Genomic DNA, 56513 nt, shown 5'->3' on the forward strand with positions numbered 1-56513 from the left:
CCCCAGGTCCTCTCGGCTCCCCAGGTCCCCCGCCTCCCCAGGTCCCCCGCCTCCCCAGTCTTCGCAAAAGCGCGCGCGTTTGTTGAATGCGCGCGAATTGGTGGCCCGATCGGGGGCAATTCTGCGCGCACCTGACGGCTGCGCGCGCATTTGCGGGGTCCGGCGTTGGTTTCGCCCTTCGACGCTTCGTCGGGTCGGCCCGCGTGACGATGCACCGTCGCCCTGTTCCCTGTTCCCTGTTCCCTGTTCCCTGTTCCCTGTTTCCCGTGTTCCTGTGTTCCCTGTTCCCGTTCGCCTGCTTCGGTTCCCCAGTCTTCGCAAAAGCGCGCGCGTTTGTTGAATGCGCGCGAATTGGTGGCCTGATCGGGGGCAATTCTGCGCGCACCTGACGACTGCGCGCGCGTTGGCGGCTCCGGCGCCACAGCGAACTGGTACGCCCGTACCTGTATTCATCCACAGGTCCGAAGTTGTACACAGGCAGGTACTTTCGTCCTCGGATCGGTGCGCGCATGGTCGAGACTCGAAAGATGAGGGATGACCGAATGGTGCGACGCTCGGAGGCTCTTGCCGATGGCAATGCCGATCACGAGCTGCGAGCAATGTATGAACGCGGGGGCTGGGAGCGTTTGGTGAATGGCGTCTACGTTCCGACGTCGAGGCTGGCCGGCCTTTCGGGGCAGGAGCGGCATCGGTTGTTGATCGACGCCGTATTTCCGATGATTGCGGACGGCAGCACGGTGAGTCACCGTTCGGCGGCGCTACTGCACGAATTACACTTGCCCACGGGCGGATTCGACAAAGTTCACGTCACCCGACGCCGCCGCGGCGGAGGTCGAGCGAATGCAGCGGTGATCGTGCACTGTGCGCCGTGGGTACCCAGCACCACCGTCGACGGAATTCCCGTGACCTCATTGGCGCGGACGGTTGTCGACCTTGCCCGTACCGAGCCGCTTCTGTCGGCGGTGATCGCAGGTGACTCAGCTCTGAATCGCCGCGATCCGAAGGAGCTTGAGTCGGAGTTGCAGCGTGCTCGGGGATGGAAAGGTGTGGCGCAGGCGCGACGAGCCGTTTCCCTCATGGACGGGCGGAGCGAAAACCCCGGCGAGTCTCAGCGGCGAGTCATTCTGCGTGAGAGCGGATTCGACGTGGAATCGCAGGTGGAGATCCTGGATCCGGACGGGCGGACGGTGGCGCGGATCGATTGGCTGGTCAATGGCGTCGTGGTGTGCGAGTTCGATGGTAAAGCCAAGTACACCAAGTACCTACGGCAGGATGAGCACCCCGGCGACGTGGTGTTCAGGGAGAAGGTGCGGGAGGACGCGGTGCGCGATCTCGGCTATCCCGTGGTGCGCTGGACGTGGGCAGATTTGGCGAATCCGGCGGAGCTGGTGGCGCGCGTGGCCCGAGCTGTGGAGCGGGCTGCTGCCCTGCCTCCACCACGAGGGACGGTGCGGAGTACCTCGTGCGGCCCGCAAATGCGCGCGCATTCGCCGAATTCACTCGAAATTGCCTGAGTATTCGGCAGAATTCGCGCGCATCTGACAGACGCGCGCGCTTTTGCAACGGCTGGGGGTTTGCAACCCCGCTCATCTGACAAACGCGCGCGCTTTTGCGGCAAACCCGAGCCCGCCGCGACACCACCGCCCCGGCGTACATATGACAACGGCCGCACTCGAGAACGAGTGCGGCCGCCGAAGAGTTCAGGGAATCAGAATGCTGCTTCGTCCAGTTCCATGATGTCGTTGTCGATGTTGGTGAGGATGGCGCGGGTCGCCGTGAGCTGCGGCAGGATGTTCTTGGCGAAGAACGAGGCCACTGCGATCTTGCCCTCGTAGAACGCCTTCTCCTTGCCCTCTGCGCCGTTGTCGAGTGCAGCGATGGCGATTTCGGACTGACGCAGCAGCAGCCAGCCGATGAGCAGGTCTCCGAAGCCCATGAGGAAGCGCACCGATGCCAGGCCGACCTTGTACAGCTCGGTGGGCTGGTCCTGTGCACCCATGAGGTGCTGGGTCATCGAGGTGACGATGGCCTGCACGTCTTCGAGTGCGGTGGCGAGCAGTGCGCGCTCGGCCTTGAGTCGACCGTTTCCTGCTTCGCTGTCGATGAACGACTTGATCTGTCCGGCAACGTGAGCCAGTGCTACGCCGCGGTCGCGGGCGATCTTGCGGAAGAAGAAGTCCTGCGCCTGGATGGCGGTGGTTCCTTCGTACAGCGAGTCGATCTTGGCGTCGCGGATGTACTGCTCGAGGGGGTAGTCCTGCAGGAATCCGGAGCCGCCGAGGGTCTGCAGGGATTCTGCGAGTACCTGGTAGGCGATTTCGGAGCCGACACCCTTGACGATGGGCAGCAGGAGGTCGTTGACGCGGTATGCGATGTCGGCGTCTGCGTCCGAGACCTGCTTGGCGGTGACCGGATCCTGGTGTGCGGCGGTGTAGAGGTACACCGCACGCAGGCCTTCCGAGTACGCCTTCTGCATCATCAGGCTGCGCCGCACGTCGGGGTGGTGGGTGATGGTGACGCGGGGAGCGGTCTTGTCGGTCATCTGCGTCAGGTCTGCGCCCTGGACGCGCTCCTTGGCGTACTCGAGTGCGTTGAGGTAGCCGGTGGAGAGGGTACCGATTGCCTTGGTGCCGACCATCATTCGAGCGTGCTCGATGACGTCGAACATCTGCGCGATGCCCTTGTGGACCTCGCCGACGAGCCAGCCCTTGGCGGGAATGCCGTTGCCACCGAAGGTGAGTTCACAGGTGGCGGAGGCCTTGAGGCCCATCTTGTGCTCTACGCCGGTGACGAAGGCTCCGTTGCGCTCGCCCAGTTCGCCCTTCTCGAAGTCGAAGAGGATGGACGGCACGAAGAACAGGCTCAGGCCCTTGGTTCCGGGTCCGGCACCTTCGGGGCGGGCGAGTACGAGGTGGAAGATGTTCTCGAAGAGGTCGTCGGACACTGCCGAGGTGATGAAGCGCTTGACGCCTTCGATGTGCCACGAGCCGTCGTCCTGCTTGATCGCCTTGGTGCGACCTGCTCCGACGTCGGATCCGGCGTCGGGCTCGGTCAGGACCATCGTGGCACCCCAGCCGCGCTCGACGGCCACCTTGGCCCATTCCTTCTGCTCGTCGGTTCCGTTGTGGTACAAGATGTTTGCGAATCCGGGGCCTGCGGAGTACATGAACGCGGCCGGCTGCGATCCGAGGAGCATCTCGTTGATGCCCCAGAGCAGGTTGCGAGGTGCTGCCATGCCACCGACTTCCTCGTCGAGGCCGACGCGCCACCACTCGCCGTCGTAGAGCGCCTTGAACGACTTCTTGAAGGAGTCGGGCAGCTTCAGGCTGTGGGTTTCGGGATCGAAGACGGGCGGGTTGCGGTCGGCGTCCGCGAAGGACTCGGCCAGCGGTCCCTCGGCAAGGCGTACGACCTCACGCAGCATGTCGCGGGCTACTTCACCGTCCATGTCGCCGAAGTTGTCGCCTTCGAGTGTCTCGTCGAGTCCGAAAAGCTCGAAGAGGTTGAACTCGAGATCCCGGAGGTTGCTCTTGTAATGGCCCATTGCTCGTTCGCTCTCCAGTCGGTGGTGCGGTCTCGTGAGTACCGCCCAAGTTAGCTACTCGTCGGTAACTTAACGGATATTACCCCCGATCCGGTTCGCTGCCAAGGGGAGGCCTACTCGCCAGTAGCAATGCGTCGATCGCTGTGCCGCCGGTCACGTCGCGATAGCGGTTTTCGGCAGTGAGGATGGTCAGTCCAGTACCGATGTCCGACGCCAAATCCTCTGGCGTGTAGAGGATCTCGGCTTCCTGTGGACCACCGACGCCGGAGTCGATGTTCGCGGAGTGGTGTCCGAGAATCATGAGGATTCCATCAGGTTTCAGCGCGGAAACGGCGACCGAGACGGCCTTCTGCCGTTCGTTCGGGGGCAAGTGGAGATAGAACATGAGAACCAGGTCATAGTTCGGTTCTGTTGACAACTGCGTCACATCGGCGTGGACCCAGGTCAGTCGCTCGCGGACCGACCTGGGTGCCGAAGACGCCACGTCGTTCGCCCTCGTCAGCGCCACCGAGGAGAAATCGACGGCGTCGACGGTCCAGCCGCGGGTTGCCAACCAGATCGCGTTGCGACCCTGGCCGGACGCGAGATCCAGTGCGCGACCTCGCTCGAGCGTCGTCGCGACTTCGACGAGCGTCGCGTTCGGTGCCTCGCCGTAGACGAGTTCTCGGCCTTCGTACTTGCGATCCCAGTCTGCGGCGTCCACCTTCGGAAGCCTAGTGGCGGTTCCTACAGCGTCGCGCGCAGCAGCAGCACGTTGTAGTTCTGGTAGACCGTCGCCACGAAATACAGGTCGCGGCCGGTCGAGTAAGGATGGATGTACGGCGCGTAGATGGAGCTGACCTCGCGGGTGTCGACCAGAACTTCCGGTGGGCTCCATGGCCCGACGGGTGACGGCGAGCGTCGCAGGACGATCGAGTTGGCGTTGTCGGTCGTCATCATCAGGTACTGACCGAGGGCTGCGTTGTACGCGACGGAGAGTTCACCGACGCCGCCGACGATGGGTGCGGCCGCGGCCGGGTCGCCCTTCTTCCAGTCCTGGCCGGTCCAGTACTCGTATTCGCCGAGCCGGGCGATGTCCTGTTCCTTGACGCGAGCGACGTGGCCGAGGTTGAAGCGACCGGGCGGGGTGCCGTACTGGTAGACGTAGCCGCCGTCCTTCAGGTAGGCGCTCTGCTGGAAGTTGCGGTCGCCGCCGACGCTGGGCCGCTGGGTGTCCGGTAGTGCTGCCCAGTTCTCCCCGTTGTCGTTCGACACGGCCAGGCCGGAGAAGTTGGTCTCCCAGGTTCCCGGCGGTCCCCAGTTCTTCACGGACATCAGGTTGAGGTACTGGCTGTCGCCGACGGCCACGCCTGCGGTCGGGATTCGGCTGATCTCGACGAACGGGATCTTGGGGCTGGGGACGACCTCTTTGGTCTGGCCGATCGGGTCGAGTACGACGCTGTCGAAGTTCATGCCGTCGGCGAGGTTCCGGTCGTTGCTTCGCACGATGGCGTTGCTGCGCCACGACCACAGGCTGCCCTGCAGCAGGTTGGGTACGCCGAGGCCGGCGGTATCGCCGAATGCCGTCAGCACCTCGCCGCGGCCGTTGTCCCACATGATGCCGAGATCGGTGCCGATCATGTTGACGTTCTGCGTGTTGTTGGGACTCGAGATACCGGTCACCTGAGCGACGGCTTGTGCGCGACCCTGAAGCTGCGGCAGCCCGAACGTGCCGTTGAGTCCGGCAATGGGATTGACCGCATTGGGATTTGCGAGGGCGTTGGGCCCGGTGACCAGCAGCGACGTGGCTACGGCCATGGTGGCAACGGTCAAGACTCTGGAACCCACGCGACGCACGACGATCTCCCCCAATTTGATTTCACTCCCCGGCAACCGACGAGAACCATATCAGCGGTTTGTTCGAGGCGGAATAAACCGAGCGATCCGCTGTTTCTGGGAATCGGGCGAATGCACCTCGGTGTCGTAATCTGGACAGCGTGAGTGATCTGCCCGATTCCCGGCTGGCGAGGGATTTGTCCGTCAGTGCAATGCGATTGAATCGGAGACTCCGACTGCGCCATTCCAGCGACAGATGGCCCGTCGCTCAGCTGTCGATTCTGACGACGTTGCTTCGTGAGGGGCCGATGACGACGGGGGAGTTGGCGGCGCGTGAGCGGATCAAGCCGCCGTCGGTGTCCAGGTCGTCGCACGCCTTGGTCGAGTTGGGTTTGATGAGCCGGGAGCCGCATCCGACGGACGGCAGGCAGGTGGTTCTTCTGTTGACCGATGCGGGCACGGCGACTGCACGGCAGGAGGTTGCCGCTCGGGAAATCGCGCTGGCGGAACAATTGGACGAATTGACGCCGCAGCAGCGCCAGACGCTGGCCGCAGCGGCTCGTATTCTCACCGAGATCGTCGAGCGGGTCGACTGAGCGCAGTCAGTTCTCGTGGTGAAGTTCGTGCTCGAGAGCCTCGACGTCCCACTCGATCGTCGACCCCAATTCCTCGGAGTCACCCCGGCGCGCGACGCGGCCGAGGACGGTGGCGACGACTGTCGCGAACACCATCCAGACGGCTACGCCTATCAACAACCCGGTCATGTCACACTTTCTAGCACCTGTGTCTGTGAAATAGCCGTGAAACGGTGGTTCGGCTTTGTTGCGATTCGATATTGGTCGCGTGCGGTCCGGCAATTCGGGCAGATCGAAGGTGCTGTTCCACAACGGATGTGGAGATTGCGGCCTCGATGCGGCATTTCGGTCGAAACAGACCTGACGGAACGGACCGAGGCCCCTTTCAATTACCGACTTTTCCGACGGCAATATGGAACCGACTGTTCGGTGCGCACAATTGCGCCACCGCTTCGAGATCGGACTCGAAATCGACATCGCGCAATTCCGGGAGCATCGTGATCGACGCCCCGGCCGCGGTCAAGGCATCGAGTGTGTCGGAGCCCGTCGACGGGGCGGACATGGGCACGTCGAGCAAGAACCGAGCGAGCTCGGGGTTGCGAAGGCCGAGCGCCCACCAGCCGCCGTCCTCGGCGAATCCGAGTACGTCACTGTTGCCGAGTTGCGCGGCCGCGTCGGACAGCAAGTGCGCCGTGACCTGAGGGGTGTCCATGCCGATCTGCAGTACGGAACCGGTGGTGGCCGCGTCGGCGTGGGCATTGGCCAGTCGTTCGCCCAGCCCGTCGCCGCGCTGCGCTACGACCGTGAACGACGCCAGCGCGCGGGTCAGTTCGTCGACGCGGGCCGCGTCGGCGAGATTGCCGGTGAGGGCCACGACACGGCGGTCGACGTCGGCGGCCGAGACGGCGTCGAGGGTGTCGAGCAGCGAGGCCGCGGCCAGTTCGGCTGCGGCGGCGTCGCCGATCGTCGCGGCGAGGCGTGTCTTGGCCAGCCCGGGTACGGGGGCTTTGGCGACGACGAGAGCGGTGACGGTCACGAGAGCACCTTCCAGAAATCCCGCACGGCGACGATGGTTCCCTTCACCGATCCCGAGACCTTCGACGTTCCGGCTGTCCGTGGTCGGTAGACCACGTCGTGTTCGACGACGGTCCAGCCGGCTTCGGCCGCCAGTACCAGCAGCTGCAGTGGATAGCCCGAGCGGCGGTCGGTGACGCCGAGGTCGAGCAGTGCCTGACGGCGTACCGCGCGAATGGCTCCGAGGTCGTGCACGGGCAGCTTGTATTTGGTGCGAAGCCGAAGTGAGAGAACGGCATTGCCGATCCTGGCGTGCAGGGGCGAGCTTCCCTTCGCCGGTCGACGGCGACCGACGGCGAGGTCCGCATGGTCGAGGGCCGTCACGAGGGTCGGCAGGTCACGCGGATCCATCGAGCCGTCTCCGTCGAGGACGCAGACGATGTCGGTGTCGGCTGCCACGACGCCTGCGTGCACTGCTGCGCCGTAGCCGGGCACGGTTTCGGAGATCACCGTGGCTCCGTGGGCTGCGGCGACGGCGGCGGTGGCGTCGGTGGAGTTGTTGTCCACCACGATCGTGGAGTAGCCCGCCGGTACCGAATCGAGTACTGCCGGAAGCGATTCGGCCTCGTTCATGCAGGGGATGACGACGGTCACCGATTTCTGTTCAGACACGGGGTGGTCCCGTGCCCTCGGCGTCGCGCAACGGTGCGTCGGCGAATGCGGTGAGACCGTCCCTCGGCATGATCCTCGCGCGGAATCCCAGGGTCTGTTCGGCCAGTCGGGAACTGGCGACGATGTGCCGTACATCGCCGGCTCGGTAGCGTCCGGTGATCTCGGGTGTAGGCCCGCCGCGTGCTTCGGCGAGGATCGTGGCGACCTCACCGATGGTGATCGGTTGTCCCGAGCAGACGTTGAGGGCGGTGAAGCCCTCGGTCTCTGCGTCGATCGACGCGATGTTGGCCGCTGCGACGTCGTGAACGTGCACGAAATCGCGGGCCTGCTTGCCGTCCTCGTACACGGTCGGGGCCTGGCCGAGTTCCAGCGACGAGCGGAACATCGCTGCCACACCGGAATACGGGGTGTTGCGGGGCATGTTCGGTCCGTAGACGTTGTGGTAACGCAGTGCGATCACCGAGCCGCCCGTCGATACCGCCCACGCGGAGGCGTAGTTCTCCTGTGCCAGTTTGCTCGCCGCGTAGATGCTCCTCGGTTCGAGTAACGAATCCTCCTCCACCAGAAGCCAATCGAGAGGCTCACCGGACCTCGGATCGCGATTGTCGAACAAGCCGGCATCGAGATCGGCGCGGGTGCGGGGCGGCGGAACTACGGTCTCGCCCGACGAATTGAGATAGCGCCCTTCGCCGTAGACGACCATCGACGAGGCGAGAACCAGCCGCGAACAGCCCGCCTCGTACATCGCGGCGAGCAGAACTGCCGTCCCGTAGTCGTTGTGGCTGGCGTAGGCGGGGGCATCCGCGGCATCGACGCCGGCTCCGACGACGGCGGCCTGGTGACACACGACATCCACCCCGCGCAATGCGTCGACGAGCGAGTCCTTGTCGCGCACATCGAGATCGATGATTCCGTCGGCGCGCGCTCCTGGGCCGTGAGCCGATTCCAGCATGGCGTCGACGGCAACGATCTCGTGGCCGGAGGCGGCTGCCGCATCGCGAATGTGACCGCCGATGAATCCGGCTGCGCCGGTGAGCAGTACCCGGGTCATGGCAGCTCGATCGGCAGCGTGAGGCCGGTGTGCACCCGACAGGTAGGGCAGTCGCCGGTGGGAGCGTCGGAGATGGCCGAGCGCACCAGTGCCTTGAGTGGCTCGATGTTCTTCTGGAACTCGGCGAACACGTCCACCGCCTTGACGCCCTGACCGGACTCGATGCCGGCGTCGAGGTCGGTCACCAATGCGATCGGTGCGTAGCAGAGTTCGAGTTCGCGAGCCAGAACTGCCTCGGGGTGGCCGGTCATGTTCACCAGCGTCCAACCCTGGCGCGCGAACCACTGGCTCTCGGCACGAGTGGAGAACCGAGGACCCTCGACGACGACCATGACGCCGCCGTCGATCGCCGAGTCCTGGACCGCGGACTTCCGGAGCGTCGGGCAGTACGGGTCTGCGAATTCGACGTGAATCCCGCCCTCGTCGAAGTAGGTCTGTGCTCTCCCGGACGTTCGGTCGACCAGTTGATCGGGAATCACGACGGTGCCCGGGCCGTACTCGGACACCAGGGATCCGACCGCGCACGGGGCGAACACTCGGCTCACCCCGAGCATCCGCAGCGCCCACATGTTGGCGCGGTACGGCAACGTGTGCGGTGAGTACTCGTGATTGCGGCCGTGTCGGGGCAGAAACGCCACTCGCCGACCTTCCACCTCGCCCAACGTGATCGGGGCGCTCGGAGCGCCGTAGGGGGTGTCGAGCACTACCTCCTGGGCGTCGGCTCCGAAGAACGAATAGAAGCCGCTGCCGCCGATGACGGCTATCTCGGCCCGCCCCGTCGCGTCGTTGTCCATCTGCTCATCCTCCATCACCGTCGGTCGATATGCTGGTCCGAAGTCGTGTTCGCCTTCAAGTCCGCAGGGAGAAAAGACTATCCGTTACTGGAGAGAAGCCGTCGCAGGCACGTTGGCCGTCGTGCTCGTCGTGGTCGCATTCGTCGTTCCGTACCTGGGAAACGAACTCGTCACCCCCATCATCAACAGAACTCCGCAGCAGGTACGTGACTTCGCCGATGCGGCACCGCTGTTCGGCTTCCGCGAGATTCACGTGGGATGGGGAACTCCTGTCGCCGTTCTGATCGCCGTCGCCACTGTGCTGTGGGGGCCGACGGTCGCACGCCGACTGTCGTGGACGCGACTGTTGTTCGTGGTGTGGGGCGCGTCGGCGGCCTGGACGATGTCGCTGGCGATGGTGGACGGTTGGAAGCGCGGCTTCGTGAACCGGCTGGCATCGACGGACGAGTACCTGCACGAAGTGCCCGGCATCACCGACATTCCCGCCACGCTCCGCGGATTCTCCGAACGCATTCTGGACTACCAGGCCGATTCGTGGACGACGCATGTGTCGGGTCATCCCCCCGGCGCACTGCTCACTTTCGTGTGGCTCGATCGTCTCGGCCTCGGCGGAGGAGCCTGGGCGGCGACACTCTGTGTGCTGGTCGGCACGAGTGCCGCTGTGGCGCTGGTACTCACGCTCCGGGTGCTCGGCGACGAGAACATCGCGCGGCGGGCAGCACCGTTCGTGGCCATCGCCCCGGCCGCGATCTGGATCGCCGTTTCCGCCGATGCGTTCTACGCCGGTGTCGCCGCGTGGGGAATTGCGCTGCTGGCGATCTCGACGAAGCGCTACCTGTGGCCCGCGTCGATCGGTGCGGGAGTGTTGCTCGGTTTCGGCGTCTACCTCAACTACGGGTTGGTGTTGATGGGCCTGCCTGCGATCGCGGTGCTGATCGCCGGGCGAAGGATTCTGCCGTTCCTCGGCGCGCTGATCGGTGCGCTGATCGTTGCCGGGATCTTCACCGCGTACGGATTCTGGTGGTACGACGGTTACTTGCTGGTGCAGGAGCGCTACTACCAGGGCATCGCGAAGGACCGGCCGTTCGAGTACTGGGGCTGGGCGAACTTCGCGGCGCTGTTCTGTGCGTTGGGTGTGGCTGTGCCCGCGGCGTTCCCGCGGATACTCACTCGGCTGGAGCCGATCAACCTGTTGGTGATCTCGGCGATCGCGGCAGTGGTCATGGCGGATCTGAGTCAGTTGAGCAAAGCGGAGACCGAGAGGATCTGGTTGCCCTTCGCGATGTGGATGCTGATCGCGCCTGCTGTGTTGCCGATCCGGACGCATCGTTTCTGGTTGGCGCTGCAGGTGATCGGCGCGTTGGCGATCAATCATCTCCTGTTCACGAATTGGTGAACGGGGCCAGCGTCATCTGAGCGAACCAGCGCCCGTGGATCGGTGCCACGTCCACCACTCGCAGGCCTGCGGCGCCGGCGAGATCTGCGGTGGCGTCGGCGCTGACACTGGACCAGGCGAACCAGTCGCCGACCATGGTGTCGGTTTCCCATCGAACGGTGCGGTGGCGAATTCCCGTGTCGCTCGGCGCATCCACTTCGGCGATGACGGCTCCGTGGGGGGCGAGCAGGTCGGCGGCCCGGCGAAGCAGACGCACCGGGTCTCCGCCGATGCCGATGTTTCCGTCCGCGAGGAGGACACACGACCAGTTGCCGGTGTCGGGCAGTGGCTCGAAGAGGTCGCGGAGAACGGCGTTGCCGCCGCGTCCGATGGTCAGATCGACGGCGGCTCGGGAGGTGTCGACACCGAGTGCCGAAACGCCGCGTCGAGCAAGCGCTTCGGTGAGTCGACCCGGACCGCAGCCGAGATCGATCGTGGGGCCGGTACAGCGGCTGAGCATCGCGTGATCCGCGCGGCGATCCTCGGCCGACGAGGCGCTGCCACCCATCCAACGCTCGGTGGGAAGCTGCTGCCTGCTGCCGTCGGAATCGCCTATCCAGCAGGGTAGTCCGGCTGCTGCGCGGTTGAAGAGTGTATCGGCGGTGACGCTCATGCTCGGCTCCGTACGAGGGTCCATCGGGTGAAGTAGGCGGCTGCGCTCACGGTGAACAACACGGCGGTCAGTGCGAGCCAACGTCCGAGAAAGGGTTCCTGGGTCAAACCGGTTGCGGCTCGGTACGATTGCGCGCCCTGAGAGAGAATGCCGGGAAAGAACATCAGGAAGGTCAGGGCGGCTCCGAGGGCGGGAACTCGAACGAAGTTCACCGGCGACACGGCCAGGCGGTGTCGCGGAATGCCGGTGAGTAGCCGATCGGCCAGTGAGTAGAGCGGGAAGAGTACGGCGTCGTGCAGCAGTACCGATCCGAAGAACCACACGAGAACGGATTTCCACCACACGTCGTTGTTCCACAGAGCCTGCGGCCCCATGAGTGCCACGACGTAGCCGACCAGCGCGAACGAGAGCAGCAGACCGACCGCGTGTAGCGGGTGTCCACCGTAGATCTTCGTGAAGGCTCTCATTCGAGGTTCCTGACCGTGCGATGCAAACACTCGTGCGCGAGCGCCGCCGTTTTCACGGCGACAACTCGCGCACGGGCGTTCAGGAGACTGTGATTAAGCGGTGTTGATCGTGATGGTCGCAACGCCCACGAGCAGTCCCGGGGTCACAGCATCGGTGTTGAAGGTGCTGTTGAGCAGTCCGGCAGCGGTCTCCGAGATCTTCACCTCGGTGCCCTGCAGGATCGCGGTGTTGTCCGGTCCGGTAGCGAGCGGCTGCAGGGTGCGGCCGTCGAGATCGAACAGAACTGCGTCTGCGGCAGCTTCCTCGCCGTTGACCATGACGTCACCGGTGAGAAGCGAAGTGCCCGGATCGATGTCGAAGTTGATGAGCTCGACGACGGTCTCGCCGGCGGTCAGCGACAGGCCGCTGCCGTCGTGCATGATCTCGCCCTGGACGTAGGGGTCGACGGTGCCGGGCTCCCAGTACTTGACGTCTCCGCCGGTGATCGGGAAGCGGATGGATCCGTCTGCGAGAGTGGCGGTTCCGACGACGCCGGGCGTGAGGCCCAGGGTGGTCAGCGCGCCGGTGAAGCCGGGATCCAATGCAACTGCGGTGTCGACACCGGTGAGGCTGTCGACCTCGGCTGCGGGCTCGGGCTCGCTCTCGGTGGTTTCCATGGCCGACGCTGCCGAGGAGGTGGCGTTGTCGACGGTGTCGGACGCCTCGTCGCTGGAGCATGCGGCAAGCGGGACGATGGTGAGTGCACCGATTGCGGTGGCGGCCAAAGCTTTACGAACAGTGAACATGTCGGTCAACCTTCCGTGCTCGTCTCTCGAGCGTTGTGGGTCATTCGGCGCTGCTTGCCGAGCGGATGGGTTCCATCTCGATCCCTTGCAAGGGAGCGTGTCCACCTGTTACCCGACAAACCGGACTGTCAAACCGGAATTTTTCCGAAGGTTCACTCGGGATCAACGAAGGATCAGGTCCGCAGCTCGTTCGCCGATCACCACCGACGGCGCGTGAGTGTGTCCGCGGATGATGCTGGGCATGATCGACGCGTCGGCGACGCGAAGGCGATCGACGCCCCGCACTCGCAGCTCGGGATCGACGACACTGGCGGGGTCGTTGCCCATACGCGCAGTGCCCACGGGGTGGTACAGCGTGTGCGCATTCTGTTCGAGGGCCTCGGTGAGCAGGTCCGCCGGGGAGATGTTCGACGCCACCCTGGGGCGTACGACGTCGCCGAGCAGTCCCTTCAACGACGGGGTTTCGGAGATGGCGACGCAGGCGCGCAGGCCTTCGATCATCGCTTTGCGGTCCAGTCCGTCGGGGTCGCTGAGGTAGCGGGGTTCGACGATGGGCTTGGCCGACGGGTCGGCCGATCGGAGGGTGATCTCGCCGCGGCTCTCGGGTTTGACGAGTACCGCGCCGATGACGGCGGCGTGCGAGTCCTGGCCGACGAGTCCCTCGTCGAAGAACGGTGCCGGTCCGAAGATGAGTTCGAGGTCGGGCAGGGCCAGGTCCTCGCGGCTCTTGATGAAGCCGTACGCCTCGGCGACGTTGGAGGTGAGCATCCCGCGTCGGCGCGCGAGGTAGTTGACCAACTCGGGGATCTTCTCGGCGTGGAAGAGGGAGTCTCTTTCGGTTTTCCAGCCGACGAGGGCGGCCAGGTGGTCGAGGAGGTTCTGCCCGACGCCGGGCGCGTGGTGTTGGACGGCGATGCCGTGGGACTTCAGCTGTTCCTGGTCTCCGATGCCCGAGAGCATCAGTAGTTGCGGGGTGTTGATGGCTCCGCCGGAGAGGATCACCTCTTTGCGTGCGCGCACGGTGTGTGTCTGCCCGCCGGAGGCGTATTCGACTCCCACCGCCGCGCTGCCCTCGAAGAGCACACGGGTGGCGTGTGCCTCGGTGAGGATGGTCAGGTTCTTGCGCTTCTTCGCCGGTCTCAGGTAGGCATCGGCGGTGCTCCACCGTGCTCCGCGCTTCTGGTTGACCATCGTGCGGGTGAAGCCCTTGGGCTCGGGCAGGTTCGCGGTTTCCAGCGGATAGCCTGCTTCTTCGACGCCGTCGAGGAACGACGACGTCAGATCGCGGGGGCTGCGCTGGTGGGAGACGATGAGGGGGCCGTCGGTGCCGGCGTCGACTGCCGTTGTGCCCTCGATGTTCTCGATCCTGCGAAAGTATCCGACGAGGTTTCGGAAAGACCACGAGTCGTCGGACACCGCTGCCCACTCGTCGTAGTCGGCGGCGAATCCGCGCACCCACATCATCGCGTTCATCGACGACGAACCGCCGAGCATCTTGCCGCGCGGCCAATAGATGCTGCGATCACGCAGTTCCGGTTGCGGTTCGGTCAAGTAGTCCCAATCGACCTCGCTGCGAAAGAGTTTGGAGAACGCAGCGGGAATGTGGGCGAACTTGTTCTTGTCCTCGGGGCCGGCCTCGAGGAGAACCACCTCGTTGCGTGGGTCTGCGCTGAGGCGATTGGCCACCACCGCGCCTGCCGAACCTGCGCCCACCACGATGTAGTCGGCCGTCGTGCGCTGAGAGCTCATGATTGTCCTTCGGTCGTCGACGGTGGGTTCTACCCGCGCAGGGCGGAGGCGAAGATTGCCGGCAGCTTGGACCAGGACGGTGCACCCGCGAATGCGGTCAGCAGCTTGCCCGTCGATGCTGCGGTCTTGTTGGTGACGAACCACGGTGGCTTCGGGGAGATCGAGAGTTCGCCGTTGATCAGCGAGCGCGGCATCGGCCGGAAAGGTCCGCGCACCACTGTTCGCTCGGCTCCGTCGATCAGTAAGGCGTTGTGCACGATGCCGATTCCGCTCTGGACGTCGTCGACGGTGTGGCCGGGGAATGCGCCCCAGGTGGCTGCTGCGGTGAGGAATCCGATGGCCGTCCAGGCGTTGACGGCGATGGTGCCGTAGCGCAGGTCGGCGAGCATGGTGTCGAATTTCTCCCCGAGTCCCTTGATGGTGCCGGGGGTGCCGATGATGTTGATGCCGAGGGTGCCGGTGAATTCCTCGTTCGCGGCCTGAACCGCCTTGGCTGCGAATGCTGCTCCGCTGTAGGGCAATTCGATGATGCCCATGACCGGTGCGAAATACTCGGTCTGCAGCAGCGGTGCGTATTCACCGGGGTTCAGGTCGGTGATGAGCACGCGGCCACCGCGCTCGCCGAGGCGCTCGGCGGACGGGTAGGTGGCGGTGGCGTCGGACACTCGCTTGTCGCTGCCGGGGTAGTACGGCGCACGGGCGGGCGCGCGGTCCAGCGCGGCGCGCAGGGCGGCGACGAACTGGTCGCGCTGCTTCCATTCCGAGGACAGCACGACGACCTGCGAAGCGACACAGTTGTATCCGCTGTTGTGCAGGCGTTGGGTGGCGATGTGCTCGGCCTGGAATTCGATGTCGGCACGGCTCCACTCTCCGGGCAGAACGATGGTGGGCGAGACGCCACCGAGTTCGCTGGAGATCTCCTTGGTGAGGATCGGGTCGTTGGCCGCCTTGCGGGCAGCGCCGTCCGGGCCCGGACCGAAGACGATCGCGTCGTGCGTGATGGCGCTGCCGGTCATGTGGACGTGGTCGACACGATCGTGCTGGACCAGGTAGGTGCCCACGTCGGCTCCGCCGGTGAGCAGGCGCAATGCACCGATGTCGACGAGCGGCGCGAGGACTTTCTCGAACACCGGCAACAGCGGATCCATGATCGGGTTGAGCTTGAGTGCGACGACTCGATTGAACGCGATCAGTTCGTACAGCGCGTCCAGCGGCGCGATCGAGGTGATGTTGCCTGCGCCGAGTACCACTCCGATGCCCGCGGTGCGGGTGGGATCGAGCTGGGCGAGGCCTGCGGTCCGCTGTGCGGTTGCACGGTCGATTCCGGGCTTCAGCCATACCTCGGCGGTGAACCCGTTGAGCAGGAGGCGCTCGAAGATGTTGAGAGGCAGCACCGACACCGTCGTGCGCCCACCGGGTGCCGTTCCGAACGTGGCACCGGCCAGCGGACTGCTACCGGCTTCGAGCGCCGCCAGTGTGTGCGCCACGGTGCCGAGTCCGTTCAGGAACGAGTACGGACCCGACAACCATTCCTCTCCGACGAGGGTGGACGAGGCGTCGAGTCCCTTGATCGACGCTGCCGCCGTCACCCACTCCTGCGCGTGAGCTGTGGTCAGCGCGTGCACGCGTTCGAGCAGGGCACGCCGCTCGGCCAGGGTGAGGCGTCCCCAGTTCTTCTCTCCCTCGGACAGATCGGCGAGTGCGGAGTCGACTGCCTCGGTGGGTCCCGGCGTCGGTACGGGCTTCAGGTGTGGGGTGACGTCGCTGGTCAACTTCTCGGCTCCACTCGTCGTTCGGGTACACGCTTCCACTGTGATTGTGGTCGCACTCGGACGTGGGACGCTATGGGCCACGGCTCTCAATCGGATGCAGCGGTTTGTGCAGCCGCACAATTTGGCTGTGGCGTGGCTTACACGGGTGAGGTTAGAGTTCGGTCATGACCGCCACCGAATTCGACGTGCATCCGTCACCGACCGATCTGGCCGCGACGATGCTCGACGGCGTCGACGATCTGGCTACGGAACTCGTGCGACGGATCCTGGGGGCCGAGCACGCCTACCTGGAATCGACGCTGCTCACCACCGAGCAGCTCTACGAGGCGTCGCGGAGCAATCTGGCGTCGATGCTGGGCAAGCTGTCCGGTCGTGCTCCCATGCGACTCGAGTCGGCTCGGGACGCGGGCCGACTCAAGGCGGAGCAGGGGGTACCGCTGGCTGCCCTGCTTCACGCTTTTCGGCTGGGCGGCAGGTTGGTCTGGGACGAATTGATGGAACGTTCGGACGGCCGGGCGAGTCATGCGCTGCTGGACATGGCCGCCCAGGTCTGGGCTCTGGTCGACGTGTACTCCGACGAGGCAGCGGAGGCCTATCGAGAGAGTGCCGACATGCGTGCGCGGGAGAGCGCCGAAGCCCGTGGACGCCTCATCCGGGTGCTCTTCGCCGATCACGGCGCGAATCCGACTGCGGCAGCGGACGCATTGCGCACGTTTCGCATTCCCGACCACGGCTACTTCGCGGTGGTCTCGCAGGAGCCGTTGACCGCAGCGATGGGAATCGACGGGTTGATCTCCCGCCTCCGTACCGCGGGTGCCGAATCGGTGTGGGACGCCGAGGTGGACGGCAGCGTCGGGCTGATCTGTGCCGCAACGGAATCGGAGATCGATTGCGCGTTGATCACGCTGAGCGAGCTGTGTCCGGGACGGGTGGGGGTGAGTTCGGTCTTCCGGTCTCCGTCGGGTATCGGTGATGCCGTCGGTCAGGCCCGGTTGGCGAGGTCGTGCACCCCGAACGCGGCCTCACCGTCCGCGCCGGTGCGCTACGACTCCGTGCCGGTACCGCTGCTGCTGGTCCGCGATCCCTCGTCGGGCCGCATCGCCTCGCGTCAGATACTCGGTGATCTGCTGGCGCTGCCGCGAGCCGAACGGCAGAGCCTGCTGGACACTCTCGACGCCTGGTTCTCGTGCGGCGGTTCCACCCGCGACGCCGCCGAATCGCTGCACTACCATCGCAATACGGTGTTGTATCGGCTGCGTCGCATCGCCGAGCTCACCGGACGCGACTTCCGTGATCCGATTCAAGCCGCGGAACTCTACGTCGGGCTCAGGGCGTATCAGCTGCTGACGTGAGGGTCAGTGGCTGGCGAGGACGACGTCGAGAATTCCGGCTCCCAGCGGCACCGGTACGCAGGTCGGGGGACGCGCGTTCGCCGGGTCGAGTGCGTTGAGCGCCAGCCGCAGCGCGGTGGGGTCGTAGGTGAACGTGAAGTGCGCTACCTCGGTATCGGGGCACACGTCCTGCACCACGATGTTGTGCGCTCCCGGATCCCGCAGCAGCGCATTGGTGTACGGCTGGATCACTTCGTCGACCCTCGTCGCGATGGAGGTGTACTCCACTCCGGGCACGGTGTCGCCGCCTGCATTGAGGCGTTCGAGAAAATCGGATCCGGCCATCAGTTGGGCGAGCCCTGGGCCGAATTCGCCCGCTACGACCCCGGTTGCACCCGGCACTGCCTGTACGACGGGCGCTACTCCGTACATGGTGCCGCCGTAGGTCGGTGATGCGATGCCCACCCATCTGTCGACCACGTAGGCACCGCCGAGCCTGTTGACGAAGTATCGAGCGACCGCGGCACCCTGCGAGTAGCCGACCACGTCGACTGCTCCGGCACCGGTTGCCTGAAGTATCGACAGTGTCATCGACTTCAGTTGCGCTGCACTGTCTTCGATGACGCCGTACCCGTTGGATTTGCCGTCCGGCGAGGTGCCGTAGTTGATGGCGAAGACGCAGAATCCGGCTGCTTTCAGGATGGGTGCGAAGCCGGCCCAGTCGGAGTACGCAGTGGCGTCGGTGCCGTGTACCAGGACGACGGGATTCGGGTGCGCCGCAGTGGGCTTGCAGCCCATGTCGTTGGCTCCGGGAGGTGCGGCGTCGCGATTGGATGCGGCGTAGCGAATGGCATCGGCGTGATCGGGTTGCTCGGGGGCAGCGGCGATGGGCATCAGTGGCCCCGCGTGCGCGGAGGGTGTCAGCAGCGCAGCGGCAGCGACGAGTACGAGGGTGATCAGACTTCGCCGTGGCCCGCGCATGAATAGACGGTATTCCTCGAACTGTGGAATGTCCCTATGAGTGGGGGTGTGGACTGAGAAAAGTCACAAGAATTGTTCTTCGCGCGAAACCGTGCCTGGCGCGTACACCGCACGGGACCCAGCCGTGGTGGCTGGGCCCCGTGCGGAGAGAAGGATTGCTCTGCAGGTCAGAGGCGACTCACACGCAGCCAGTCGACACTCATCGTCTGCGGGTACGGCGTGCTGTTCAGCGTCTTGCCGGTCCAGTTGTTGCCCACGGCGACGTTGAACAGGATGTAGTGCGGCCATGCGCCCGAGAACGCCTTCCAGTTGCCACCCTTCGCCTCGTACTGGGCCTGAGTGAAGGAGTATCGAGCGACCCCGTCGACGAACCAGGTGATGCTGTTCGGTAGCCAGTCGATGCGGTACGTGTGGAATCCGTTGCCGACCGGATTCATACTGCCGCCGGTCTTCACATCTTGATTGGAGTTCCACTTCGAGGGACCGTGCAAATTGAATGACGGTCCGTACAGTCCGGGAATTTCGACGATGTCCACTTCCCCTTGGCTGGGCCATGAATATTCGCCACCGGGTTGTAGACCGAGGGTCCAGAATGCGGGCAGCAGGCCCTGGGCGCTCGGCATCTTGATCGATGCTTCGATGCGCACCGGCGGCGTCACCGATTGCTTGCCCATGCTGACCACGCGGGCGCTGGTGAAGTTGTACGGTGCCCGCTTGCGGTCCGGTGGTGTCTCTCGACGCGCGGTGATGTTCAGTGAGCCGTTGAACTGGTTGGCGTTGTTCCAGGAGTCCGTATAGTACTGCTGCTCACCGGAACTCGCGCCCCAGCGGCCGGTCTGAAACCCCCATTTGGAGGGGTCGGGTCCGCCGTACCCGTTGAATTGGTCTTCCCACAGCACGGTTCCTGCTCCGCCCTGGGTTCTCGGGGGCGCGGCGAGTGACGGGGCTGCGGTCGCCGACGAGACGGCCACGGCCATCGTCGTCAGGGCGACCGCGACAATTGTGAATAGTGATCGCATGAGGGGGATTCCTGTCAGGGTCATATGTCGGTGAACAAATGTCGACATTTGATTTCTAGCACGGCAAACTAGGCGACAGAAGTTTCTTTTGAAATGCAGGAATTCTTGCGAATACAATGAATGAATTAGCCTATGTTACTGGTCGGTAGCAAGGGTATCGACCAATGGTCTGCGGTGGTCGGTTTGTTTCAGGAGTGACCGCAGTGACTAGGGAGGGTTAGCGAAATCAGCGGTGTGGGCGAGGCGGAAGCGACTCGAGGGGGAGCCAGCGTGGAGCCGGTGACGGGAATCGAACCCGCCTCTCAACCTTGGGAAGGTCGCGTTCTACCAATGAACTACACCGGCGTGTGGTGCGGTTCGAGGTTACCAGGGCGTTCAGATGTCGATTCGCACGCCGTGCAGCAGGGTGAGGGCGTCGTGTGCTGGTACCGGCTTGGAGAACAGGTATCCCTGTGCGCGAGTGCAGCCCAGTTCGATCAGGGTGTTTCTGGCGGTCTGTGTTTCGACGCCTTCGGCGATGATGTCGAGTCCGAATGCGTCGGCGAGTCCGATGATGGATTGGACGATGGCGAGGTCGCCGGTGTTTCTGGCTCCGAGGTCGGTGACGAAGGCGCGGTCGATCTTGAGTGCATCGACGGGAAGTTCCTTGAGGTGCGACAGCGAGCTGTATCCGGTGCCGAAGTCGTCTATGGCCACTTGCACGCCGAGTTCGCGGAGTTCGCGCAGTGTCACGCGGGTGCGGGAAAGGTCCTGTACCACTGCCACTTCGGTGATCTCGAGGCAGAGGTCGGGCCCGGCTATCGAGAACTCCGTGAGTGCTCTGGCGACGGCACCGACGAATCCGTTGGTGACCAGTTGGACGGGAGATATGTTGACGCGCATGGCGATGTCGAGGTGGGGGATCTCGCGTTGCCAGTCGGCGAGGGTGCGGCAGGCGTGGTCGAGCACCCAGCGGCCGAGTTCTCCGGCGAGGTTCGTGTCCTCGGCCACTGGGATGAACGCGGACGGGGGAAGTAGGCCTCGGGTGGGGTGTTGCCATCGGACCAGTGCTTCGACTGCGGTGATGCGTCCGGTGACGAGGTCCACTTCGGGCTGGAAGTGCAGGGTGAGGGAGTCGCCTGCGATGGCGTCGCGCAGATGGATCTCGACGTCGTTGCGGAGTTCGGCTTCGGCGTGCATCTCCTCGGTGAACAGGGCGATGTCGTGCCCGCCTCCGCGTTTGGCTACCAGGGCGGCTTGATCTGCCTGCCGCAGAAGCGACTCCGCGGTGTGCTTGCCCGGCTGGCCGAAGGCGATTCCGATGCTCGCGCTTCTGCTGATGCGTTCGACTCCGAGGGTGACGGGGGCGTACATGGCGTCGGCGATCATCTCGGCGTGGTGTGCTGCGACCCGGGCCGAGCACGGCCCGGCCAGTACCACCAGGAATTCGTCGCCGCCCAGGCGTGCCACGAGACCGGCCGACTTGCCGACGAAGCTCTGCAGTCGGTCGGCGATGGTCTGGAGGTAGTGGTCTCCGGCGAGGTGTCCCAGAAAGTCGTTCAAGGCTTTGAGTCGATCGAGGTCGATGTGCATCACGGCGACGGGACCGGGCATGGCCGGGTCGAGTCGTTCGCGGAGGTGTTGTGTGAGCGCTGTGCGGTTGGGCAGTTTGGTCAGGTGGTCGTGCAGCGCCGAGAACCGGAGTTGCTCCTCGGCGCTCACTCGCGCCTGAAGTTGGGAGAGCAGTGCCGCAATCGCTTTGAGCGCGTTGAGTTCTGCCTCGGACCACGTTCGGTCGCCGATCTTGATGAAGCCGAGGATGCCGGTGGTGCGCTCCGAGTGCAGCAGCGGGACGACGGCCATCGAGGTCGCAGAGAATCCCGACGCGTCCTCGACGCGTCGGCGGTAGTCCTCCTGCTCCGGGTCCGGCCGAAACACTGCCGGTTCGGTCAGTGTTTCGGCCAGGCGGAACACCGAGTCTGCTTCGTCGAAGTAGACCACTGCCAGTGGGTCGGGATCGGGCACGCTCAGTCGCGGTGGCCATTCTGCGCTGAGTCTGGTGGCCCTGGCCTCGAAATCGTTGTGCCGGAGGAAGCTGAAGTCGATGCCCAGGTAGTCCACGAGTTGCCGCAGCACGGAGTCGTAGGCCTCGCGCACCGTCGCCGCATCGACTCCCATGAGTTCGGTTGCGACGCCGGTGACGAGGACCTCGAGCGTCTGGTTGTGCTCCAGGGCCCCACTCCCGCCTCTCGTAGACGCAGTGCAGGACTGTTCCCCCTGGTCTCCGCCGGAACTCTACCCCGATACAGACGCTGAAACAGGAAGTCTGCGACTATGTATCGGAGTTTTCGGGGCGCTACCGAGCCGCAACACCAGCGCGACGGACTCTGTGTTTTCGATTTCAAGCAGAGCGCGGAGCTCGAAACTCAACTGCTGCAGCGTTTCTGCGTGGTGCGGTGCCAGTTGTCGATATTCCTCCGCGGTGCGCGCATAGAGGAACGCGGGGGAAACCGGCTGCACTGCCAATCCGCGCAAATGCGCAGTTACCCAAACGTTCTCCGTTGCACATCCCCCGATGATGTAATCTGCTGCGGTCGATCCGGGCACGACGACCACTGCGAGTGCCGAACTCGACAGCACACGGTCGCGCATGTCGATCCCGAGCGCTGCACCGGCGTCCCACGCATGCACGAGCTCCATGACGTCCGGCCGCTTGACGATCTCGAGCTTGGACAGGTCCGCGTCGTCGATCCCCAGAGTCGACACCTCGATTCCCCGGTCGGGATCGAGATCTCCCGGCCAGCGCAACTCGGAGAACATGTCTCGATGCAGGTGCGGTGTGAGATACCGGATTCGATCGGCGGCGGCGAGGATATCCGCGGCCGCCGCGATGGACTCGGGTGCCGTCAGCAGCACTACCCGGCCACCCTCTGCTTCTGCCGCAGCGGCGATGTCGGCGGCGATGCCGGCATCCAGGGGTGCGCCGGTGCCCATTTCTCGATTGGTGCACCGCTCGAGAACGCCGTCGAGCAGGCGTCGATCCGTGACGGGTTGTGGGTCGCCCGCACTCAGGGTGATCTCGACTCCGTGGTCGGTGACCTCGCTGCGGTCGAGCCTGCCCTGCGCGGTGGCCACCACGCGCGCGTTGAAGGCGGCCGCACCCACTGCCACGTAGCTGCCCCGGAAGGCGACGTCGAGGGTCGACGTGCGGGAACGATCCACCCCGATCCGCACGGTGCGTCCGTCACGGGTGAACGTCCACGGCTGACTGTTTCCACCGGACGGTGCCCGGCGCGCAGCGTCGAGAACGAGCGCGTCGGGATCGACGGCTGCGTGGTGAGCGTCGACGGCGGTGTCGACCGAAGACTGCTGCGCCCTCGGCGTCGGGTTCGGGGTCGCGAGCGCGTCGAGATGGGTCTCGAGATCGACGCGGATTCGTCCGGACGGCAGGTGCGCTCCGGTGCCGAAGCGTCGAACGGCTGCTGCGATGGTTGCACCGCCGAGTTGAACGTCGCCGCCCAATTGTGGCCAGGTCTCGATCGTTTCGCTCACTTCCACCATCGAGGCGGCCATCCGGGCCGAGAGCAGTGAGGCGTCGAGCTGATCGAGCACGATGGGGATCTTGTCGCGCGTGCCCAGCCCCTGCAGGCTCGTCGAGTCGATCTCGCCGAGGACGCCGTGGAACACCGGACGGTCGGGTTCGAGGTCGAAGCGCTCGACGTCGAGCAGTCCCCGGTCGGAGGTCTCCATCAGTACCGGGATCCCGCGCGAGCGGGCTGCCTCGCGGGCGCGGACCTTGACATCGAGGGAGTCGCATTCCTCGACGAGCAGATCGAGTCCGTCGAAGAACTCGTCGATGGTGTTCTCGGTGATTCCGTCCTCGGCGATCTCGACGCGCAGATACGGGTCGATTTCGGCAATGCGTCGGGCCGCGACGACCGCTTTGTTGACCCCGAGATCGAGGATGGACGCGGGAATTCTGTTGAGGTTGGACAGTTCGATCTCGTCGAAATCGGCGAGTCGAAGCGTCCCGCAGATTCCTTCGAGTGCGAGAGTGTGGGCAATGGCGTGCCCGACGCTGAGGCCGATGATTCCTATCGTGAGATCTCCCAAGGAATTCTGTTCCTCGAGGGTTATCTTGTTTCTGTTCCTGTCCAGCCGCAGGTGTCGAAACGAGCGGGGTCCGAGTACGGCGACAACCGTCTTTCGCCACGGAAAGAAAACCCACCTGTCGTTTTCGTCGAGAAAGCTCTGCTCAGGGCTGGGAAGCAGTGAGCGCAGGCCATTTCTCTGCGTCTCTCGCTCGTCCAGGAAAGTGACGGTGGGGTCGGCTCTGAGTTCGTCGAGTGCGTCGCGCTGTGTGGCGTCCGTCTCGTCGAATATCACAGGCTTCCAGTGGTGGCCGGGCGTGGTTCGATCGTTCATGATGCGACTGCTTCCGGGAGTTCGACGGCTGCGCGGCGGTGTGCGAGCAGGGTGACCGTGTTGTGCCGCATTCGGCGCCAGGTGGCCAGGTCGGCGTTGAATGCGAGTGTTGTTCTGTCCCACCAGAACACCTCGGTTCGATAGCGATCGTCAGGATAGGGGATCGGCGCGATCTGGGTGGCGATGACGGCGCCGGTGTCGAGCCATGCGGTACGGACGTGGGAGGCCGCGGTGGCAAGGGCGTAGCGCGCACCGAGAAGTGCTGTGCTGTAGGCGGGGGATTCGGCGATCATCGCGGTGACGGCGCGGCCGTGGGGTGCGTGCTGAGCGACCCACGCGGATTTGAGTTCGACGACTCCGTGGCCGATGCGTTCGTCGAGCATGGTGTGCACGTGCCGTAGGCCTTCTGGATGGTCGGCGAATTCGATCAGTGCGTGCGATTGATCGACCGAGGAATACGGTCCTTGTACCCGTACCCCGCCGACTATTTGTCCGGTTCGGTCGAGTGCGGCGAAGAACAGCGCTGTGGTGCTGCCGTCACGAATGGCCGATATTTCGAGAGCGGTGGTGACACCGTGTCGCATATAGCTTTCCTCTGCGCCATCCAGGAATTGTTTCCACAACGCCGGATTTTCTGTGGGAGTGGTGGCCAGAACGAAGCATTGGGATCGCTGATCCCAGTACGAGGGGACGTCGAACGCAATTGTCATTTCAGTCTTCCTGACAGGAGTTTGCCGAATGTGAATGGTCGTGCCGCTCGATTGTCCGGCTTTTCCTTTGCAGAGCTATGCGCCGCGATCGGGACTCGGGTGTGTCGCGGGGGACCGCCCAGGACCAGTAGCCTGCAGAGGTGCTGCTCTCCGACCGTGACATCCGTGCCGAAGTGACCCAGGGAAACCTGGCGATCGAACCGTTCGACCCGTCGATGGTTCAGCCGTCGAGTGTCGATGTGCGGCTCGACAAGCTGTTTCGGGTGTTCAACAACACCCGCTACACCCACATCGACCCGTCGCTCCAGCAAGACGAGTTGACGACGTTGGTCGAACCCGCGGCCGGCGAGCCCTTCGTTCTGCACCCGGGTGAATTCGTTCTCGGCTCCACTCTCGAATTGACGACGCTGCCGGACTACCTGGCCGGTCGGCTCGAGGGGAAGAGCTCGCTCGGGCGGCTGGGTCTGCTCACGCACTCGACTGCAGGGTTCATCGATCCGGGCTTCAGCGGCCACATCACGTTGGAGTTGTCCAACGTCGCCAACCTCCCGATCACGTTGTGGCCGGGCATGAAGATCGGGCAGCTGTGTCTGTTCCGGCTGTCGTCGCCGTCCGAGAATCCGTACGGCAGTGCCGCGGTGGGGTCGAAGTATCAGGGTCAGCGTGGGCCGACGCCGTCGAAGGCCTACCTGAATTTTGTCCGGTCGAGCGTCGAGTAACGATCTCGCAGTTTGTTTGACCGCCGAAAAACATGACGAACGGACGGTTGTAACGGTACTCTGGTGACCTGACGTGGGTTGGGGCCTACCAGAGTGAGGTTTCTTGTGTCCGCGGTTCCCGATGTGTCCGTACTCGGCGCTTCGTTGGGGTCGAGTGGTCTCCGCAGCGTGATCAGTGCCAACGCTCGCTCCGGTGCCGTGCTGGAAGTGCACGAGCCCGTCGCGTCCCAGCCCGCACCCAACGGCCTCGCCCCCGATCCGTGGGATGCCGTCATCACATCGGTTCACAACCTGGCGTCGGAGTATGCGTCGGCGGATTTCTATCCGGTGCTCGCATTGCGTGAGAGCGACCCAAGAGCGGCCTACGATCAGGATTTCTCCGACGGTGTCGTCCTCGTGTCCGAACTCGGTGCCCAATTGGGCGCACTACGTGAGACACGTGTGCTGGCAGGCGAACGCTGCGTCGCCCTGTTCGACGTCGGCGCGTCCGGTACCTCGGTCTCCGTGGTCGACATCGACAGCGGCGACGTTCTCGCGTCGCGTCGAACGGACGCGCTCAGTGGTGACGAGTGCGATCGAATGCTGTGCGATCACCTCATCGCGACATTCGGAGCGGCCGAGGCGCTGACGATCGAGGCTCGCAGGCGGCTCGTGCACGACGTCCGCGACGGCAAACACGAGCTGGCTCTGCTTCGCAGCGTGTCGATCACCGGGCCGTTCGTCGGCGGACGCGCGTCGCTGTGGCGTGGCAATCTCGACGAGGTCATCGGCGACGCCGTGCACCGAGCCGTCTCGATGGCCGTCGACGTCCTCGACGCGGTCGAGGCGCAGGGCGTTCGCGTCGACGCCGTCGTCGCCGTCGGCGGCGGTGCCAACATGCAGATAATTCGTCAGGTCCTGTTCGACGCGGTGTCGATGCCGGTCTATGTGCCCGAGCAGCCGGAACTGCTGGCGGCGCACGGCGCTGCTGGGATCGCTCGGACGGTGGGTCTGCGGCCTGCGCCTGCGGCACCGGAGGCGCTCACCGATCGGTTCGATGCCGTGGACCGGGATTCCGCAGACCTCGAGGTGACCGCGGTTGTCCCGGTGGTCTCGAAGCGTCCGCGGCACAGCGACACCTCCTCCAAGCGGATGACCAGGGCCAACAAGTCCCGGCATCTCGGCGGTGCGCTCGCGGCACTCGTCGCGGTGTGTGCAGCCGGCACCGTGGTCACTGCGGCGGCACGGACCAGCGGCGAGGATCCAGCGCCGTCGGTGACCACGTCGCAGGGCTCCTCGCAACCCGCCCGGTCGCAGTCCGTGGTGCCTGCGGCAGACGGGTCACCCGCCGAACCCGCGGGATCGTCGGTACCGTTCGCGACCACGACGGCGACGCCGACCTCTCCTTCGGCCGGCGCGCCGCCAACGTCGTCCTCGTCTCAGGCACCGGCCACGACGGTCACCGAAAGCGCCACCGCCACACGGCGCACCGTCACCACGACCGGTGCCCCGTCCGACATCGAGCAGACAACGGCACCGAGTAGGCCCACCGTCGATCGGTCGACCGTGGTGCAGACGACGGTCCCACCTGCCGCCACGACTCGTCCGACCACAACGCGTCCCACCACGACGACCCGGACCACGACGACAACAACGCGGCCGACTCGGACGATCGACTTTTCATTGCCGGATTTCGACTTTCCGCGACGCTGACCGGTCTGCGCTTTCGGCCGTCATCGGCCCGGGCACTCGAGGCAGGATGAGCAGTATGGAGTCGATTCAGACCGAGCGCGAAGACAAGTTCGACGTCGACGCAGAATTTCAGTTGCCCACTCTCGCTGCGCTGGTGCCCACCGGCGGCGCACTGGTGTCGAGCGAGACCGACCTGAGCAGTGAGTATTTCGACACTGCGGGCCACGACCTGTTGCGACGCGGGATCACCGTCCGGCGTCGTACCGGTGACTCCGACAACGGCTGGCATGCAAAGGTCCCGGCGGAGAAGGCGCGGACCGAGATTCGGCTCCCTCTCGGCAGCGGTGCGCACAACGCGGTGCCGGACGAGCTGAACGATGTACTGCGCGGTGCGGTGATGGGCGCGCAGTTGGCCGCGGTCGCTACTTTGACGACGCGTCGAACGATCCACACCGTGTCCGACGCCGATGGGGCCGTCGTCGCGGAAATCGCCGACGACGAAGTGTCGGTGGTCTTGATCGGCGGTGCGACCGGTCCGCGGTGGCGCGAGGTGGAGGTGGAACTCGGACCCGCAGGCTCGGAGTCGTTCCTGAAGAAGGCGGGCAAGGTGCTGCGCGCCGCCGGTGCTCGGCCCTCCGCGCATCCGTCGAAGTTGGATCGTGCGCTGTCGGTGGTGCGCCAGGAACCTGCCGAACCCGGGGTGGCGCTGCTGGCGGACTATCTCGACGATCAGGCGCAGGCGATCGTCGCAGGCGATGTGTATCTGCGTCGGGGGCTGGATCCGATTCACTCCACGCGGGTGGCCATTCGGCGCTACCGCAGTACCCTCCGCGTGTTCGGGAGTCTGTTCGAGGACGAGCCGGCTGCCCAACTCGAGGCCGAACTGTCCTGGTACGCAAGCATTCTCGGTGAGGTTCGAGATCGTCAGGTGCAGCGTGCTCGGTTCGCGGCAGCGCTGCGCGAACTGCCGCCCGAACTGGTGCTCGGGCCGGTGGCGTCGCGCATCGAGAACGATCTGTTGGCCGAGCAGATCCGATACCGCGAGGCGGCGATGACCGAACTCGACGGAGATCGTTACCGCGCGCTGCTCACGACGCTGTCGGAGTGGTCGCGGGGGCTACCGATCGACGGAGAGGTCACCGACCGCGTGTTGGTCAAGCTGGCGCGCAAGGCCGGCAAGAAGGCGATCGATCGCACGAAGAGTGCCGTGCGCGGTACCGACGACGAGGCGTTGCATCGTGCACGGAAGGCGTCGAAACGTGCGCGGTATGCGGCCGAGTTGGTGGCGCCGGTGGTGGACAAGAAGGTCTCGAAAGCGAACATCAAGCACTACAAGACAATTCAGGAGGTGCTGGGAGAGCACCAGGATGCGGTGATCGCGGCGGAAATTCTGCGAACTCTCGGCGCGCGGGCAGGGACGACGGCGGGGGAGAACGGTTTCACCTTCGGCCTGCTGTTCGAGCGCGAGCGTCGCGCCGCCGAGGTAGCCCGGGACGAGGCGAGCAGGTTGGAGTTCTGATCACCGAAACCGGGATGATTCCCCGATTCGAGACTCGAAGGGTACTCTGAGTCCGAATCGAATCGGGGGAGTCGACGATCATGGCCATTGCGCTCGGGGTGCACGTCGGTGACGACGAAATATCTGCTGCGTTGGTCGAGGCCGATCTACCCGAGCTCGGCCCCATTTCCACTCGCACCGTCTCCGTCTCCTCGGCTCCCGGGGGTGTCGGGGACGCCCTCACGACGATGCTCGGAATCATGAGGGTGCAGGCGGCCCAGAACGACCTGCTGATCAGCGGGTCCGGGGTGGTCTGCGACAGCATCGCGCTCTGCGGGACCGTTCGTGCCGCTCTGGCCGCCCACGATATTCATGACGTCGGGGTAGTGGATGCCGGAGATCCGCGGTTGAACTCCGCGGTTCCATCGGTAATTGCAGCGGCACTGATCGGAGCCAAGGCCGCCCTCGCCGAGCCGGTGGCCGTTCCGACTGCGACGGGTGAAGAAGACCGAAGTGGTTCCGGCAGCGATGTGGCCGGTACGCCCCGCAGCGCGAGACTGACGATGATCGGGTTGGGCGCCGCGGTTCTCGCCGCACTGAGCGGAGCCACCGTGTGGGCACTGGCGGCGTCCGATCCAACGCAGAATTCCGTGGTCGATACCGCCGATGTTGCCGAGGTCCCGTCGAGCGGAGACAACGAAGCCGCGTCCTCGGCGGTGGTGGTCGCCGATTCGGCGGTCCCCTCTACCGACCCGTCGGCGGTTCCGGCCGTCGACACCGGGTTGCTCGAGGCCCCCGCGTACGGGCCGATGCCGGTCGGTACCTGGAGCGCAGCACCCACTGCGGGTTCGGTCCCCACTCCGTACGTCGAGGCGTCGTCGGGAGGAGGCAACTCCGGGCGCGTCGATACGGGTGGCGTCGATGCGGGTGGCGTCGATTCGGGTGGCGGCAGACCCGGCGGGGGCAACTCCGGTGGCGGTGATTCCGGCGGTGATTCCGGCGGTGGCGACTCGGGTGGCGACTCGGGTGGCGAGGAACCGACGACCGTCGATCCCCCGCCCGAGCCGGAACCCGAAACCGAGGTGCCGTCCACGGACCCGGCCGAGCCGACCACCGAGGTTCCGGAGATCACCGAGCCCACCACCGATACAGAACCGCCGACAGATTCGGTCGAATAGCCCTCGATCCGTTGATTGCATTGTGAGCGAGCGGTTTTGATACTTGTACAAGTCCTTCGCGTGACGGGTATGTGAATTCGACTCGGACACCTGAACTTCTGCTCACCCGCCGCTACCATCGGGTGATCGACCAGTAGACGGTGAGTATTCGATGACCGAACATCCCGCAGCAGAACCGGTGACCCGTACGACCATCGACAGGGCAGTGGGTGTTCTCATCGCGCTGCGTGGCTGTAGTCCGGAGGAGGCGTTCGCCGAATTGGCGGCGCACAGCTTCCGCTTCGATGTCTCGCTCGTGCAGTCCGCCCGCTCCATCGTCGCGGCTGCGCGTGGGATGGATTCGGCCAACGGTGTCGCGTGCGCGGCGATGACGTCGGCGCAGGAGGAATGGGGTCCGCTGCTGGCGGACCGTCGAGAACCGTTCGACCACGTCGCGTGAGAACGGACGGCTGATGTCCTGCTGCTTGTTATATCTCCCAAAACAAACCAAAAGTTCATCGAGATACCCAGTTTGCTGTCCAGGCGACGGTTCGGCGGTTAGTATCGGCTGGTCGGAGTAGCCAGTCGAGTCGAGGAATCATGAGAACAGTCCTTGGTGTTTCGGTGGGTTCCGCCACTGCCCGAGGGGTCGCAGTCGATGCGATCGACGAGTCGGTGCGGTCGGCCCACATCGTTCACTCGTTCGATCCCGACGACCATCTTCAGGTCGCCATCGACTTGCTGGACTCCATGTCGCGCGACCAGATGGTCGACAGAACCGACATCGTCTTGGCTGTGCCCGACGATCCCGGTGCTCGCGCGCGAACCTCCGCCTACTCCACGTACGAGGCCGATCGTCTGTTGGTCGCCTCCGAACTCGGTGCTCAGCTGCGGTATCTGCGGGGCACCGGCCAGCTGGAGGGCGCTCGTACCGTCGCGATCTGTGACGTCGGAGCGTCCGGCACCACGGTGTCGGTCGCGGATCCGGCCACCGGCACGGTCTTCAGTTCGGTGCGCACCACGCTGTTCGGGGGTAACAGCTGCGACGAGCAGGTCTCCCGCTACTTGCTCTCGATGTACGGAGCGGACGAGTTGGCGTCCGATCGCACCCGAGCAGATCTGGCGGTGTCGGTTCGCACCGCACGCGAGCAGCTGTCCAGGCTGCGGGTGGCGGAAGTTGCCGGACCTTTCGTCGGTGGGCCGGTGCGATTGTGGCGCAATACTTTCGACGATGTTCTCGAGCGCAGCATTCGTTCGCTCGAGGACTGGGTGGCCAGTGTCATCGTCGACGCTCCCTGTGCCGTCAACGCCTTGGTGATGGTCGGCGGCTGCGCCAACATCCCGACGCTGCGGCGTCTGTTTCGTCGTGATCTGATGCTGCCGGTCGTCGCGCCCGCCAATCCGGAGTCCCTCACCGCCCACGGTGCGGCTCTGATGGCAGTCGACGCGGTCGCGTCGCGTCGCCATCGCCCGCGTGGTGCCATGATCGCCAACGTTGTGCCGTCGCAACACGCCTCGATGGTGGGCATGGTGGGCTACCACGACTCTCCGCGACACCGCTCGGCTTGACCCCTCCGGCCTGGCCAACCAACGCCGTTGTTCGGTAAGTTGCTCGGGTAATGGTGAACAGTGGGGTACGAGACGGTGGGACAACAGTGGCAGAGCAGGTAGCGGAGTCCGGTACGGCAGCGACCGGCGAGGAGGCGTTCGATCCGGCGGAACACGCTCGGAGCATGGTCGGTTATCACTACCGCACCGAGGACTACTACGAGGTGGGCCGCGAGAAGGTCCGCGAGTACGCCCGCGCCGTCCAGGATTTCCACCCCGCCCACTGGGATGGCGACGCTGCGGCCGCTCTGGGGCACAGTGCCCTCGTCGCACCTCTGACGTTCATGTCGCTGGTCGGCACCCTCGCGCAGAAGAAGCTTCTCCAGTCCATCGCCGAGGGCTACGACCTGAGCCAGATTCTGCAGACCGATCAGGTGCTGGTGTTCCAGAAGCCGATCCTTGCCGGCGACCAACTGACATGCGATGTGTCGCTCGATTCGTTCAAGACGGTCATGGGTCGCGACATGATGGTCACCAAGAACGTCGTGTCCAATCAGAAGAACGAATTGGTGCAGACCACGTACACCACGCTCCTCGTCGGTCGGTCCGGCGAGATCGATCCGGCCATCGCCGAGTCCGCGAAGAACTTGGTGATGTTCGGTGCGACGACGGACGTCAGCGGTGCCGATTCCGGCGAGAGCGGCACACTGTCCACTCCGCAGGAGCACGAGCCGCTGATCGTCGAGGAGTACCGGGGTCGGCCGACGCAGAAGTTCGACGACGTCAATGTCGGAGACGAACTGCCGCCGCGCACGGTGCGCCTGACCCGCGGTGATCTGGTCAACTACGCAGGTGTTGCCGGCGACGCGAACCCGATTCACTGGAGCGAGCAGTTCGCCAAGCTGATCGATCTCGAGAACGTGCTGGCCCACGGGATGCTCACGATGGGCGTCGGCGGCGGCTACGTCACCGAGTGGCTCGGCGACCCGGGCGCTGTGAAGGACTACACCGTCCGCTTCACCACCCCCATCCCCGTGGACACCCACAAGGCCGCCGAAATCGTCTTCACCGGCAAGATCAAGTCCAAGGACGAGGCGACGCGGACTGCAGTCATCTCACTGGGCGCGACATTCGAGGGCAAGCGCATCTTCGGCCACCGCGCTACGGCAACAGTGCAATTGGGCTGAATGCCTGCGGCAGTGGTGTGATTAAGTGCCCTGGGCGGCACTCAATCACACCACTCGACGGCTTAGTTGGTTCGCCTGTGCCGCGGATCGGCTCCCCAGTTTTGGATTTCTGACTCCGATCGGCGTCGGGTATCCGAATGTGGGGAGCTGATCGGCAGGGCCTAGCGGTAAATACGCCCTTCGTCGGAATCCGCACCCCTTGTAGCGGGCGTGAATTCATGCGAGGGGCGTAGATGTGTTCACCCGGCCTCTGCCGCGGATCGGCTCCTCGGTTTGGGATTTCTGACTCCGATGGGCGTCGGGTATCCGAATGTGGGGAGCCGATCGGCCGCGAGACGGTGCGCTGGGTTCATCCACCCACGAAGATGCAGAATGGATGGCCGGCCGGGTCGGCATAGATTCGGATCGGCTCCACCGGGTCGTCGTGCAGATCTCGAAGCAGAGTAGCTCCCAAACCCGTTGCACGCGAATGCTCTTCGTCGAGTTGCGCGACAGTGTCGACGCGGAAGTCCAGGTGCAACATCTGAGGGTGTTCGCCGTCCGGCCATGTTGCGGCCGGAAGCGCGTCGACCTGCTGAAACGCGATACGCCACGAACCGTCGGGTGCGGTGATCGCGAGCCAATCCGGATTGATCGGTTCGGCGTCGCCGGGTACGTATTCGAATCCGAGTAGTTGCCGGGTAGAACTCGGCGGACTCACGGGTGTCGGTGCAGTCGAGGACCACTTGATGTACCGAAATGTTCATGATCGGGTCGTCTCCTGGGAGTGCTGCACCATTGCTGATCGGGTGGATCCTGCAGAACCAGTTGACCGCATCGCGGGGCATCGCACAACGCCCAGGCGATCACGATCCGGCCCGTTCTGTAGATCGAGGACGGCGGCGGCAGCGGTGCGCGCATCATGACGACGATGGTTCACGCCCTCGCTGAACGTGAGCAGCGATTCGGCCTGCAGGTGATGTGCGAAGCGGGAGGACTCTCGAACGCAACCATCATCGAACGGCTGTAAGTGCCTGCGGCAGTGGTGTGGTCGAGTGCCCTGGGCGGCACTCGGCCACACCACTGCGGAGCAAATTCCCTCTTGGCACTCGTGGGCGGAGAGTGCTAATTTGGGTCTCGCACAGTGAAGACGCGGCCGCTACAGGGGCGGGCGCATCGTCGTTCAGGAGGTGGTTGCTGTGCTTCGCTTCGATCCGTTCCGTGACCTCGACTCGATTGCTGCCGGGATGCTCGGCGCGACCAGTGGTTCGGACCGTGCACCCAGGTTCATGCCTATGGACCTCTACAAGCTCGATGATCACTACGTCCTCAACGCGGACCTCCCGGGTGTCGATCCGGGCTCGATCGATGTCGACGTCGATCGCGGCACTCTCACGTTGACCGCGCATCGAACCGCACCCACCAGTGATGGCGTGCAGTGGCTTTCGTCGGAACGATTTGCCGGAACGTATCGACGCCAGCTCTCGCTCGGTGACGGGGTCGACGCGGAGAAGATCTCGGCGTCCTACGACAACGGCGTCCTGACGGTCACCATCCCGCTGGCGGAGCGGGCCAAGCCACGCAAGATCGAGATCGCCCACGACAACACGCAACGAACCATCGAGACTCAGACAAGCTGAGCGCCTGCGGCAGTGGTGCGGATAGGTGCCTTCAGTGGCGCTTGTCCACACCACTGTCGTGGGTAATCGCGGCGTCGTGAAATTCCATCTCGGCAGCCAACATTCCGACGAACCACGCGTCCAGGGTCGCGTCGTCCACCTCGTCCATCGCGTCGACTTCTCGGGCCAACGCGTCCACCTGCGCGACGAACGCGGGGCGGGTGTGCATCTCGATCCACTCCTGCAGTGCCGGTTCACGATCGACAGATTTGTCCATCGCCGCGCGACACCAGGACAGATACAGGGTTTCGGCGGCGAACATTGCGACCAGAGCTGCGGCTCTACCGTCCTTACGGGCAAGTCCCAGTGCGTAGTTCGACAGAACGGACGAGCTCTCGATCAATTCGTCCACGTCACCGTCGTACGGAAACTGCTCGCGTAGCCCCGCGAAGTATTCGCGCTGCTCGCCGACGAGGTTGGACAGTGACGTCACGTGATCGGTGGCGTCGTCCAACGACGTCGACTCCGCGACCACGAGCCCGAGAATGCGCACCGCGGTGAGCACGAATGCTTCCTCGATCACCAGGTAGCGCCGAAAGTCGTCGTCGCGCAACGTGCCGTCGATCGAGTCGGTGATGAAGCGGACACGCTGCGCGGCAGCAAGATTGCGATGCTGCCGCGCAGTCAGTTCGGCGGAGCGAGTCACTTTTCGGACAACCAGGCGATCAGGCCGTCGAACAGATCCGTGTATCCGAGCCATTGTTCGCAGAACTCCGGCGGTGCCCAGTGCGGTGAGCAGTCCGAGGTGAACACTGCGGAGCGGCCCTTGCCGTAGGCGCCCGCCGCCACCAGCGGATCACCGTTGATGGTGGCCGGTACGGCAACCCCGTCCTTGGCGATCACTCGGTTGTAGCCGAGCAGGGCAGGCCACTCGGTGCCGCTGCCGCTCACGGTGGGGTGGGTGCCGTCGACGACGACGGGAATCATTCCACCGGGCGTCTCCACCCGATCGTCTTCCGGGAGCATCGTCACCGGCAGTGCGTCGGCGAGGGCCGTCTGCCGGAACGCGGCCCGAGCCTGAAACCCGGAGAACGAGAGGTATCCGCCGATCATCATCAGCGCACCGCCGTCGTGCACCCAGTTCCGAAGCTCGACCAATCGATCCTCGCCCGCCTGGAAGCGGTCGAAAACATTGGGTGCCAATTGAATCGAGTTGGCACCGATATCGGAGAGCACCACCACGTCGAACTCCGACAGCGCATCTGCGTTACCGGGGAACTGGGTGGGTACCAGGTGCGCCGGCATGTGCACCACCTCGTGCCCACGGGAGGCGAGCGCGTCCCGCAGTGGGCCGACGCCTTCGACGTAGGAATGCACGGTGAACTCGTCGACACCCTTGACGTGGGTGGACGACGTCATCCAGCTTTCACCGGCGATCAGAACTTTCTTACCCATGACGCTTCTCTATCCTTTTCCGGCCTGCTCGAAGAGCGACCTCGGGTTGTCTTGCATGATTGAGGACACGCGCTGCGGATCCAGTCCGTTGCGAACCAGCCGAGCGGCGAAAGAGACGGGCACATAGGCCAATCCGTTGCCTCCGTACTTACGCAGCATCGATTTGAGGAACAGGTCGTGGCTGAGGAGGAGTTGCGCTCCGTATCCGCCACCGACCAGACCCACAACGGCGAGGGCAGTCTCGGCGGGCGGCGGCGACTGCCCCTCCCCGGGAAACTCGAAGGGCATACCGATCATGTCGAATTCGAGGAAGACCCCGCGATCGGCGAGCGCGCACTGGTAGTCGGGATCGTTGCCCGACGGGTCCATGTGGCACAGCACCACCGCGCCCGGATCGACACCCATCTCGTCCAGAACGATATCGAGCACCGCCGGTCCGTAGCGCTTCCAACCCGGAAGATGAACGAACAGGGGCACGTTCACCTCCCGCTGAGCGACGCATGCTGCGCGAAGCGCTTTCGCCTCGTTCTCGGTGAACGACGGTGAGATTCCGATCTCGCCGATCACGCCTGGCTTCGGCGCATCCGTATCGGCGGTGAACTCGGAGATGAGCGACGCGGCGAGGGTGTCGATGCCGAGTGCGGCCACTTCGGGCGGATGCGTCGACTCGAGATACCAGCCCGAGCCCATGACGACCCGAACACCGGACCGGCGTGAGTAGTCGGCGAGAATCTGTGGTCGACGGCCGATACCCGGGGGTGTCAGGTCGACGATCGTCGTTCCTCCGTTGTCTGCGAACGTCTTCAGCTCGTCGAGAACGCCGGCTGCATCGTCGACTCGGCAGTTGTCGGCACTGTGGTACGGGTTGTCGTGCAACAGCCACGCGTTCTCCGACGCGACCGGGCCGGCGAGGATCTGCGCGACAACAGGATCCGGCGACGGTGAGTAGGCGACGGAAGCGTCGTTGTGCAGGTGTTCGTGCGGCAGGACGAGTCCGAGCCGATCGGATTCGATAGCTCCGGTGACGGTGGTGACGATCATTGCTTCCCCGGTGCACTCTGCAGGTGCTTGAACAGCGAGGCCAGGGAATGTCCGCGCATGTTGATCCAGATCGCCATCAGCAGAACGACACCGGTGATGATGGGAGTCAGGAATGGACTGACGCCCAGCAGGGTGAGGCCGTTCGCGATGATGCCGGTGAGGACCGCGCCGATGACGGTTCCGATCACGGTGCCGCGTCCACCGAAGAGGTTGGTGCCACCGAGTACCACCGCGGTGATGACGGTAAGCTCGAATCCGTTGGCGGAGTTGGCCGATCCGGATCCCAGCCGGGCTGCAATGAGAAGTCCGGCGATGCCCGCGGCGAGACCGGTGAACACCAACGTCATCATCAGCACTCGGCGGGTGTTGACGCCCGAGCGGCGAACGGATTCGACGTTGGAGCCGATCCCGGTGACGTAGCGGCCGAATCGAGTGCGGTTGAGGGTGATTGCACCGATGATCACCACGCCGAGGGCGATCCAGGCGCTGGCCGAGAACCCGAGCCACGATGCGGTGCCCAGCTTGGCGAACGCCGTACCGGGAGTGATCGGGACGGAGAATCCCTCGGTGCGGTACAGGGCGATGCCGCGAATGATGGACAGCGTCGCGAGGGTGACGATGAACGGTGGAATGCCCTGGTAGGCAGCGAGCCAACCGTTGACCAGACCCCACGCGGCCCCCATCAAGGGCGCTGCCACGAAGACCACCGAGGAGTCGACGCCGGCCTGGATCAGCTCGGCGCTCATCGCGGCCACGAACGCCACCGTTGCCCCGACGGAGAGATCGATCTGACCGGTGGTGATCACGAACGTCATGGCGACGGCGATGATCAGAACCGGAGCGATCTGCGTGGCGAGGTTCGAGATGTTGGTGAACGTCAGGAACGACGATGTGGTGACCGAGAAGATCGCGGCGACAGCGACGGTGACGGCCAGCATCGCCAGCGTCGGTTTGTTCGCCTGCTGCCACAGGGTGGGTCTGCTGGCGAGCTTCTCCACGCTGGGTGGAGCGTTCTTGTCGAGAATCGTCATGATGGGCCTCCCGGCCGGGACGTGGAGTGCGTGGGTACCGGGGTACGGGTGATGAGGCCGACGAGGGATTCGATGTTCAGGTCCCCGATGGGGACGTCGTCGACGCTCTGGCCCTCGTACATGACGGTGATGCGGTCGCAGACGCGGAACAGGTCCTGCAGTCGGTGCGTCACGAGGATGACGCCGACGCCCTGGGCCGCGACGTCCGTGATGAGCTTCAGCACCGACTCCACCTCGGCGACGGCCAGTGCCGCCGTTGGCTCGTCGAGGATCAGCACGTCGGGACGGAACGATACGGCGCGGGCGATGGCGACGGTCTGACGTTGTCCGCCCGAGAGCTGCCCGATCTCCTGGTACGTCGACTTCACCTTCACGTGCAGGTCCGCCAGGATCTTCGCGGCCCGCTCGTGCATGCCGTGCCGGTCGAGGAACGGTCCCTTCCTGGGCTCGCGCCCGAGGAACAGGTTGCTGGCGACGTCGAGGGTGTCGCACAGGGCGAGATCCTGGTACACGATGCCGATCTTCTTCTGCTGTGCGTCGAGCGGCGTCGAGAAGCGCACCGGGTTGCCGTCGACGCGCATCTCACCGCCGTCGTGTTGAACGGCGCCGGCAAGGATTTTCATGAGCGTCGACTTGCCGGCGCCGTTGTCTCCGACGACTCCGAGTACCTCGCCGCGTCCGAGCCTGAGATCGACTCCGCGCAGTGATTTGACCGGGCCGTACGACTTGGTGATTCCGGAGAGTTCGATCAGGGGTGGATCCGGTGAAAGCTGTTGTGTCATGGCTCTACTTCTCCAGGTAGTACATGTAGTCGCCGACGTTCGCCGGGGTGACGATCTGCGTCGGGACAGGGATGTCTGCGGGGGCGGTGCGTCCGCAGCCGAGGTCGATGGCGGCATTCATTGCCTCGTAACCGAATTCGAAGGTGTTCTGCTGTACGACGCCTTCCAGCCAGCCGGCCTGGAGCGCGGTGACGGCCTGATCCGACAGGTCCCATCCGACGGCCTTGACCCGGTCCTGTGCGCTCTGACTGTTCACTGCGGCAACGAGACCGATGAGCGCGGGTTCGCCGGTGGCGTAGACGTATTCCATGTCCGGATTACCGGTGAGCAGGTTCTCCGCGGCGGTCTGCGCGTTCTCCTGGATGTTGCGACCGTCGACCACCGTTCCGACGGTCATGCCTGCGGCGGAGACGGTGTCGGTGAAGCCCTTCTGGCGTTCGAGCTGGATGGTGCTGTTGAGCGCGCCGACGATACCGACTGTGCCGGTGTCGTTCGCGAGCTCGGCCAGGGTGTCGCCGATCTGCGCCCCGCCCTCGGCGTTGGCGGTGCCCACCTGGGTGGAGATGGCCGGATCGTCGACGGTGGCGTCGACGGCGACGACGGGGATGCCCGCGGCAGCTGCCTTGGCCACGGACGGCTTGATTCCGTCGGTGTCGATCGCGTCGACGATGATGGCGTCGACTCCGGAGGCGATGAGGTTGTCGAACGCGTTGGCTTGGGTGACGGAATCGTCGTTGCCGCTGATGATCTGGAGATCGACACCGGCCTGATCGGCCACGTTCTGAGCTGCGTTGTTGATCTGGTTGAAGAACAGGGCCTGAAGGTTGATCGTCACCAGCCCGATCTTGAGGGTGCCGTTGTTGCCCTCGCAGGTTTCGGCGACGCGGGTGGGCTCGGGGATCGACGACGCGGCCACGTCGGTCCCACCGGCGGTATCGCTGGGAGCGGCGGAATCGCAGGACGTGAGCGTCAGCGCCACGGCAGCACCGAGAACGAGAGGGAGTGCGCGTTTGATCATGGGATCTCCTGGAGGTCGAATGGTGCGTGCGTGGAGGTGAATTCGGTCAGTTCGGTGAGGCTGGGGCAGCCGCGTGGCCCGGGGGTGGCGCAGGCGAGGGCTGCCGACACTCCCGCGAGACGTGCCGAGTCGGCCGGCGGTGTGCCTGCGTCGACGAAGGCGATGTAGGTACCGCAGAAACAGTCGCCCGCGCCGACGGCGTCGACGATCTCGACGCGCACCGCGGGTTCGGTGACGGTCTCACCCGTAGGCGTGACCAGGGTCCACCCGTGTTCGCCATCGGTGACGACGAGGTGGGTGTCGTACTCGGCGGTCAGCGTCGACCACCGCTCGGCCTCGATGCCGAAGCTGTTCTGCCAGAGACTGCGTCCGACTATCACGTGGTCTGCGAGAGCGAAGGCGCGCAGCGCGGCATCGGCGTCCTCGCAGCCGTCGAGGTCGATTGCGAGGCTGACGTTCGGGGGGAGTTCGGCGGGCAGCATCGCTGCTCGATAGCCGTCGAGGAAGAGTCGGCCGCCGCCCTCGGCGAGGGTGGCGAGCACCGCAGCCAATCGGGTGGCGTCGTTGGCGTCGTCCTGGCTGATGATGGATCGGTCGCCGCCGTCGGCGATGAGAACCACTGCGGTGGAGAGGAATGCGTCACGCGGTGACCAGCTGGTGTCGACGCCGTCGTGTTCGAGTGTGGCGAGGAACTGCGTCGAACGCGGGTCCGGTCCGACGGCTCCGGCGAAGGCGACTCGGGCACCCATGCGGGCGGCGGCGACGGCGGCGTTGGCGGTCATGCCCCCGTCGATGGTGTCGACGGCCGTCGCCTGAACCCGTTCGCCGAGCACCGGCACGTGCGGAACATGCACCGTCACATCGCTGTTGGCGTAGCCGAAGAAGACGATCATGCGCTACTTGCCTGCTGCGCGGGCGACGGCGCGTACCTTGTCGCCGTCCACCCGGCCCCACCAGCGCGCGTTCTCCTTGACCGAGGAGGCGATGATGGCACCGTCGCACTCCTTCATCAGATCGCCCACGTTGCCCGCGGTGATTCCGGAGCCGATGATGACCGGGAGCACGGTGTTGTTCTTGATCACCGACACCTCGTCCACCGAGGCGGCGTCACCGGTGCGGGAGCCGGTGGCGATGAGGACGTCGGCGTCGAAGAACTCGGCGTCCTCGGTCTGCTCGGCGATGGTGCGGTCGGCGACGATGGCGTGCGCACCGTGCTTGACGTGCACGTCGGCGAAGATCTTGACCGGGGTGGCTCCGATGCGATGGCGAAAGCGAGTGGTCTTGGCAGCCTGGCCCTCGATGAAGCCCTCGTTGGCGATGTATGCGTTGGCCCACTGGTTGACGCGGACGAAGCTCGCGCCTGCGGCCCACGCTGCGGCCACGCCGCATTCGCCTGCGTTGGACAGGATGCTGACGCCGACGGCTCGGCCGAATTCTGCGACCACGGCGGCGGTGACGACGCCCATTGTCGCCGCGGTTTCGTAGCCGTGTTCACCGGGCTTGAGGAACGGGATGTCCCAATGGTTCTCGACGATGACCGCGTCGAAGCCGTTGTCGATGTAGGCGTGTGCCTCGGCGACTGCGAAGGCGGCGATCTCGGCGACGGGCTGGCCCTTGTAATGCGGGCTTCCCGGGAGCGCGGGGAGGTGGATGGCCCCGATGAGGGCGGGGGTGGTGGCGACGATGTCGGCGAGCGCCGACGGCTTGGACGGAAATACTCCCAGCGACGGTGTCGGGCTGGCTTCCGGAGGGGGCGTGCTCACGTGGGTGGCTCCTGGGATCGGGGCAATCGAGTCGGGCATGTAATCGATTACCTTGCGTATATGCACCGTAGGGGATCAACACCCGTTCATGTCAAGGAATTCTCGAGTCGTTTATGTAAACGATTGCCTCTATCGTGTTAACCAGACCGGACGGTGTCCACGATTCGCTACCCTCAGGCCACACCAAAGACTAGGAGTCGGATGCGCAAGGCAACGATTCGCGACGTCGCCGAACGTGCGGGCGTCTCGACGGCCACGGTGTCGCGGGCACTGTCGGGTTCTCGGCCGGTCTCGGAGGAGGTCGCCGCGGCCATCCGGCGAGCAGCGGACGAGCTGGGCTACTCCGGCAACATCATCGCCAGCTCGCTGCGTCGCAATCGCACCGACACCATCGGCATGGTGGTTCCGTCCATTGCCAACCCGTTCTTCACGTCGCTCGTCGTCAACGTCGAACACGTGCTCTCGCAGCGTGGACTGCAACTGTTCCTCTGCGATTCGCGCTCGGATCCGGCCGTCGAAGCGCAGCGTCTGCGAAGCCTGGTCTCTCGTCAGGTCGATGGCATCATCATCAGCCCGTGCCATGGTGAACGATCCGCCGACGCCGTCCGAGCCTCGGCTCGCGCGATCCCCGTCGTTCAACTGGACCGATTCGCACTCGACACGCACACCGACTGGGTGGGCGTGGACGACGATGCGGCGCAAGCACTTCTGATGGATCACCTCGCCGCCCAGGGCGCACGCAGCGCCGCGTTCATCAGCTCGGAGCTCACCAACTCCTCCACCGAGCTGCGCCGGGCAGGCTTCTTTCGGCACGCCGCCCGCGTCGGCATCGAGACGCGAGAGGAGTGGACCCAGCTGGGCGACTACTCGATCGACTGGGGACGCGAATCGTCTCGGACGATGCTCAGTTCGGCGTCTCGTCCGGATGCGGTGGTGTGTGCCGACGACCTGATCGCGCTGGGAGTACTGCAGAGCTGCCAGGCGCTGGGGCTCGCCGTACCGTCGGACATCATGGTGACGGGATTCGACGACATTCCGTTCTCCGCCTTGAGCAATCCGCCGATCACCACCATCAGGCAGCCCCAGGAACGGATCGCGGCCGAGGCGACGCGGCTGCTGGATCAGGCGATGAACACCGACCTCACCGGTACCGCGCACATCGCGCTCAAACCTGAACTGGTGGTGCGTCAGTCGACCGTAGGCCAGGCTCGCGTCACCGCGCCGTAGGCGGCGACGGCGGCGTCGAGTTCGGCCAAGGACACGCTCTCGTCGGCCGCGTGCATCAGCGCTGGCGTGCCCGGTCCCCACACCACGATCGGGGCCGACGGGGCCGCGGCGGCCAGGATTGATGCGTCGGTGAAGTAGGTGACCGGCTCTGCTGCAACGGGATTCGGGAGTGCAGAGATCCAGTTGTTGTCCGGCGTGGTGCGCACCCCGGGGAGGTCGATCCGCGCGTCGATACGATCCACTTCCGGCTGATCCCTCCACCAGGCCAGCAGATCCCGGCCATCGCCGACGGTACGGTGGTCGATCACCACGTGGGCCGCGTCGGGCACGATGTTGGGGGCCGAACCTCCGTCGATCACTCCGACGTTGAACGTTTCCGCGCCCAGGAATGCATCCGAGGCGAGCGGCAGTTCGTCTCTTGCGCGAGCCAACACGTCGACGAGTTTGAAGATGGCGCTCTCGCCGCGTTGCGGCGTACTACCGTGTGCGGCAATGCCTGCGGTGAACACGTCTACCCACAGCGCACCGCGATGGCCGAGGTGTACGCGGTTTCCTGTGGCCTCCGGAACCACGACGGCTCCGACGCTGCAGTCGGCGACGGCATGGCGGGCGGCCTGCGCGCCGAGCGATCCGATCTCCTCGTCGCTGGTGAGCAGGAATGCGACCGGGACACCGTTGTCGATGGCGTTGAGCACTGCGGCCGTGGCCGCCACCAGACCGGCCTTCATGTCCGAGGTGCCTCGGCCGCGTAGGACGCCGTCCTCGATGTCGGCGACGAACGGATCGAACTGCCAGTGCTTCAGGTCGCCGGGCGGGACGGTGTCGACGTGACAGGCGAACATCAGCCGCGTCGTCTCGGGAGGTGCCTCGTTGGTTATCAGCATCCACGGGTGCGGACCGTCGGTGTCGCCTTCCACGGTCAGCATCGGAGTGCGCGCTCGAAGCAGCGACAGAACCGTGTTCATGGTCATTCGCTGCGGTGCGGGGTCGCCGGAAACAGTGCTCGTGGTGACGAGTTCAGTGAGAAGGCCGGTGGTGTCCATGGTGCAGTATGCCTCCGGTTGTGGAGCGGTCACGTGCCGCTGAGGGCGATCGACCGCAACACTGCTGCGGCGGCCGCATCCGATGCCTGTGTCGGAATCCAGTGCGACACATCGGCTAATACGGTCAAGGTGTATGTCGCGTCGACGTAGCGCTGTGCATTGTCGACGGCGGATCGTCCGATGAAGGTGTCTCCGTCACTCCAGACCATCGACGTCGGCACGGTGATGCGTAGACGGCCGATGCCCGGGTTCGAGAACGGCAGTCCGCGATACCAGGTAATGGCGAAGGGGAGTGCGCCGTAGTCGACGATCTCCGTCTTCGTTCGTTCGAGGTCGCCTTCGGTCATTCCGCTTCGTTCGTACCACTTCTCGGCCCGTGCGCCGGGACGCATCATCCATTTCTCGGGCAGTAGCGGCAGTTGGAAGAACGCGAAGTACCAGGAGTGCATAATTTGCTTCGAGGTGAGCATCGCAGTCATGAACGAGCCGGGGTGCGGAACCGAGAACGCCGTCAGTGACGCAACGAGTTGAGGGTGTCGGCCTGCGGTGACCCAGGCGATGTTCGCTCCCCAATCGTGTCCGACCAGATGAACGGGTTGGCCGATCACCTCGATCAGGGCGGCGACATCGCCGACCAACGCTCCGATGCGATAGTCCCGTCGCCGCTTCGGCCGGGCCCGCGGTGAGTACCCACGCTGATCCGGTGCAACAGTGCGGAATCCGTGCTCGTTCAGAACTGCCATCACCGCGGACCACGACGATGCCCGCTCGGGAAATCCGTGCAGTAGCAACACGATCGGGCCGTCGAGCGGCCCTTGGTCGAGGACGTCGAACACCAATCCATCATGGGTGTACTCGGTGATTCTCTCCATCGCGGAGCCGCTCGTCAGCACGTGCTGGGCACGGATTGGCCTGCGAACACGGCAGCCAGGAACTGCATGGCGGCCTCGTCGCTGACGTCGTGGCCCTGCTCGGGCTGCTCCTGCGCGACGATCGGATCGCCCAGAGCGCACGCCCTTTCGACGCCGTCGGCGGTCCACTGCGGCAGCACGATGTCGTCCTTCGCGCCGTAGGCCACGAACATCGGCACCTCGGTTCGCACCTGAGGGAGTGTGTAGCGGCCGATCACGTCGAGCAGCTGTTGCTCGGATTGCGCTGAGTCGGCGGCGAACTCGTCCGGAGCCATTGCCTCGACTGCTCGCTCCTTGCCGTCCGTGTCTCCGCCCGAGCAGGTGAGCAGCAGCTCGTTGTTGGCCTCCGCGACGCTGCCGCTGTAGTCCATCGGATCGATCGTCGGGTCGACTTGCTGTGCGCCGTAGAGCAGGTACGGCAGAAGCTCCTTCTGCGGTCTGGTGAGGTTTCCGTCCGTTGCCGCCTGCACCAGGGGCGTCAGGTCCGTCGGCGGCGACAGCGACACCGATCCCACCAGGTCGAGGCCCTGACCGTAGGTGGCGGCGAGTTCGTTTGCAGCCCAGGCTGCTTGGCCGCCCTGTGACAACCCGACAGCGGCCCAGCGGGTGGACATGTCCGGCAGCGCGCTCTGGGCGGCGCGGGCCGCGTCGATCATGTTGTGCCCCGAGGTGCGCGGTTCCAGGTACGGGTGGGTGCCGCCGCCGGTGCCCAGGCCCTGGTAATCGGGCAGCACGGTGACGTATCCGAGTTCGGTGAAGTCCTGCACAGCGAATTGGTAGCCGAGTAGATCGGGATACAGCGTGGGTCCGCAGTCGGCCTGAATTCCTGTGGTGCCGTGCCCGTAGACGACGGTCGGCCAACCACCTTCGGGTGGCGTGCCTGCCGGAACGGCTGCCACACCCGAGACCGCCGTGGGGGAATTGTCGACACCCGACGTGGACTCGTAGACGAATCGGTACAGTGTGGCTCCGGTGGCGGAGAGCTCTGTCGATCGATCGCCGAAGTCCTCGGAATCGAGAACGGTGCCCGGCACTCCCGTGAGGTCGTACTGCGGGGCCGGTGCAGTCGTCGTCTCGGCGGGCGTGATCGAGGGCGCGGTTACAGGCTCGGGTGTGGAGTTGCACCCGACGAGCGCGCAGGTGGACGCCGCGAGAACGGCTCCGACGCGTCGAGCTCGATTCGGACCACTGATGGCATTCACTCCCGCGTGTCTACCAGACCGCGGCGGGAATCGGCAGGCTCAACTGCCAGTGGGCGTCCAGTGGACGTCGTCGACCAGGTCGTGAATGGTGGCCGATTCGGGCAAACAACCCGGCAGCGGTGTTTGCGACCATCGTATTCAGGGGATCAGTGCTGCTATGAAAACAGTGGTCGTCGTCAGTGCGGTCGTGGCAGTCGTGGTGTCGTTTGTGGGGTCCGGTGCGTGGATCGGAACGCCGATTGCCGAGGCGGCAGGTGGGGCGCTGAGTGCCACGTCGACGCTGGTGGCACCCGCAGGCCCGGCGTTCTCGATCTGGTCGGTGATCTACACCGGGCTCATCGCCTACGCCGTATGGCAGTTCCTACCCGGCCGCACCGCACGTCACGACGCGCTGCGTGCACCGATCGTCGCGTCGATGTTGCTCAATCCCGCGTGGATTCTCGTGATCCAGTTCGGCCAGGTGTGGCTGAGCGTGATCGTCATCGTCGCCTTGCTGGTGGTACTCGTCCGCGTGTTCGTGCTGATGCAGCAGCATCGACCGGAGGGTGTGGCAGACGCGGTGATCACCGACGGCACGATGGGCATCTACCTCGGGTGGGTGTGTGTGGCGACGATCGCGAACGTCTCCGCGTGGCTGGTGAGTCTCGGATTGACCAGTGGCGCAACGGTATGGGCGGTCATCGTGCTCGTGGTGGCTGCCGGTGTCGGGGTTTTTCTGGCCCAGTTCTCCGGTGGTGCGGTCGCACCGATGTTGGCGATCGTCTGGGGACTGGGATGGTTGGCGCAGGGCCGCTTCTCCGGTGAGGTGGTCGATACGACTGTCGCTTGGGCAGCCGTTCTCGCCGCAGCGGTGGTCGCGATTGCCACGGTAGGAATACGGGTCCGTGGACGAAGGACCGTCTCGGTGGTGTGATTCCTCCTCGATTTAGTCCGATCCTCGGAGCAATGCGACAGCACCGTCGATGCTCAGCGTGGGATCGAGAACCGGCGCGGTGCTCAGGCACGCAACGATGAGGTGCACCAGCCACTCGACCATCTGCTCGACGTCGATGCGCGTGTCCTCTTCCAGCCATCGGGCCGTTGCACCGTCGATTGCCGCGACGATGCTTCGTCCGACCAGCCTGACGCCGGCGTTCTCCGGGTCCAGCCCGAGCCGTGTGGCCGACGCTTCCAGCACTGCGGTGCGAGCATCTTCGAATACTTCCCAGGCTTCTGGATCGGCACCTCTGCCGCCCAACACCATTCGGAGCGCCAGACCGCGGTGCACGCGCAGGTACTCGAGATGGCTGGTCAGAGCAGCCCGTATCTGCACGTCGGGTGTCGAATCGGGAATGTCGGCGAACGCCTGCGACATCGCCGCGGCAGTGGCCCGCATCGACTCGAGGTAGATGCCTCGCTTGTTGCCGAAGTAGTGGAACAGCAAGCCGTGGGCCACATCCGCCGACTCGACGATGTCCGCCACGCCCACTTTGTCGTAGTCGGTTTCCGCGAACAGTGCGACCGCCGCGTCGATCATGCGCTGACGGGTTTCTGCGGCTCGAGCGCTTGCCCGGGTGGCCCGGGCAACCGGCTGGGTGGATCGATTCGGCACCTCGAGTCCCCTCTGTCTCGGCCTCCCCGCTCGGCTGCTGCCCACGGTTCGACACAAGACTAGGTCCTCGTCAGATGATCGGCGTGATGTGGTCATGAAGTTCGAAGCCGAGGAGTGCCTTGCCGTAGGTTTCTATCGACACTCGCGGGAGCATGACGGCGTGGCGGGCACCGACGTTGGAGTCGCGCCAAATGCGCTGCAGTGCATTGACATCGGCGAAGGCTCCGGCTCCGGTGGCATCCACGAGGATGTTGAGTGCCTCGTTGATGCTCTTCAGTGCAACGGCTGCGTCGCCGCGGACGCGAGCGCGCGAGAGGAGGTCCGGATACTCGCCGGCTTCGGCCCACCGCATGACGTCCTCCGCCGCGCGGTACGCATGCAGGTGCGCGGTGTCGACCTTCAGTGCGGCTTCGGCGAGCATCATCTGGAAGGCCACCGAGTCGGCCTGCCGGTCGAACACCGTGTAGGCCAACGCTTTCTGGGACGCCTTCGTTCGGACGAGTTCTACTGCGGCACGGCCCATTCCGAGCTGCGGTCCGACGAGAACCATGACGAGCATGGGGCCGAAGGCCGAGCGAGCGAACGCGGAGTCGGTACGTTCTGCCACGTTGGCACCGCTGAATGCCGGAATCATCGAGAGCATGCGGTGTTCGGGTACGAACACGTCTTCTGCAACGACGGTGTTGCTGCCGGAGGCGCGCATGCCGGCTACGTACCAGGTGTCGTCGACGCGGTAGTCCGAGCGAGGCAGCAATGCCATTCCCTGGTCGAGCATGTCGCCGTCTTCGTCGTTGATGATGATTCCGCCGGTGAACCACTCCGAGTGCAGGCTGGCCGAGGCGTAGGGCCACGTGCCCGTGAGACGGTAGCCGCCCTCGACCTTGCGGGCGGTGCCGCCGGGGGTGACGACGCCGGCAATGACGGCGTCCGGCCCGTTCGCGAAGATCTCGGCCTGTGCCTGATCGCTGTAAAGGTTTGCGGCCCAGTTGTTGACGTTGGACAGGGTGGTGACCCAGGAGGCACCCGCGTCGCCTTCGGCGATGATGGCCGAGACGTCGAGCATGGTGCGCAGATCGGTTTCGAGTCCGCCGAACTTCGCCGGTGCTGCGATTCGGAATGCGCCCGCGCGGCGGAGGGCGTCGACGGTGTCCTCGGAGAGGCGTCGTGCCTTCTCGTTCTCGGCGGCTCCGGCCTTCAGGTCGGGCACGAGAGCTCGGAGATTGGCAATCACATCGGTTGCGGTCGCAACGGTCGGTACTTCGGTCGTCGTCATGGCGTCGCTTTCGGTTCGGCCCCGTACCTGTGAGGCGTGTCTCACGAAAGTAGGCCTGCGTTGACTTCATGTCAATATTGACTTCGTGTCAGTCGTATGGCGTAGTTGTGGGAACACCGTTGTCGAACGAAGGAACCCGGATGCTGAACATCGCCATGACGCAGGAGCTTTCCGCCCCTCAGGACGAGGTGTGGTCAACTCTGTCCGACGTCAGCACCTTCGAGAAGTGGCATGCCTTGCACGAGGAGTGGGTGCAGACGCCCCCGAGGGACCTCGAGGTCGGGTCGACGATGGTCGAGAAGATCAAGATCGCCAGCATCACCGACACCATCGAGTTCCAGGTCGAAAGTCTGCGTGCGCCGGAGGAATTGGTTTTGGTGGGAGCCGGATCCACCGGATCGATGATTCGGCTGACGATGAACTGCGCCGCCCGCGGCAGCGGATCAGCCGTCACGCTCGAGTTGGAGGTGACCAGTCCGCTGTTGTTCGGAGTGGTGGGCAAGGCGCTGCAGGGCACGTTCAGGAAGAAACTCACGGCCACCCTGAACGGACTCGCGGAGTACCTGGCGTGAAACGCCGACTGCCCCGCTCTTGCGGGCGGGGCGATCGTGGGGTGCAAGTTTCAGTCGAGAAGATCTGCGGCGTAGCCACTTTCGAGTCTGCGCTTGACGTCACCGAGGTAGCGGGCGGCATCGGCACCGTCGACGATGCGGTGGTCGTACGACAGTGAGAGGTACACGGTCGGAACGGTGGTGACGTCGGCATCGAGCGAGGAATTGACGACGGGATTGTCCGCCAACGCCTCCACCGCAGCTTTGACGAAGAACGGCAGATACGACAGTTTGTTCCCGGTTCGGTGCAGGAACGAGTCCTTGTTCTCGCGCTTGACCCGAGCAATCGCGGAGACCTCGGCTTCCACGACCGTCGTCAATTGCGCTGCCGTGTGCAGGGATTGAACCATTCGGGTGGCGATGGTTCGTCTGATTCGGGGCAGCTTCTCGATCCGGTCGGCCGTGGGTGCGGCGACCTCCGGCTCCTGATCGGCGGAAGTGACGTTCTCACCGAGCGAGGGCATCGCAACGGTGTCGGTGGTGACGGTCGCTGTCATGTCTGCTTTCGTGTGCTCGATGGGGCGGGTGTCAGTGATCGGTGACGTCGAGTGCGGCACCGACGATGGAGTCGGTATCGATCTTGTGGTGCTTGTACACCTCGTCGAGTGATCCGACCTGCCCGAAGTTGCTCACGCCCAACGATGTCGAGGCCACTCGGTTGACGGTGGCGAGGAACGCCAGAGTGTGCGGGTGGCCGTCGAGCACGGTAACCATGGGCGTCGCCCGATCGGCGGGCAGGAGTTGATCGAGAATCCACGATTCACCGACACCGCGTCCTTGCCTGGCTTGCAGCGCGCGGTAGAGCTCGCCGGGACTGGTGATGCACAGAATGTCTGCGATCACGCCGACCTTGCTCAATCGCTCGGCGGCCTCGAGTGCCTCGGTGATCACTGCTCCCATCGCCGCGATGGTCACCGTCGCACCGTCCCGACGCACCAGTGGGTATCCGCCGGCCACGACCTGGCGTCGGCGACGTTCTCGTGCCGCCGGGTCGGTGGGGACGTCGGCCTTCGACTGGTCGACGGGTCGCGTCGACAACCGTAGGTAGGCCGAGGTTCCGTCGGGCCGGCCCAGCCGCGCGATGCTGGCGAGCAGGGTCCATTCGACGTCGATGGCGAATGCGGGTTCGTAGCTGATGCAGCCGGGTTGTTCGAGACCGATCGATGGTGTCTTGATCGATTGGTGCGCACCACCTTCCGCAGCCAGTGTGACTCCGGACGGAGTACCGACGAGGATCGATTGACCGCCGGCGTAGATGCCGTACGACCACGGTTCGAGGGCGCGTTCGACGAACGGGTCGTACATGACGCCGATCGGGAACAGTGGCTGTCCCCATCGGCTCCACGTGGCACCGAGTTCGCCCATCAGTCCCACGAGGTTGGTCTCGGCGATGCCGAGTTCCATGTGCTGACCGGATGGTCCTTCGCGCCAGTGCATGATCGTCTCGGCGTCGTCACCGAACCAGTCGTGCCGATCGGACGAGGACCACACACCGACTTTGTTGACCCAGCCGCCGAGGTTGGTGGTGGAGCTGACGTCGGGGCTCACTGTCACAACCCTTTTCGCTGCTTCCGGGGCCTCGCGAGTGAGGTCGATCAGCGTGCGGCCGAGGGCAGCCTGAGTGGTGGCAGTGCCCTTCGGTGTGCGCCCGATGTCGGTGGGAACGGCAGGGGGAGTCGACGCCGGAACCGGTTCGCGGCGCAGCCGTTTTGCGGTGGCGGCGCACAGTCGCCCGGCCGCACTGTCGTCGTCGAAGCGACCCCACGGCGCAGCGGGATTCAGGTCGAGGCTACGAGCGAGCTCCGCGTACTCGTCGACGGTCAACAGTGAGGAGTGGTTCTGAGGGTGCCCCTGAGTGGGCAGTCCGAAGCCCTTGACCGTGTACGCGACGATCACGGTGGGCCGGGTGTCGTCGATGCGAGAGTAGGCCTCGCGCAACGCATCCAGATCGTGTCCGCCGAGGTTGCGAATCGACTCGGTCAGCAGTGTGTCGTCGAGATCGGCGATCAGTTCGGCGATCGCTGCGGCGTCGGGTCCGGATCCTGGAAGGCGGGTGCGCACCTCGTCGGCGCTGCAGCGCAGCAAGCGCTGATACTCGGGGTTCGGCATGTCCAGAATTCGGGTGCGGAGTGCGTCGCCGCCCGGCTTGGCGAAGAGGTCTTCGAGCAATCGGCCGAACTTGACGGTGATGACCTGCCAGCCGGCAGCGTCGAACATCTTCTCGAGCCGCCGCGCCGCGATGTTGGGGACCACTCGGTCCAGCGACTGGCGGTTCAGGTCGACGATCCACACGATCTCGCCGAGCTCGGTGATGCCCGGGTCGATGACGGCTTCCCAGACTGCGCCTTCGTCGAGTTCTGCGTCACCGACCAGTGAGTACTGTCGTCCGCTGAATCCCGATGTCCTGGGGGCGGAGTCGTCGGTGCCGAACCGGCCCTCGACGAAGCGTCGGGACATGGCACCCCAGATCGGGGCCGTGGCACCGATGCCGACCGATCCGGTGGAGTAGTCGACGGTGTCGGGGTCCTTGGCCCGGGACGGGTAGGACTGCAGTCCGCCGTACGAGCGGAGAGTCGTCAGGTACTCCTCGTCCAACTCGCCCAGAAGGTAGTTGATCGCGTGCAGCACCGGCGAGGCGTGGGGTTTGACCGACACACGGTCGCCGGGCTGCAGCTGCTCGAACCACAGCGAGGTCATGATCGAGACCATCGACGCGCAGGACGCCTGGTGGCCGCCGACCTTCAACCCTGTCGGGTTGGGCCGAATTCGATTGGCATGGTGAATCATCGACGTCGACAACCACAGCACCCGCAGAGCGATGTCGTGCAGGTCTTCGCCGTCACCGGCAGACGAACGGCGGTCGGCGGGGCTGATGCTGGTCATGACAGAGGGCTCCTGAGTCGACGGTGAAGAACGTCCTGATGCCGGCCGAGGCCGAGAGGGTGAATGAGAACGCGGACGACGCGGGACCGAGTGTGGTCCGGTGGCCCGGGCAGGCGTTCGGGTCGCGAATCGCCGAGAGAGTGCAACTGAGCTGCGATGGGGGACAGTGGACCAGGCGTCTACCCAGCTGCGCAAGTGTTGCCGTTCGAATGGTGCAGATTGCTCAATTCGAGTCCTGTGAGGGGCTCGACCTTGGTCCTACTGATCCCGATTACCCGTCTCCGGAGGCGAGTGTGTTGCCGCCACGACAGCCTCGAAGGTGTCGACGATCAATTCGACCACCGCATCGAGTTCGAGATCGGGGGTGTCGAAATACGCGTCGGCCGTTCTATCGAGAAAGCCGGTCCACCCGGAGATGGCGGCACTCTGCAACGCAGACAGGGGTTCCGAGAGCTCGGCGAGGGCCGCGACCTGCTGAGCGCCCTCCGCGCGGGCCTTCCGGACGGCGTCTTCGACGACGGAATCGCCCAGTTCTCCCTCGCGGATCACCCGCACGTAGAGGGCGCGGTGGCGTTCGAGGAACTCGATGTGTCGGCGCACGAAACCTTCCACGCGAGCCCGCACGGACTGCTCGCCGGCCTCGGGTTCCTGGAATTCGGCCAGGTTCGCCAGGACGTCGGCCAGCGCTGCCGCGACGAGGCCCTGTTTGTCGGTGAAGTAGTAGAACAGCAGCCCGTGGGCCACTCCTGCGCGACGCGATATGGCCGCTGCGCTGATATCGGCGCTGTTTCCCTCGGCCAGTAGCTCGATCGCGGCGTCGATCAGGGCTTGGCGACGGTCTTTCCGAGGGCGGGCACGGTGGGACCGCTCGGCTCCGGGAGGCGGGTTGGTCGACACCGATCCGACATTAGCGCACCACACGCGGACCCTCCTGACCGTCGTTCAAATTCTTGACCAGTAGTCAAAGTGGACGTAGCGTCGGTCACATACAAGTGACCCGAAGAAAGGTCGTTCGATGAGTACGACGCAGGATGCAGGGAGTCGGAAAACGCCCAGGGTGGCGCCCGATCTCATCGCCCACTGGGTGGTCAAGTCCGCTCGCACCGAGGAGATGGTGCGGTGGTACGGAGCGGTGTTCGGTGCCGAGATCGTCTATCAGGACGAGGGAATCACGTTCCTGACCTGGGACGACGAGTCGCACCGGTTGGCGATCATCGCAGTGCCGAAGCCCGTCAGGTTCCTGTTCCCGTTCGCCAAGTTCAGGCGCAAGGCCTACGGAATCGACCACATCGCGCTGACGTTCCACTCCCTCGAGCGGCTGCTGGAGAACTATGTGCGACTCAAGCGAATGGACATCCTCCCCGTCTGGTCGATCAATCACGGGCCGACGATCTCGCTCTACTACGAGGATCCCGACGGGGTGCGGCTCGAGTTCCAGGTCGAGAACTTCGACGCCGAGAACACCGCGGCATTCTTCTTCACCGAGGAGTTCGCCAAGAACCCCATCGGCGTCAACATCGACCCCGATTACCTGCTCAGTCAGCTGCGCAACGGCGTGCCCCACGAGGAGCTTCGCCGACGCGAGGCCGGAACTCGGCCCGGGCGTCCGGTCGTCGCGAACAAGAAGACCATCACGCCGAAAACTCTGTGACACAACAAGCTGCTGATCCAACGAGGGGGAGGAAGAATCACATGTCTGTCAACGTAGTTCGAACAGTCGACGGTTGGTGGCGTCTCGACGGCGACCGTGCAATCCGTATCGACACCGAGGCCCAGACCACCCGCGAACTTCTCGCCGACCGCGGTGCCATCACGGGTGCGTCGGGTGCGGGTACGAGTGTCGGCGAGCTCGAGCTCGTCTCTCCGATCACCACGCCGTGCCGGGTGGTGGCGCAGCTGCTCAACTATCGATCCCACGCGATCGATGCCGGCTCCGACCCGAACACGTTGCAGCCGACGTTCTTTCGTAAGTCCTCGGCGTCGGTCTCCGGCCCGTTCGATCCCATTCGTCAACCGGCCGAGGTAGCGCTGCTGGATTACGAGATCGAACTCGGAATCGTCGTCGGTGCCGAGATCCCGATCGGTACGACGGTCACCGACGACAACCTTTCGGACTACGTGGCCGGTGTGGTCGTGGCCAACGATGTATCCGCTCGTGAGATCCAGCTGACGAAAGTCCAGGTCTACGAGAGCAAGTCGTATCCCACGTTCACCCCGCTCGGCCCGAGGTTGGTGTTGCTCGACAACGACGAGCTTCGCCGCATCCCCGAGTTGCACATGACGCTGGCCGTCAACGGCGAGACCCGCCAGGACCAGACGATCGGCAACGACCTCATCACTCCGCCGGCCGAGGCGCTCACCAGGTTGGCCCGTTTTCAGAACATGACCGCCGGTGACGTCCTCCTCACCGGAACTCCCATCGGGACAGCCATTTCCGCGCCGCCGAGGGTGGTGCAGAAGATCGGTGAGCTGATTCCACCGGCTCTGAAGTGGAAGTTCTTCTTCGCCCGGCAGGCGAAGAATCCGAAGTATCTCTCGGTGGACGACGTGATCACCGCCGGTATCAAGACCACCGATGGGACCATCGATCTGGGAACTCAGGAGACGGTGGTCCGATGACTGCGCCGATCGTCGTGGTCGGGGCGGGACCGGCCGGCTGTACCGCCGCATTGCTGTTGGCACGTAGAGGGATTCGCAGCGTCGTGCTCGAGCGACGAGGTGCGCCGCTGTTCCATCCTGCCGCGCACGTGATCAATGCTCGTACCCTCGAGATCTGGAACGAGTACAGCCCGGAGCTGGCCCGCTCCATCGCTGCGATGTCGCCACCGCACGAGACGGTCAATCTGATCAGCTGGTACGGCGATCTCGCGGACGAGGCCATCGGTTCGATCGACCTGCTCTCGGACCCCGAGCGCAAGGCCATCGTCGAGAGCCAGAGCCCGTTCCTGGTCTCGCACATCGGTCAGCATCTGCTGATGCCTGCCCTGTGGGATGCGCTCGACGCCGAACCGTTGGTCGAGTTCAGGCGCGGTTGCGCTGTCGAGTCCGTCGAATCCGACTCGTCCAGCGCTCGTGTTCGTGGGCGTTGTGCGAGTGGCATCACCGATATCGAGGCCCAGTACGTGCTCGCGTGCGACGGTGCCAACAGTGCGACCAGGGACGGTACCGGGGTCGGTCTGACCGGACCGGTGCTGGCAAACATGGGAAGCGCCTTCTTCACCTCGAAGACGCTCTTCCCCGACGAAGCTCGGCCGCTGCTCAGTTGGATCTACACGCCCGAGCTGTGCGGCGTGATGATCGCGCACGCCGACCATCGATACATTCTGATGACCGCCTACCTGCACCCCGAGCAGGAGATCGCCAAGGACAGTCGAGCGTTCTGGTTGCGCACACTGCCGAAGGTGTTGGGCGATCACGAGTTCGATCTGGAATCGACCGGAACCTGGGTGATGACCTCGCAGACCGCCGATGCGTTTCGACAAGGCCGGTTGCTCCTGCTCGGCGATGCAGCGCACCGGTTTCCGCACACCGGCGGTTTCGGCCTGAACTCGGGTGTTCAGGACGCCCACAATCTGGCATGGAAGCTCGACGCGGTGCTGTCGGGCGACGCCTCCGATTCCCTGTTGGACACCTACGAGACGGAACGCCGCCCGGTGGTGGAGAAGTTCGCCGAACAGAGTGTGGCGAACCATTTCCGGATGGACGACATCGGCAAGAGAGTGGGCATCACCAACAAGATGTTGGCGAAGGCGACACAGGCGATGGGACGTCCACCGCTGAACAAGATTCCAGGAAAGTTGATCGCGCCGCTGGCGGCGGGGGCGACACGGCGGCAGATGGCGCGCTCGCAGAAGGTGAACCCCGGCGCGCCCGGTTCGGCTCGGCTTCGCCGCGAGATCGCCGAAGCGATTCCGGGTCAGGTGGAGCATTTCGTCTCGATCGGCTTGCAGTTCGGCTATCTCTACGCCGGTCCGTTGATCGCACAGGATCCTGCGGCCAAGCCTGCCGAAGACGTGGTGGATTACCTGCCCACCACCTACCCGGGTGCCCGCCTCCCGCACGCGGTCCTGTCGGTGAACGGCACGTCGGTGGATGCGCACGACACTCTGGACCGAAACAAGTTGACGCTGCTGACATTTGCCGGTCCTGAGTGGGATCCGGTGGTGTCCGAGCTCGACGCAGGCGGCCCAGGGGTGGTCATGGTTGCGGCCGACGCGCTGTCGGGCAACGATCGTGACCGGTTGATCGACCTGTACGAGGTAGGTACTTCCGGGGCGGTACTGGTGCGACCCGACGGGCATGTTGCCTGGCGTACAACAGGTTCGGCGAGCGAGGCCGGAACGGCGCTGGCCGATTTCCTCGAGACACGGTGGCGCAGCGTGTACGACGTCGCACGGTCCCGGATCTGACTGTTTGCGCAGCGTCGCACGAGAGATAGAGAGACAATGCCCAATCCCGACCGGGTACGTTGGCAGAGCATCGATTGGCAGGGCTCGACACGAGACGTTCTCGTGGAGGGCAAACGAATTCGCTTGGTCGATCTGAACCCGAGCGGCAGCGGCGAGGTGGTGA

54 protein-coding genes, 1 tRNA gene and 1 pseudogene (1 of these 56 running past the window's edge) are annotated in these 56513 nt (G+C 64.8%); 20 read left to right on the forward strand and 36 right to left on the reverse strand.

Annotated elements, in window-relative coordinates; all coding sequences use genetic code 11:
• The first annotated feature begins 902 nt into the window (after positions 1 to 902).
• Positions 903 to 1514: a hypothetical protein gene (locus CH283_RS27950; protein ID WP_141215205.1), complete on the forward strand. Its 612-nt coding sequence runs from the start codon at positions 903 to 905 to the stop codon at positions 1512 to 1514.
• 194 nt (positions 1515 to 1708) lie between these two features.
• Here the strand turns inward: CH283_RS27950 and CH283_RS06060 are convergent, their stop codons facing one another.
• The 3 genes from CH283_RS06060 to CH283_RS06070 form a co-directional block, all read right to left on the reverse strand.
• The gene (locus CH283_RS06060; RefSeq protein WP_068049178.1) at positions 1709 to 3544 is read right to left on the reverse strand and encodes an acyl-CoA dehydrogenase; all 1836 of its coding nucleotides are present in this window, start codon (positions 3542 to 3544) and stop codon (positions 1709 to 1711) included.
• Between the two features lie 79 nt (positions 3545 to 3623).
• Positions 3624 to 4247: a class I SAM-dependent methyltransferase gene (locus CH283_RS06065; protein ID WP_068049181.1), complete on the reverse strand. Its 624-nt coding sequence runs from the start codon at positions 4245 to 4247 to the stop codon at positions 3624 to 3626.
• Positions 4248 to 4270: 23 nt separating this feature from the next.
• Positions 4271 to 5341, reverse strand: a complete 1071-nt coding sequence (locus CH283_RS06070; protein ID WP_094640841.1) for a DUF4185 domain-containing protein — start codon at positions 5339 to 5341, stop codon at positions 4271 to 4273.
• A 179-nt stretch (positions 5342 to 5520) separates the two neighbouring features.
• Here CH283_RS06070 and CH283_RS06075 point away from each other — a divergent pair, with 179 nt between their 5' ends.
• Entirely contained in the window at positions 5521 to 5955 is a 435-nt protein-coding gene (locus CH283_RS06075) for a MarR family winged helix-turn-helix transcriptional regulator (protein WP_094640603.1), read from the forward strand.
• A gap of 6 nt (positions 5956 to 5961) precedes the next feature.
• Here the strand turns inward: CH283_RS06075 and CH283_RS28205 are convergent, their stop codons facing one another.
• From CH283_RS28205 to CH283_RS06100, 5 genes are all read right to left on the reverse strand, one after another.
• Positions 5962 to 6123 carry a hypothetical protein gene (locus CH283_RS28205; RefSeq protein ID WP_176460173.1) on the reverse strand — a complete coding sequence of 54 codons (162 nt, stop codon included), beginning with the start codon at positions 6121 to 6123 and terminating at the stop codon, positions 5962 to 5964.
• Between the two features lie 196 nt (positions 6124 to 6319).
• Positions 6320 to 6970 (reverse strand): TIGR04282 family arsenosugar biosynthesis glycosyltransferase, encoded by a 651-nt coding sequence (locus CH283_RS06085; RefSeq protein ID WP_068049191.1) that lies wholly within the window; start codon positions 6968 to 6970, stop codon positions 6320 to 6322.
• Positions 6967 to 7620, reverse strand: a complete 654-nt coding sequence (locus CH283_RS06090) for a glycosyltransferase (RefSeq protein ID WP_082898705.1) — start codon at positions 7618 to 7620, stop codon at positions 6967 to 6969. Before CH283_RS06090 ends, CH283_RS06085 begins: the two co-directional genes overlap by 4 nt.
• Positions 7613 to 8671 carry an NAD-dependent epimerase/dehydratase family protein gene (locus CH283_RS06095; protein WP_068049194.1) on the reverse strand — a complete coding sequence of 353 codons (1059 nt, stop codon included), beginning with the start codon at positions 8669 to 8671 and terminating at the stop codon, positions 7613 to 7615. Before CH283_RS06095 ends, CH283_RS06090 begins: the two co-directional genes overlap by 8 nt.
• On the reverse strand, positions 8668 to 9465 hold the full coding sequence (locus CH283_RS06100; RefSeq protein ID WP_094640604.1) for an S-methyl-5'-thioadenosine phosphorylase: 798 nt from the start codon (positions 9463 to 9465) through the stop codon (positions 8668 to 8670). The genes CH283_RS06095 and CH283_RS06100 overlap by 4 nt, the downstream gene beginning before the upstream one ends.
• 112 nt (positions 9466 to 9577) lie before the next feature.
• On the opposite strand from CH283_RS06100, the gene CH283_RS06105 reads away from it, so the two are divergent.
• On the forward strand, positions 9578 to 10861 hold the full coding sequence (locus CH283_RS06105) for a hypothetical protein (RefSeq protein ID WP_255183106.1): 1284 nt from the start codon (positions 9578 to 9580) through the stop codon (positions 10859 to 10861).
• Here the strand turns inward: CH283_RS06105 and CH283_RS06110 are convergent.
• The 5 genes from CH283_RS06110 to CH283_RS06130 form a co-directional block, all read right to left on the reverse strand.
• A complete protein-coding gene (locus CH283_RS06110; RefSeq protein ID WP_094640605.1) occupies positions 10848 to 11513 on the reverse strand; it encodes a methyltransferase domain-containing protein in 666 nt (221 codons plus the stop codon). The two genes, CH283_RS06105 and CH283_RS06110, sit on opposite strands and share 14 nt — an antisense overlap.
• The gene (locus tag CH283_RS06115; protein ID WP_094640606.1) at positions 11510 to 11980 is read right to left on the reverse strand and encodes a hypothetical protein; all 471 of its coding nucleotides are present in this window, start codon (positions 11978 to 11980) and stop codon (positions 11510 to 11512) included. The genes CH283_RS06110 and CH283_RS06115 overlap by 4 nt, the downstream gene beginning before the upstream one ends.
• Positions 11981 to 12073: 93 nt before the next feature.
• Positions 12074 to 12766 (reverse strand): hypothetical protein, encoded by a 693-nt coding sequence (locus CH283_RS06120; protein ID WP_094640843.1) that lies wholly within the window; start codon positions 12764 to 12766, stop codon positions 12074 to 12076.
• A 162-nt stretch (positions 12767 to 12928) separates the two neighbouring features.
• Positions 12929 to 14515 (reverse strand): GMC family oxidoreductase, encoded by a 1587-nt coding sequence (locus CH283_RS06125; protein ID WP_094640607.1) that lies wholly within the window; start codon positions 14513 to 14515, stop codon positions 12929 to 12931.
• Between the two features lie 29 nt (positions 14516 to 14544).
• The gene (locus tag CH283_RS06130; protein WP_176460203.1) at positions 14545 to 16263 is read right to left on the reverse strand and encodes an aldehyde dehydrogenase family protein; all 1719 of its coding nucleotides are present in this window, start codon (positions 16261 to 16263) and stop codon (positions 14545 to 14547) included.
• A 188-nt stretch (positions 16264 to 16451) separates the two neighbouring features.
• Here CH283_RS06130 and CH283_RS06135 point away from each other — a divergent pair, with 188 nt between their 5' ends.
• The gene (locus CH283_RS06135; protein ID WP_094640608.1) at positions 16452 to 17639 is read left to right on the forward strand and encodes a PucR family transcriptional regulator; all 1188 of its coding nucleotides are present in this window, start codon (positions 16452 to 16454) and stop codon (positions 17637 to 17639) included.
• Positions 17640 to 17642: 3 nt separating this feature from the next.
• On the opposite strand, the gene CH283_RS06140 is transcribed toward CH283_RS06135, so the two are convergent.
• The 6 genes from CH283_RS06140 to CH283_RS06165 form a co-directional block, all read right to left on the reverse strand.
• The gene (locus CH283_RS06140; protein ID WP_094640609.1) at positions 17643 to 18599 is read right to left on the reverse strand and encodes an esterase/lipase family protein; all 957 of its coding nucleotides are present in this window, start codon (positions 18597 to 18599) and stop codon (positions 17643 to 17645) included.
• 167 nt (positions 18600 to 18766) lie between these two features.
• Positions 18767 to 19618, reverse strand: coding sequence for a glycoside hydrolase family 16 protein (locus tag CH283_RS06145; protein WP_082898707.1), 852 nt, complete (start codon positions 19616 to 19618; stop codon positions 18767 to 18769).
• Positions 19619 to 19889: 271 nt separating this feature from the next.
• Positions 19890 to 19963 (reverse strand) — tRNA-Gly (locus CH283_RS06150).
• 30 nt (positions 19964 to 19993) lie between these two features.
• Positions 19994 to 21775, reverse strand: coding sequence for a putative bifunctional diguanylate cyclase/phosphodiesterase (locus CH283_RS06155; RefSeq protein ID WP_068049233.1), 1782 nt, complete (start codon positions 21773 to 21775; stop codon positions 19994 to 19996).
• 117 nt (positions 21776 to 21892) lie between these two features.
• Positions 21893 to 24022, reverse strand: coding sequence for an Rv1355c family protein (locus CH283_RS06160; RefSeq protein WP_094640610.1), 2130 nt, complete (start codon positions 24020 to 24022; stop codon positions 21893 to 21895).
• Complete coding sequence (locus CH283_RS06165) at positions 24019 to 24732, reverse strand: hypothetical protein (RefSeq protein ID WP_068049236.1); 714 nt, start codon at positions 24730 to 24732, stop codon at positions 24019 to 24021. Before CH283_RS06165 ends, CH283_RS06160 begins: the two co-directional genes overlap by 4 nt.
• Positions 24733 to 24872: 140 nt before the next feature.
• On the opposite strand from CH283_RS06165, the gene dcd reads away from it, so the two are divergent.
• From dcd to CH283_RS06200, 7 genes are all read left to right on the forward strand, one after another.
• Positions 24873 to 25451 (forward strand): dCTP deaminase, encoded by a 579-nt coding sequence (dcd, locus tag CH283_RS06170; protein WP_068049238.1) that lies wholly within the window; start codon positions 24873 to 24875, stop codon positions 25449 to 25451.
• A gap of 168 nt (positions 25452 to 25619) precedes the next feature.
• Positions 25620 to 27143, forward strand: coding sequence for an Hsp70 family protein (locus CH283_RS06175; protein ID WP_094640611.1), 1524 nt, complete (start codon positions 25620 to 25622; stop codon positions 27141 to 27143).
• A 55-nt stretch (positions 27144 to 27198) separates the two neighbouring features.
• Positions 27199 to 28641: a CYTH and CHAD domain-containing protein gene (locus CH283_RS06180; RefSeq protein WP_094640612.1), complete on the forward strand. Its 1443-nt coding sequence runs from the start codon at positions 27199 to 27201 to the stop codon at positions 28639 to 28641.
• 80 nt (positions 28642 to 28721) lie between these two features.
• Positions 28722 to 29798, forward strand: coding sequence for a hypothetical protein (locus CH283_RS06185; protein WP_094640613.1), 1077 nt, complete (start codon positions 28722 to 28724; stop codon positions 29796 to 29798).
• Positions 29799 to 29949: 151 nt separating this feature from the next.
• Positions 29950 to 30237, forward strand: coding sequence for an ANTAR domain-containing protein (locus tag CH283_RS06190; RefSeq protein ID WP_094640614.1), 288 nt, complete (start codon positions 29950 to 29952; stop codon positions 30235 to 30237).
• A gap of 140 nt (positions 30238 to 30377) precedes the next feature.
• A complete protein-coding gene (locus CH283_RS06195; RefSeq protein WP_255183107.1) occupies positions 30378 to 31346 on the forward strand; it encodes an Hsp70 family protein in 969 nt (322 codons plus the stop codon).
• Between the two features lie 50 nt (positions 31347 to 31396).
• Positions 31397 to 32512, forward strand: a complete 1116-nt coding sequence (locus CH283_RS06200) for a fused (3R)-hydroxyacyl-ACP dehydratase subunits HadA/HadB (protein ID WP_094640616.1) — start codon at positions 31397 to 31399, stop codon at positions 32510 to 32512.
• 349 nt (positions 32513 to 32861) lie between these two features.
• Here the strand turns inward: CH283_RS06200 and CH283_RS06205 are convergent, their stop codons facing one another.
• Positions 32862 to 33212: a VOC family protein gene (locus CH283_RS06205; RefSeq protein WP_217901093.1), complete on the reverse strand. Its 351-nt coding sequence runs from the start codon at positions 33210 to 33212 to the stop codon at positions 32862 to 32864.
• Positions 33213 to 33392: 180 nt separating this feature from the next.
• Between CH283_RS06205 and CH283_RS06210 the strand changes: the two are divergent.
• Positions 33393 to 33521, forward strand: a pseudogene (locus CH283_RS06210) (steroid 3-ketoacyl-CoA thiolase); the annotation flags it as partial.
• A gap of 169 nt (positions 33522 to 33690) precedes the next feature.
• Positions 33691 to 34131: an Hsp20/alpha crystallin family protein gene (locus CH283_RS06215; RefSeq protein WP_068049287.1), complete on the forward strand. Its 441-nt coding sequence runs from the start codon at positions 33691 to 33693 to the stop codon at positions 34129 to 34131.
• Positions 34132 to 34162: 31 nt separating this feature from the next.
• Here the strand turns inward: CH283_RS06215 and CH283_RS06220 are convergent, their stop codons facing one another.
• Genes CH283_RS06220 through CH283_RS06255 form a run of 8 tightly spaced genes read right to left on the reverse strand, consistent with a single transcriptional unit; the run spans position 34163 to position 41200 of the window.
• Positions 34163 to 34816 (reverse strand): TenA family protein, encoded by a 654-nt coding sequence (locus CH283_RS06220; RefSeq protein ID WP_094640618.1) that lies wholly within the window; start codon positions 34814 to 34816, stop codon positions 34163 to 34165.
• A complete protein-coding gene (locus CH283_RS06225) occupies positions 34813 to 35565 on the reverse strand; it encodes a glutamine amidotransferase (protein ID WP_094640619.1) in 753 nt (250 codons plus the stop codon). Before CH283_RS06225 ends, CH283_RS06220 begins: the two co-directional genes overlap by 4 nt.
• Positions 35566 to 35574: 9 nt before the next feature.
• Entirely contained in the window at positions 35575 to 36606 is a 1032-nt protein-coding gene (locus CH283_RS06230; protein WP_094640620.1) for a phosphotriesterase family protein, read from the reverse strand.
• On the reverse strand, positions 36603 to 37637 hold the full coding sequence (locus CH283_RS06235) for an ABC transporter permease (RefSeq protein ID WP_068049295.1): 1035 nt from the start codon (positions 37635 to 37637) through the stop codon (positions 36603 to 36605). Before CH283_RS06235 ends, CH283_RS06230 begins: the two co-directional genes overlap by 4 nt.
• On the reverse strand, positions 37634 to 38419 hold the full coding sequence (locus CH283_RS06240; RefSeq protein ID WP_068049297.1) for an ATP-binding cassette domain-containing protein: 786 nt from the start codon (positions 38417 to 38419) through the stop codon (positions 37634 to 37636). Before CH283_RS06240 ends, CH283_RS06235 begins: the two co-directional genes overlap by 4 nt.
• Before the next feature lie 4 nt (positions 38420 to 38423).
• Positions 38424 to 39437, reverse strand: a complete 1014-nt coding sequence (locus CH283_RS06245) for a substrate-binding domain-containing protein (RefSeq protein ID WP_068049299.1) — start codon at positions 39435 to 39437, stop codon at positions 38424 to 38426.
• A complete protein-coding gene (locus CH283_RS06250; RefSeq protein ID WP_068049301.1) occupies positions 39434 to 40330 on the reverse strand; it encodes a carbohydrate kinase family protein in 897 nt (298 codons plus the stop codon). The genes CH283_RS06245 and CH283_RS06250 overlap by 4 nt, the downstream gene beginning before the upstream one ends.
• A 3-nt stretch (positions 40331 to 40333) precedes the next feature.
• Positions 40334 to 41200 (reverse strand): BtpA/SgcQ family protein, encoded by an 867-nt coding sequence (locus CH283_RS06255; protein ID WP_231893772.1) that lies wholly within the window; start codon positions 41198 to 41200, stop codon positions 40334 to 40336.
• A gap of 201 nt (positions 41201 to 41401) precedes the next feature.
• On the opposite strand from CH283_RS06255, the gene CH283_RS06260 reads away from it, so the two are divergent.
• Positions 41402 to 42427 (forward strand): LacI family DNA-binding transcriptional regulator, encoded by a 1026-nt coding sequence (locus CH283_RS06260; protein WP_094640621.1) that lies wholly within the window; start codon positions 41402 to 41404, stop codon positions 42425 to 42427.
• Here the strand turns inward: CH283_RS06260 and CH283_RS06265 are convergent.
• The 3 genes from CH283_RS06265 to CH283_RS06275 are packed head-to-tail and all read right to left on the reverse strand — an operon-like array spanning position 42388 to position 45583.
• On the reverse strand, positions 42388 to 43470 hold the full coding sequence (locus CH283_RS06265; RefSeq protein WP_094640845.1) for a M20/M25/M40 family metallo-hydrolase: 1083 nt from the start codon (positions 43468 to 43470) through the stop codon (positions 42388 to 42390). The genes CH283_RS06260 and CH283_RS06265 overlap by 40 nt on opposite strands.
• 29 nt (positions 43471 to 43499) lie before the next feature.
• Entirely contained in the window at positions 43500 to 44342 is an 843-nt protein-coding gene (locus CH283_RS06270; protein WP_176460174.1) for an alpha/beta fold hydrolase, read from the reverse strand.
• 14 nt (positions 44343 to 44356) lie between these two features.
• A complete protein-coding gene (locus CH283_RS06275) occupies positions 44357 to 45583 on the reverse strand; it encodes an alpha/beta hydrolase family protein (protein WP_094640623.1) in 1227 nt (408 codons plus the stop codon).
• 157 nt (positions 45584 to 45740) lie between these two features.
• Between CH283_RS06275 and CH283_RS06280 the strand changes: the two genes are divergently transcribed.
• A complete protein-coding gene (locus CH283_RS06280) occupies positions 45741 to 46496 on the forward strand; it encodes a tryptophan-rich sensory protein (protein WP_094640624.1) in 756 nt (251 codons plus the stop codon).
• Positions 46497 to 46508: 12 nt separating this feature from the next.
• On the opposite strand, the gene CH283_RS06285 is transcribed toward CH283_RS06280, so the two are convergent.
• Both CH283_RS06285 and CH283_RS06290 read right to left on the reverse strand, forming a co-directional pair.
• Positions 46509 to 47174 carry a TetR/AcrR family transcriptional regulator gene (locus tag CH283_RS06285; protein ID WP_176460175.1) on the reverse strand — a complete coding sequence of 222 codons (666 nt, stop codon included), beginning with the start codon at positions 47172 to 47174 and terminating at the stop codon, positions 46509 to 46511.
• A gap of 70 nt (positions 47175 to 47244) precedes the next feature.
• Positions 47245 to 48447, reverse strand: coding sequence for an oxidoreductase (locus tag CH283_RS06290; RefSeq protein ID WP_094640626.1), 1203 nt, complete (start codon positions 48445 to 48447; stop codon positions 47245 to 47247).
• A 140-nt stretch (positions 48448 to 48587) separates the two neighbouring features.
• Here CH283_RS06290 and CH283_RS06295 point away from each other — a divergent pair, with 140 nt between their 5' ends.
• Positions 48588 to 49019 carry a type II toxin-antitoxin system Rv0910 family toxin gene (locus CH283_RS06295; protein ID WP_176460176.1) on the forward strand — a complete coding sequence of 144 codons (432 nt, stop codon included), beginning with the start codon at positions 48588 to 48590 and terminating at the stop codon, positions 49017 to 49019.
• Between the two features lie 50 nt (positions 49020 to 49069).
• Here CH283_RS06295 and CH283_RS06300 read toward each other — a convergent pair whose 3' ends face one another.
• The 3 genes from CH283_RS06300 to CH283_RS06310 all read right to left on the reverse strand — a co-directional run bounded on the left by CH283_RS06300 (position 49070) and on the right by CH283_RS06310 (position 52838).
• Entirely contained in the window at positions 49070 to 49555 is a 486-nt protein-coding gene (locus CH283_RS06300; RefSeq protein WP_094640846.1) for a 2-oxo acid dehydrogenase subunit E2, read from the reverse strand.
• A 31-nt stretch (positions 49556 to 49586) separates the two neighbouring features.
• Entirely contained in the window at positions 49587 to 51941 is a 2355-nt protein-coding gene (locus CH283_RS06305) for a transketolase-like TK C-terminal-containing protein (protein WP_094640628.1), read from the reverse strand.
• A gap of 258 nt (positions 51942 to 52199) precedes the next feature.
• A complete protein-coding gene (locus CH283_RS06310) occupies positions 52200 to 52838 on the reverse strand; it encodes a TetR/AcrR family transcriptional regulator (RefSeq protein WP_176460177.1) in 639 nt (212 codons plus the stop codon).
• A gap of 118 nt (positions 52839 to 52956) precedes the next feature.
• Here CH283_RS06310 and CH283_RS06315 point away from each other — a divergent pair, with 118 nt between their 5' ends.
• The 4 genes in view from CH283_RS06315 to CH283_RS06330 are tightly spaced (at most 41 nt apart) and all read left to right on the forward strand, a layout consistent with a single transcriptional unit that may run on beyond the window.
• Positions 52957 to 53592 (forward strand): VOC family protein, encoded by a 636-nt coding sequence (locus tag CH283_RS06315; RefSeq protein ID WP_094640630.1) that lies wholly within the window; start codon positions 52957 to 52959, stop codon positions 53590 to 53592.
• A 41-nt stretch (positions 53593 to 53633) separates the two neighbouring features.
• A complete protein-coding gene (locus CH283_RS06320; RefSeq protein WP_094640631.1) occupies positions 53634 to 54560 on the forward strand; it encodes a fumarylacetoacetate hydrolase family protein in 927 nt (308 codons plus the stop codon).
• On the forward strand, positions 54557 to 56350 hold the full coding sequence (locus CH283_RS06325; RefSeq protein WP_094640632.1) for an FAD-dependent oxidoreductase: 1794 nt from the start codon (positions 54557 to 54559) through the stop codon (positions 56348 to 56350). Before CH283_RS06320 ends, CH283_RS06325 begins: the two co-directional genes overlap by 4 nt.
• 36 nt (positions 56351 to 56386) lie before the next feature.
• Positions 56387 to 56513 carry the 5' portion of an alpha/beta fold hydrolase gene (locus CH283_RS06330; RefSeq protein ID WP_094640633.1) on the forward strand. 782 nt of this gene lie beyond the right edge of the window, so only the first 127 of its 909 coding nucleotides appear in the window; its start codon is at positions 56387 to 56389; its stop codon lies beyond the right edge, outside the window.

Source organism: Rhodococcus sp. 05-2254-2 (assembly GCF_002259095.1).
Classification (GTDB): Bacteria; Actinomycetota; Actinomycetes; order Mycobacteriales; family Mycobacteriaceae; genus Rhodococcoides.

Bases quoted from the DNA above. Each gene is read 5' to 3' on its own strand.
- CH283_RS06060 (WP_068049178.1), bottom strand. From the start codon at position 3,544: ATGGGCCATTACAAGAGCAACCTCCGGGATCTCGAGTTCAACCTCTTC.
- CH283_RS06070 (WP_094640841.1), bottom strand. From the start codon at position 5,341: ATGGCCGTAGCCACGTCGCTGCTGGTCACCGGGCCCAACGCCCTCGCA.
- CH283_RS28205 (WP_176460173.1), bottom strand. From the start codon at position 6,123: ATGACCGGGTTGTTGATAGGCGTAGCCGTCTGGATGGTGTTCGCGACA.
- CH283_RS06095 (WP_068049194.1), bottom strand. From the start codon at position 8,671: ATGACCCGGGTACTGCTCACCGGCGCAGCCGGATTCATCGGCGGTCAC.
- CH283_RS06100 (WP_094640604.1), bottom strand. From the start codon at position 9,465: ATGGACAACGACGCGACGGGGCGGGCCGAGATAGCCGTCATCGGCGGC.
- CH283_RS06110 (WP_094640605.1), bottom strand. From the start codon at position 11,513: ATGAGCGTCACCGCCGATACACTCTTCAACCGCGCAGCAGCCGGACTA.
- CH283_RS06115 (WP_094640606.1), bottom strand. From the start codon at position 11,980: ATGAGAGCCTTCACGAAGATCTACGGTGGACACCCGCTACACGCGGTC.
- CH283_RS06120 (WP_094640843.1), bottom strand. From the start codon at position 12,766: ATGTTCACTGTTCGTAAAGCTTTGGCCGCCACCGCAATCGGTGCACTC.
- CH283_RS06125 (WP_094640607.1), bottom strand. From the start codon at position 14,515: ATGAGCTCTCAGCGCACGACGGCCGACTACATCGTGGTGGGCGCAGGT.
- CH283_RS06135 (WP_094640608.1), top strand. From the start codon at position 16,452: ATGACCGCCACCGAATTCGACGTGCATCCGTCACCGACCGATCTGGCC.
- CH283_RS06140 (WP_094640609.1), bottom strand. From the start codon at position 18,599: ATGCGCGGGCCACGGCGAAGTCTGATCACCCTCGTACTCGTCGCTGCC.
- CH283_RS06145 (WP_082898707.1), bottom strand. From the start codon at position 19,618: ATGCGATCACTATTCACAATTGTCGCGGTCGCCCTGACGACGATGGCC.
- CH283_RS06155 (WP_068049233.1), bottom strand. From the start codon at position 21,775: ATGGGAGTCGATGCGGCGACGGTGCGCGAGGCCTACGACTCCGTGCTG.
- CH283_RS06160 (WP_094640610.1), bottom strand. From the start codon at position 24,022: ATGAACGATCGAACCACGCCCGGCCACCACTGGAAGCCTGTGATATTC.
- CH283_RS06165 (WP_068049236.1), bottom strand. From the start codon at position 24,732: ATGACAATTGCGTTCGACGTCCCCTCGTACTGGGATCAGCGATCCCAA.
- CH283_RS06180 (WP_094640612.1), top strand. From the start codon at position 27,199: ATGGAGTCGATTCAGACCGAGCGCGAAGACAAGTTCGACGTCGACGCA.
- CH283_RS06185 (WP_094640613.1), top strand. From the start codon at position 28,722: ATGGCCATTGCGCTCGGGGTGCACGTCGGTGACGACGAAATATCTGCT.
- CH283_RS06190 (WP_094640614.1), top strand. From the start codon at position 29,950: ATGACCGAACATCCCGCAGCAGAACCGGTGACCCGTACGACCATCGAC.
- CH283_RS06195 (WP_255183107.1), top strand. From the start codon at position 30,378: ATGAGAACAGTCCTTGGTGTTTCGGTGGGTTCCGCCACTGCCCGAGGG.
- CH283_RS06200 (WP_094640616.1), top strand. From the start codon at position 31,397: ATGGTGAACAGTGGGGTACGAGACGGTGGGACAACAGTGGCAGAGCAG.
- CH283_RS06225 (WP_094640619.1), bottom strand. From the start codon at position 35,565: ATGGGTAAGAAAGTTCTGATCGCCGGTGAAAGCTGGATGACGTCGTCC.
- CH283_RS06230 (WP_094640620.1), bottom strand. From the start codon at position 36,606: ATGATCGTCACCACCGTCACCGGAGCTATCGAATCCGATCGGCTCGGA.
- CH283_RS06235 (WP_068049295.1), bottom strand. From the start codon at position 37,637: ATGACGATTCTCGACAAGAACGCTCCACCCAGCGTGGAGAAGCTCGCC.
- CH283_RS06240 (WP_068049297.1), bottom strand. From the start codon at position 38,419: ATGACACAACAGCTTTCACCGGATCCACCCCTGATCGAACTCTCCGGA.
- CH283_RS06245 (WP_068049299.1), bottom strand. From the start codon at position 39,437: ATGATCAAACGCGCACTCCCTCTCGTTCTCGGTGCTGCCGTGGCGCTG.
- CH283_RS06250 (WP_068049301.1), bottom strand. From the start codon at position 40,330: ATGATCGTCTTCTTCGGCTACGCCAACAGCGATGTGACGGTGCATGTT.
- CH283_RS06260 (WP_094640621.1), top strand. From the start codon at position 41,402: ATGCGCAAGGCAACGATTCGCGACGTCGCCGAACGTGCGGGCGTCTCG.
- CH283_RS06265 (WP_094640845.1), bottom strand. From the start codon at position 43,470: ATGGACACCACCGGCCTTCTCACTGAACTCGTCACCACGAGCACTGTT.
- CH283_RS06270 (WP_176460174.1), bottom strand. From the start codon at position 44,342: ATGGAGAGAATCACCGAGTACACCCATGATGGATTGGTGTTCGACGTC.
- CH283_RS06280 (WP_094640624.1), top strand. From the start codon at position 45,741: ATGAAAACAGTGGTCGTCGTCAGTGCGGTCGTGGCAGTCGTGGTGTCG.
- CH283_RS06290 (WP_094640626.1), bottom strand. From the start codon at position 48,447: ATGACGACGACCGAAGTACCGACCGTTGCGACCGCAACCGATGTGATT.
- CH283_RS06295 (WP_176460176.1), top strand. From the start codon at position 48,588: ATGCTGAACATCGCCATGACGCAGGAGCTTTCCGCCCCTCAGGACGAG.
- CH283_RS06300 (WP_094640846.1), bottom strand. From the start codon at position 49,555: ATGACAGCGACCGTCACCACCGACACCGTTGCGATGCCCTCGCTCGGT.
- CH283_RS06305 (WP_094640628.1), bottom strand. From the start codon at position 51,941: ATGACCAGCATCAGCCCCGCCGACCGCCGTTCGTCTGCCGGTGACGGC.
- CH283_RS06315 (WP_094640630.1), top strand. From the start codon at position 52,957: ATGAGTACGACGCAGGATGCAGGGAGTCGGAAAACGCCCAGGGTGGCG.
- CH283_RS06320 (WP_094640631.1), top strand. From the start codon at position 53,634: ATGTCTGTCAACGTAGTTCGAACAGTCGACGGTTGGTGGCGTCTCGAC.
- CH283_RS06325 (WP_094640632.1), top strand. From the start codon at position 54,557: ATGACTGCGCCGATCGTCGTGGTCGGGGCGGGACCGGCCGGCTGTACC.